Below are 56,258 nucleotides of genomic sequence, written 5' to 3' on the forward strand. Positions count from 1 at the left end.
CGGTGCCGGGGTTGCCCCCGCCACCGCCTCCGCCGCCACCACCGTGGCAGCCGGGGCACGGCGGCGCGGGGTCGAGCGGGGCCGCGAAGGCCGAACCCGCGTTCAATGCGACCGCGGAGAAGCTCAGCCCGGCCGCGACCGCCGCCGCACTGACGACACGTTTCATAGACATAGCTGCGTCCCCTCTTGCCTGTCGATCGCCCGCACTACGGGCAGGTCACGTTTAACTCGAATGACTTGGTCACCGCCTGCGGCTGCTGTGGGTTGCTCATGTCGAGCCCGGTCGCGGTGCCCTTGATTGCGTAGGTCTTTCCGTTCACCGCGGCTCCGGCGTTGCCGCCTTGGTTGGGAGCCGCGTCGGAAAAGCCGAGCGTGATCCCGTTGACGCTGCCGAGTCCGACGGAGTGAACGATGGGCGGGGTGGCGTTGCTGACCACGGCGCCGACTCCGGCCGTCGGGTCACCGATGCCGATGTTGGTGTTGTCGCCCGCCTGGGCGCAGGTGACCTGGCCGCTGACGTTCTGCGCCTGACCGTCGACGATGACCTGCGGGCCGGACGTCGACGGCGAAGAGCCGGACGAGCCCGTGTTGGACTTGTTGCTCGAGCAGCCGGCGCAAGCCGCGGCCACCACGGCCACGCCCGCCACGCCGACGACGATCCCACGCTTCACTAATGCTCTCCTTCGTGTCGCTGGTGTCGCACTGCACAACTCATTGGCCTCGTCAACCTAGCGAGTCCCGATCGATACCGCGGGCGTGGATACCCGCTCGCCGGGTGTGGCAAACGCTGAGTTACGCTCGGCCGCCTGCCGTCAGGGCAGGACGTGTAAACCCCACCTGCCCAGCAGCGGATCGATGAGCGTGAAGTAGGTCGTGTAGTCGTCCCCGTCGGGTGATGACATCAACAGACCGACCGCACTGACGGTGCCGTCCGAGTTCTTCACGAAACCCGGGCTGCCGCTGTCGCCGTTGAGGCTGTACACGCTGGCTTCGACGACGCCGCCGTCGACATGCTTGACCACACCACAGGTCTCACCTGTGACGGCACCCAATTTGCAGAACGGCATCCCCTGATGAATCTGGCCCGCGCTCAACACATCCCGGACCTCATACGTTCCACCGACATGTCCGAATGGGGCTCCGACGCTCGGGTCGAGGAGGATGATCGCGGCGTCCTTCGTGTCGCCTTCCTTTTCGCTGGCGGTGATTCTCCCTAGCGGAACGTCATTTCCGTACGTCCACAACGAACCATCGTGGGCGTCACAGTGGCCACTGGTCATCAGGTAATAGCTGCCGTCGTTGCCCTGCGCCGCGAAACCCGCCGTGCACGAGCTGTTTTCGTCGTCCACCTTGATGCCCGGGGTAACGCTTCCATCCGCTCGCGCCGGATTCGCCAACATCGTCGCGGCGACGAACACGGCACCGACCAATCCCAACCCTGGCAACCACCGCATGGCCACGCCGCCTCTCTTGATGTGTCGGGCAGCATGCTAACAGCGCGAGCAGCGTTGGGCCGCCCGAAGGGTAAGTCCCGACCGCCGGCCGAACGCAAGCGAATTGACGTGAGCGACAGAACGTTTAGCGAATGCCCCGTCGGACAAGGGCTTTCGCGCGGAAACCAGCCGGATCAGCCGGCGACGTGGCGGGCAAGGAAACTCAGGACCGCGTCGGCGAAAATGTCGTTGCGATCGCCGGCGACCATGTGCCCCGCCCCGCGCACGTCGGTGAACTCGACCTGCGGGAAGCGGGCCAGGAACTCGTCGGCGCGTTCCTGGCTGACCAGATCACTCATCTGGCCCCGAACCAACAACATCGGCACGCGATCGCGCAAGATCGCCTCGACGGCCGCGTGCATGCGGTCGGGGTCGGTGACCTCGAAGGGCGGATACGCCGCCGTCCCGCTGATGAACTGGGGGTCCCAGTGCCAGTACCAGCGATCGCCGCGGCGGCGCAGATTTGTGGTCAGGCCGTCGAGGTCGGTTGGCCGGGGCCGGTGCGGGTTGTACTCGGCGATCGCGTCGGCGACCTCGTCAAGCGAGGCAAACCCCGATTCCACCCGATCGGACATGAAGGCATGAATCCGATTCGCCCCGGACTGGTCCATGTTCGGCACGATGTCCACCAACACGACCGCGCTGGCGATGCCCGGCGAAAGCTCCCCCGCCAACAGCATCGAGGTGAACCCACCTAACGAGGCGCCGACCAGCACCGGTTGTGCGGGCAGCGCGCCGAGCACCTCCTGAACGTCGCGGGCGAAACTGACGACGCGGTAGTCGCCCTCGTCGGACCAGTCGGACTCGCCGTGCCCGCGCAGGTCGACGGTGACGGCTTGCCAACCCCGCTGGGCCACGGCGGCGGCGGCCTTGCCCCACGACCGGCGGGTCTGCCCGCCGCCGTGCAGGAACACCACCGCCCGCGCCTGCGGATCGCCCAGCCGGTCGGCGACGATGCGCACGCCGCCGGGCCCCTGGATCGAGAACGGTTCAACTGCCATGGGCATCAGGTGATACTAAGCCGCTTCAATACGATGCAGCGGGGCGTCCAGAGGAGAAACCGATGCATCTTGACGAGTACATGACCTTGGACGCGACCGCGTTGGCCGAGCTCGTCGAGCGCAAGCAGGTCACGCCGGCCGAACTTCTCGCGTTGGCACGCCAGCGAGCGGACGCGGTGAACCCCCGGCTGAACGCGATCGTCAGACGCCTCGGCGAGGTGGCGGACACCCGGGCCGCCGACCCGAACCTGCGCGGCCCGTTCGCCGGTGTGCCATTCGTGATCAAGGACCTCGCCCAGGAGTACCGCGGCTTTCCCACCTCGAGCGGTTCCCGGTCACTGGCCAACGACGTGGCCGACCGGCATGCCCTGGTGACGCAGCGGTTCCTCGACGCGGGGTTGGTGATCTTCGCGATGACCAACACTCCCGAGTTCGGCGCCAAGGGCGTCACGGAATCCGATTACTGGGGCCCCGCGCGCAACCCGTGGAACACCGCGCACACACCCGGCGGCTCCTCGGGCGGCTCCGGTGCGGCGGTCGCGGCCGGGATCGTGCCGGCGGCCGGGGCCAACGACGGTGGCGGATCGATCCGCATCCCCGCCGCCTGCAACGGGCTCGTCGGCCTGAAGTTCAGCCGTGGGCTGTCGCCGTACGGGCCGCAGACCGGCGAGCCGATGTTCGGGATGGTGACCCAGGGCGTCGTGTCCCGCACCGTGCGCGACAGCGCCGCGCTCTGCGACGCGATCGTCGGCCGCGATCCGCACGCCGCGTACGAAGTCGCGCTTCCGCCAATGGCTTTCACCGAGCACATCCGGCGTCGCCCCGCCGCGCTGCGGATCGGGTACTCGTGGTCCTCGGCCATCAACCCCAACCCGGACCGGGAGGCCGTCGCCGCGGTGGAACGCGCGGCGACACTCCTTGCCGAACTGGGGCACCACGTCGAGCAGGTCGCGCCCCCGTACGACGACGACGCCCTGGCACGCGACTTCCTGACGATCTGGTTCGCTCAGCTGTATCAACACGTCGCCGACGCCAAACAGCGCACCGGGGCCCGGGACCGAGATTTCGAGGCGGACACGCTGGCCGTGAGCGAATTGGCCAGGGCCACCGGTGTTTTGCCGCCCATCTTCGCGTTGGAAAACCGCAACAACCACATCCGGTCGCTGGCGACCTTCCACGAAAGCTTTGACTGCTTGCTGACCCCCACCCTGGCCGCCCCACCCCTGCGGATCGGCGCCACCGCGACGTCGCGCCCAGTCCAACGGCTGGCGAGGGCGGCCAGTAGGCTGCGGGCGGGAAAAGCATTGGCGCGCAGTGGGATCCTCGACCAGTTGATTCGCGAGAACTTGGGCTGGGTGCCGTACACGCAGCTCGCGAACATCACCGGGCGCCCCGCGATCAGCGTGCCGCTGCATTGGACGGACGCCGGGCTTCCCCTCGGCGTGCAGTTGGTGGGGCGGTTGGGCGCCGACGGCGACCTCCTGCAGCTGGCGGCCCAGCTGGAGGAAGCCAGCCCGTGGGCGCACCGGTATCCGGCGCCCGCGTGACTTATGTCCCGTGCCCGTCCGCCGGGTGATCGCCTCGCCACAACCGGGCGAACCGCTTGGCGACGTCGCCAAGCCTGGTCCCCGCTCGTTGAGAAGCCTTGATCCTGCCCAGAGTCTGCTTCCCCTCCGCGGCGTAGTCCTTGACGGTTTCGTCGCCTTCCTCGGCACGCATCCTTAACCTCCGGTCCTAATCAAGCGGCTGGGCCGCTCGCGCGTCTCGTTGGTCGTTCAGCCCTCCCGATCGGCTCACGGTTGCCTACCCGTCACCCCCGGGGATCAAAACGCCTAGGACCGGGACGGCCTGACTTCGCCTTCGTTCAACGGGAGAAGTCGCAAACTTCACCCGGCCACCTTGAAGAGCGCGTACAGTTCCCCGGTCGAACGTCTGGCGGCGAGGAGGACAACGATGTCCCAGCACGAAGCCGATTTCTGTGTCGTGGGCGCGGGATACGCCGGACTGACCGCGGCCTACCGCCTTCATCAAGCAGGGCACTCGGTCGCGGTGCTCGAAGCCGCGCCGCGCATCGGTGGTCGCACCTGGAGCGCACACCTCTCGGACGGCACGCTGTTCGAGATCGGCGGCCAGTGGGTGGGGGACGAGGAGGCGCAGCCCGACGTCCGACGGCTCATGGACGAACTCGGCGTCGAAGTGTATGCGCAGTACGACCGCGGCAAGACCGTGTTTGTGGACTCCTCGCACAAGGTCCACACGTATGACGCCCACGATTCCAACCCCTTGAAGGCGCTGCCGCCGATTGCCATGGCCGCCAAATTGGATTTGGGCAAGGCCATCCTCAGCATGGAGAAGATGTCGGAGGTCGTTAATCCCCAGGCGCCGTGGGACGACGTCAAATTCCCGTTCACCGTGACTCTTGGAGCGAGCACGACCCGCGAAGCGGATCAGATGACCGTCCAGTCCTGGTTCGACTTGAACGTGCTCACCAGGGATGCCAGGGCGCTGCTGGGAGCGGCGATAGTCGGATACACCGGCGTCGAACTCGGCGCATGTTCCTTGCTGCATTGGCTTTTCGTGCTCAAGACCTACCGGAGCAAGCTTTTCAACATGAGCGGCCAGGCTCCGGGGCAGGCGCAGCAATACCGCGTCCGCGGTGGGATGCAGCAGATGGCGGATCGAATCGTGGCCAAGCTGGGCCCGGGCGCCGTGCATGTGGATGCGCCGGTCCACCACATCGCCCAGGACGCCGACGGTGTCACGGTCAGCGCGGACAGCCTCAGAGTGCGAGCGCGGCGCGTCGTCGTCGCGACGAACATCTCGATGACCAACTTCATTCGCTTCGATCCGATCCTGCCGCCCGACCGCGCGCAGCTGCAGCACCGCGTGCCGACGGGTTCGTTCTGGAAGATCTGGCTCTGTTATGACGAAGCGTTCTGGCGCAAGCAAGGTTTGGTGGGCGAATCCATCTCCATCTATCCGGGCGACTACAGTCCCAACGCGCGGGAATGCGGGTTTGACGAGAGCAGTGAGAAGCCCGGCCTGATGGGCGTTTTCGTCGCCGGCGACAAAGCCCGCGACTTCAATCGTCTGACCCGCGCCGAGCGCAGGGCACAGATATTGAAGGAGATGTCGCACCGCTTCGGCTCGGACGGTGAGCATCTGTCCGAAACGATCACGTTCCCGGCGGTCATGCCGCAGAACCCCGAGCCGGATTCCTATTTCGAGTTCAACTGGTCGATGGACGAGTGGACGCGCGGGGATTTCGCGGGCTGCATGGGGCCGGGGGTCTGGACGGGTGCCGGATTCGGGCCGGCAGTACGCGAGCCGGTGGGCCGCCTCCATTGGGCGGGCGTGGACACGGCCACCTATCCGTACCATTGTGTAAGCGGCGCAGCGCAATCGGGCGAGCGCGCGGCCAACGAGGTGCTTGCGGCGGATTGAGCCCGCCGCCGTCAGGACACCGGTTCCTTGCCGACCTTCACCGGCGCGGTGCTGGGCGGCACCTTGAGCAGGTTGCCGCGCAGGCTGCCCCGCGCGGTGCGGACGGCCACCAACAGCCAGGTGAACAACAGCCCCGCATACGCGATGGCCGCGGCCACCCGAAACGCCGGCAGATGAGTGTGGCCGGCGAGCTGCGAGGTTCCGGTGACGAAGGTTCCGACCGGGAAGGTCAGGCTCCACCACGTCAGGGCGAAGGGCATGCCGCGCCGCAGCGTGCGCACGGTCAGCGCGGTGGCCAGCGCGATCCACAACACCGCGAAGCCCCACACCGGAACCCCGTAGAGGATCGCGAAGGTGTTCAGGTCCTCCGCCACCGCGGGGTCGACGGCGGGGCCGGCGCTGGCACCCAAAAGCCCTGCGGCGGTGATGGATTGGCCGAGCGGTCCCAGCACGATCCACAGCGTGGGCACCCGAGCCGAGCCCGACGTGCCGTACAGCGTCAGGCGCGCCCAGATCATCGCGATGATGTTCAGGGAAGCCAGCAGCGACAGCCCGAACATCGCATAGCAGCCGAAGAGCATGGTTTCGCGACCGGTGCCAGCCGCCATGTGCGGCAGCAGCAGGGCTCCGGTGGCCGCGGCCACCATGGGCGGCACCACCGGCATCAGCCACCCGCCGAAGGCCGCGTCGGGGCCCACGCTGTGCTGGGTGAACATCAAATACGGGATGCTCACCGCGGTGAACAGCCCGCCCAGCGTTCCCCCGGTCCACAACACCCAGTCCAGGTCGACGACTACGCGCTCACCCAAGAGATCCCGGCCGACGAGCACCGCCCCCGCGCCGACCGTCATCAGCGCCATCGGCGCGGCGCCGTAAAAGTGCGCCATCTGCGGATTGCGCGCATGCGTGCGCGCCACGGTTGGGTGCCGCAGCCAATGCCCCCCGACCAGGACGATCAGCGCCACGAGCAGCACGCCGGCGATCACCCAGACGGTTTGCGCGAATGCGCGCAAACCCACCACGTGCACCGGCAGCGTGGCGCCGGCGACGGCCACGATCCCGGTGCCCATCACCGACGCGAACCAGTTGGGTCCGATGTTGCCCAGTACTTCGACCCGGGTCTGCGGCGACGCCGCGCCGTCCGGATTTGCAGTGGCCATCGCTGAGAAACCCTACTGCGCCGCACCGATTCGGGCGGGTACGCCGCATACACTCCAGCGGTGATGCATCCGGCACCAACGACGAGGCGGGCATTCAACAGGCTTCCGCTGATGATCGGGATTGCGGTGGTGGTGGCGCTCGCCGTTCTCGCCATACCCGTCAAGCAACGATGCGGAGCGCCGGGCCTGTCGTGCGCGACGGCGGTCGACCGCCAGGGCAACGTGCACTACTACTACGAGGTCGAGCCACTCGGTGTGTACTTCGCCGAGATCCTGACGGGATCGAACATCACCATTTTCTACGATTCCGGCGAGGACCTGGTCAAAGCCCGCTAGCCGTCGTATCGGCTCGATAACGAGTTCGAGTCGGTCTGGCGGGCGATGTGACCTAGTCGAAACCACCGCGCGACGCCGATACGAGAATGCGCTGGTCAGGCGCGAATTTCCGCCGTGAATCCGCGGTTGGCCCGCGGCATGCGCCCGGCCCGCGGCGCTTTTTCGATTGGGGGCTTCACAGCAAGCTAACGCATACTTGACACCATGCTGGAAGCGACATCGCCGCAAACCGCCGTTGCGGTGCCCGGCGATGCGCTGGGTCCGGGCAGAGTTTTGTGATGGCCCGCTCGGGCGGTGCCCATCGCCGTCATCGAGCCGTCCGTCAACCCTCACGTTTCCGCAAGGGGCTGACGCGCACCTTGGGCGCGCTGGTCTCGGTTGCGGCGATCGGTCTGACCGGGGCGGGGTACTACGTGGCCCACGGCGCGCTGGGCGGCATCACCGTTTCCGACGCCCTGCGCCCCGACGACCCGCGGTCCACCGGCGACGACATGAACATCCTGCTGATCGGGCTGGACTCCCGCAAGGACCAGGACGGCAACGACCTGCCCTGGTCGATCCTCAAGCATCTGCACGCCGGCGATTCCGACGACGGCGGGTACAACACCAACACGCTGATCCTGGTCCACGTCAGCGCAGACAACAAAGTGGTGGCCTTCTCCATCCCCCGCGACGACTGGGTGCCCTTCACCGGGGTGCCCGGATACAACCACATCAAGATCAAGGAGGCGTACGGGCTCACCAAGCAGTACGTCGCGAACAAGCTCGCCAATCAGGGCGGCGTCAGCCAGAAGGAACTCGAGACCAAGGGCCGTGAGGCCGGCCGCGCCGCCACCCTGCGCGCGGTGCGCAACCTGACCGGCGTCCCGATCGACTATTTCGCCGAGGTCAACCTGGCCGGGTTCTACGACCTGGCGCAAACCCTCGGCGGGGTGGAAGTCTGCCTCAACCATCCCGTCTACGACTCGTACTCCGGCGCGGACTTCCCGGCCGGGCGACAGACGCTGGACGCGTCCCAGGCCCTGTCCTTCGTCCGGCAGCGCCACGGCCTGGAAAACGGGGACCTGGACCGCACCCACCGGCAGCAGGCGTTCATCTCGTCGGTCATGCAGGAGCTGCAGGCCGCGGGCACCTTCACCAACCTGGACAAGCTCAAGAGCCTCATGGCGGTGGCGCGCAAGGACGTGGTGCTGTCGGGCGGTTGGGACGAGGAGATGATCCAGCGCCTGGGTTCGCTGGCCTCCAGCGGCAACGTCGAGTTCCGGACGCTGCCGGTGGTGCGCTACGACAACATCGACGGCCAGGACGTCAACATCATCGACCCGGCCGCGATCAAGGCCGAGGTGGCCGCCGCGATCGGCGCCTCACCGACGACCACGGCGCCCGCCACCACGGCCGCCAAGCCGAGCCCGTCGACCGTCGTCGACGTGGTCAACGCCGGCAGCATGAGCGGACTCGCGAGCGAGGTGGCCCGCGCGCTGAAAAACCACGGCTACACGACGGGCCAGACCCGCGACCGCAATTCGGGCGAACCCACCGCCAGCACGGTCGCATACGGCGCCGGGGCGGAGACCGACGCGGGCAACGTGGCCAAACTGCTCGGCCTCGACGCGCCTAGCCATCCCGATCCCACTGTCCAGCCCGGCCACATCAGGGTGACCGTCGATACCAACTTCTCGGTGTCGATGGTCGACGACGGCACGACGGACGAAAGCGCCAGCACCACAACGTCAAGCAAGGCCAAGACCTACTACTACAACGGCACCACCACGACCTATCCGACGCCCGATCAGGGGAAGCCGATCGACGGCGGCGGCGTGCCGTGCGTTAACTAGCAGCGGCGATCGCGAGCGCGGCGAAGCCGGGCGAAGCGGGTCGCCGCCATCGGGGCTACGCGTGCGTCCCGCCGTCGATGCGGATCTCGGTGCCGGTGATGAACGCGCCGTCCTCGGACACCAGCATCGCGATCACCCCGGCCACCACGGACGGGTCGGCCATCCCGGTGCCGCTGGATTCCACCGTGGTCGGCAGGATCGGCATCAGCCTCGAAAAGAGCGCCCAGTCAGCGTCTTTCGGGATGTATCCGCCCGTTGCGTCGGTGATCCCGGACTTGATGCTGCCCGGCGCCACGCACACCGCGCGCAGCCCATCGCGGGCGTATTCGAGCGCCAGCGAATGAGTGAACGCCTGGATTCCGCCCTTGCTCGCGGCGTACGCCGCCATGTAGGGGTGGGCGAAAGAGGCCGAGGTCGAACTGAAGTTGACGATCGAGCTGCGCCGATTCGCCAGTAGCGTCGGAAGCGCTTCCCGCACAACGAGAAACGTGCCGGTCAGGTTGACGCCGACGATTTGGTTCCACAGTTCCAGGGTGGTCTCGTGGGTGTGGGCGGCGCGCAGGATGCCGGCGGCGTTGACCAATGCGTCCAAGCCGTCGAGCTTTTCGACGGCGAGGCACACGCCGTCGATCACCGACTCCTCGTTGCCCACGTCCATCGGCATGGTGGTGAGGCGGTCGGCGGTGCCGACCTCCTCCGCGCGGCCGCGCGTGGCGTCCAGGCCGCCCTCCGCGACGTCGGAGGCCACCACGGTGGCGCCCTCGTCGAGGAGCCGCAGGGCGGTCGCCTGCCCGATCCCCGACGCCGCGCCGGTCACCAAGACCCGCTGGCCCTCGAGTCGCTTCATCTGCCGCTCCCGTCACTAGGCGTGCCCATCATCGTAGGGAGCGGGCACAGTGGAGGCATGGACATCGGATTCATCGGCCTGGGCAACATGGGCGGGGGCATGGCCGCCAACCTGCTGAAGGCGGGCCACCGCGTCACCGTCTACAACCGCTCCCCCGAAAAGGCGGAGGCGCTCGTCCAGGCCGGCGCGTCCGCGGCGGGCACCGTCGCCGACGCGTGCAACGCCGAGGTCGTGTTCACCATGTTGGCCGACGACCGGGCCGTCGAGGGCGTGGCCTTTGGCGAGGGCGGCATCGTCGCTTCGCTGGCGCCCGGCGCGACGCACGTCTCGTCGAGCACCATCAGCGTCGCCCTCTCGGAGCGCCTGGCGGCCGCGCACGCCGATGCCGGCCAGCGGTTCGTCGCGGCGCCGGTGTTCGGCAGGCCCGAGGCGGCCGCGGCCGCAAAGCTTTTCGTGGTCGCGGCGGGTGAGCCGCAGGTGCTGCAGCCGTTGAGCCCGCTGTTCGACGCGATCGGGCAGCGCACCTTCGTGGTGTCCGAGCAACCGCACACCGCCAACCTGGTGAAGCTGAGCGGCAACTTCCTGATCGCTTCGGTGATCGAAAGCCTCAGCGAAGCCGTCGCGTTGGTCGCCAAGGCCGGGGTCGACAGGCAGCAGTACGTGGACATCCTCACCTCGACGTTGTTCTCCGCACCCGCCTACCAGACTTACGGCGGGTTGATCGCGCGACGGCAATTCGAGCCGGCCGGCTTCGCCGCGCGGCTGGGCCTCAAGGACGTTCGCCTGGCCCTCGCCGCCGCGGAACAGCTCGAAGTGCCGCTGCCGGTAGCCAGCCTGCTCCGCGACCGCTTCCTGACGCTGGTGGCGACGGGCGGCGGGCAGCTGGACTGGTCGGCGCTGGCCACGCTCGCCGAGCGCGACGCCGGCCTGACGTCAGACGACCCCGCGTAGCGCGTCGGCGCCGAACGCGGGTTCCAGCATCGCGGAGAAGTCCGGGCCGCGGCGCAGGATGTGGCCGCCATCGACGTTGATGCACTGGCCGGTGATCCAGGAGGCGGCGTCGCTGAGCAGGAACATGGCCAGGTTTGCGACGTCTTCGACCTCACCGACGCGCGGCAGCGGCGTGCAGGCGCTGTAGTCGGCGCTCAGCTCCGGTGAATCCGTAATGGCCGTCACCAGATCCGTGCGGATCAGGCCTGGGCGGACGCTGTTGACCCGCACCCAGGACGGGCCCAGCTCATCCGCCGCCAGCATCATCAGGTGGTCGACCGCCGACTTGGTGACCCCGTACGCGCCGAACCAGCGATGGGTGTTGCTCGCCGCGATCGACGAGATGCCCACGAAGGAGCCACCCCCGCCGCTCACCAACGCGCGGGCCGTGTGCTTGAGCACGTACATGGTGCCGTTGACGTTGAGGTCGACCGTCCGCCGCCAGGCCTCGGAGTCGACCTGCGTGATCGGGCCGATCGTTTCGGACCCGCCCGCACAGTGCACCGCGCCGTGCAGGCGACCATGCCATGCCGTCGCGGCGTCGACCGCGCGGGCGGCCTCCTCCTCGTTGGTGATGTCGGCCGGCTCGTAGCGGATGGAGCCGGCACCCGACAGCGCTTCGATCTCGCTGACGGCGCCCGCCAGCCGGTCGGGGTTGCGGCCCACGATCATGACCGAGGCGCCGGCCGCGACCAGTCCGGCCGCCACTCCCTTGCCGATTCCGCTACCGCCGCCGGTGACCAGATATGTCCGGTTTTCGAAAGAAAGCTGCACGCGACGCCCTCTCAACTGAAACAGGTTCTAGATATCGAACCACGCGGAGGACTGCCCGCGGCAACGGGTACCGCACACCGCCGGCGAGGCTACGGCGTATCGCGGCGGGCCACCTGCGTCGGCTTCGCGGTGCGCCAGTCTTCGACGTCGGGCGGCAGACCGACCGCGTACCGGTTCTCGTTGTGGGCGGCCCAATGTGCGTGCCCCAGCTCGTGGATGTGGAAGGCGTGGCGCAGCGCCTCGGTGAATCCCATTGCGTCGGAGGCGGCGTTGACCGAGTCCTTCACCAGCAGGGCCGCCATCGTGGGCCGGTCGGCGATGCGTCGCGCGAATTCCAGTGTCTTTTCGGCCAGCTCGTCGACCGGGAACACCTTGGACAGCATGCCGAGCCGGTAGGCCTCATCGGCGTCGAGCGAATCACCGGTCAGCAGCAGCTCCTTGGCCTTGCGCGGGCCGAATTCCCAAGGGTGCGCGTAATATTCGACGCCCGGCATGCCCAAGCGCACCGCGACCACATCGCTGAACTTGGCGTTGTCGGCCGCCACGATCAGATCGCACGCCCAGATCAGCATCAGGCCCGCGGAGATCGCATTGCCCTGCACCTGGGCGATGGTGATCTTGCGTAAGTCCCGCCAACGGCAGGTGTTCTGGAAGAAGTAGTGCCACTCCTGCAGGTAGATCTTCTCCGCGATGGGATCGCGGGTCCCGCCGTTGATGCGGAAGCTGGGCAGCTGGCTGCGCTCGGCGATCGCCAGCTCGGAGCCCAAGTCATGGCCGGCGGAGAAGTTGCGGCCGCGCGCGGCCAGAATCACCACGCGCACGGTGTCGTCGGCCTCGGCGCGCAGAAACGCCTCGTCCAGCTGGATCAGCAGGCCGCGGCTTTGCGCGTTGTGGGCGTCGGGCCGGTTGAGCCAGATCCGCGCGATGCGGCCCTCGTCGAGGGTTTCGTAGCTCACCAACTCTTCGGCATCGGCGCTGCCCGGCTGGGCACCGGCTTGCTCTGAGAGTGTCATGCGGCCCACCTCGCTCGTTGTCAGGTCCGACGTCTTTACACATTACGGCCAGTGTGTAAGCGGGTCACCGGTGGGTGGCTGAGCCGGGAGGAACTCGAAGATCAAGTCCTCAGCCACCCGCGCATCCCCGCATCACCTACAGTTAAGTCATGGCTACGAAATCTGACCCTGCCGAGATCGGCGACGTCGAACCGGTTGCCGACAGCACGGCCAGCCAGGCCAGGCGAGTCGTCGCGGCGTACGCCACCGATGCCGACGAGTGCCGCGTTTTCCTGTCCATGCTCGGCATTGGGCCCGCAAAACTCGACGCGTAAATGACTCCCGGGGACCGGCACGACTCGAAGACGCCGACCTTCGGGAATTCCGACTTCGTGGTGGTCGCCAACCGGCTGCCGGTGGACCAGGAACGGCTCCCCGACGGCACCAAGGCGTGGAAGCGCAGCCCGGGCGGCCTGGTGACGGCACTGGAGCCGCTGCTGCGCCGCAGGCGTGGCGCGTGGGTGGGCTGGGCGGGCATCGCCGAGGAGGAGCCCGATTTCGACGACGAGCCCATCGTCCAGGAGGACCTCGAGCTTCGCCCGGTGCGGCTGAGCACCGACGACATCGCGCAGTACTACGAGGGATTCTCGAACGCCACGCTGTGGCCGCTCTACCACGACGTCATCGTCAAGCCGATCTACCACCGCGAGTGGTGGGAACGCTACGTCGAGGTGAACCGGCGCTTCGCCGAAGCCACCTCCCGCGCCGCCGCCCGCGGCGCGACCGTGTGGGTGCAGGATTACCAGCTGCAGCTGGTCCCCAAGATGCTGCGGGAGCTGCGGCCCGACCTGACCATCGGCTTCTTCCTGCACATCCCCTTCCCGCCGGTGGAACTGTTCATGCAGCTGCCGTGGCGCACCGAGATCGTCGAGGGGTTGCTCGGCGCCGACCTGGTCGGTTTTCACCTGGCCGGGGGCGCCCAGAACTTCCTGATCCTGTCCCGCCGGTTGATCGGCGCCAACACCTCCCGCGGATCGGTCGGGGTGCGCTCGCGGTACGGCGAGGTCGACCTCGGCTCGCGCATCGTCCGCGTGGGCGCGTTTCCCATTTCCATCGATTCGGGCTCGCTCGACCAGGCGGCCCGCGACCGCGACGTCAGGCGCCGCGCCCGGGAGATCCGGGCGGAGCTGGGCAACCCCCGCAAGGTGCTGCTCGGCGTCGACCGGCTCGACTACACCAAGGGCATCGACGTCCGGCTCAAGGCCTTCTCGGAGCTGCTGGCGGAGGGCCGCGCCAAGCGCGACGACACCGTGCTGGTTCAGCTCGCGACGCCCAGCCGCGAACGCGTCGAGAGCTACCAGATTCTGCGCAACGACATCGAACGCCAAGTGGGCCACATCAACGGCGAGTACGCGGAGGTGGGCCATCCGGTGGTGCATTACCTACACCGCCCGGTCCCCCGCAACGAATTGATCGCCTTCTTCGTGGCCGCCGACGTCATGCTGGTCACCCCGCTGCGCGACGGCATGAACCTGGTGGCCAAGGAATACGTCGCCTGCCGAAGCGATCTCGGCGGCGCGCTGGTGTTGTCCGAATTCACCGGCGCCGCATCGGAACTCCGGCAGGCCTATCTGGTCAACCCGCACGACCTGGACGGGGTCAAGGACGCGATCGAAGCCGCGCTCAACCAGCCCGCCGAGGAGGGCAGGCGCCGGATGCGGGCGATGCGGCGCCAGGTGCTCGTTCATGACGTCGACCGTTGGGCGCGGTCATTCCTGGACGCGCTGGCGGAGCCGCGCCCGCCGGATGCCAAGTAGGCCGCGCGAACCCATGGTGTTGCCGGACAAACGCTGTGATACTCGATGCATCGGTGAAGGGGAAGGCCCGGAAGGGAGGGCACCGTGAAGCTCCGTCGTGGGCTGGCCGCTGGCGCCGGCATATTCTCGGCCGTCGCCATCGGAATTGCTTTGGACTCCGGTGACCCGGCCCATGCGGTCGGTCCGCCGCCGGACGGCACCTACACCTTGAACGAGGCTGGTGCGTCTGGCGTGATTTGGACGATCTCGGCGCTGTGCGACCAGCCGAACGGAACCCGGAACCTGAACGACTACTCAGACCCGATCGTGTGGGCGATGAACTGCGCCCTGAACATCGTGAGCTCTACGAACGAACAGATCAGCGCCGCGGACAAGTTGCAGAACTTCAGCGGCCGGGCCCGGATGTCCAGCATGCTGTGGACCTTCAAGGTGGATAAGGCGAACGGCGTGTCATGTCCCGGCGGCGGCACCGCGCCGACCACCGAGACCTACGCATTCAGCGATGAAACACTCACCGGCACCCACACGATCCTGCACGGCGCCGTCTGCGGGCTGCAGCCCGACATGAAGAAGCAGCCGTTCTCGCTGACGCTCAACGGACCCCCGCCCAGCCCGGTGCAGCGTTACCCGTTGCGATGCAACGAGATCGCGATCTGCTTCTGATACCCGCTTCGGCTAGATCGGTGTGATGTAGTTGATCAGCCACTGCTTGCCGATCTTCTTGAAGTCCACCCGCAACCGGCTGCCGTCGTAGAGCGGCTGGCGCGTTTTGTCCGTCACCGTGCGGTTCATGTAGACCATCAGTGATGCCGAATCACGTTTGGCGGTCATCACACCCACGCCCACCACGCTGGCCTGGACCACCACCTCACGCTTCTTGGCCTCCGGAATGATCTGCGCGTTGGCGCTTTTCCGGAATTCCTGGCGATAGTCGGGGGTCAACAACGGATACGCGTCGCTGAGGCTGCGTTCCACCGTCTGGTAGTCGTAGGCGAAGACCTCGGGAATCTCCTTGGTGGCCAAGCCCGGTAGCACCGCGCGCGCCGCCTGTTCGCCGCGCGTCTGCACCCGGCCCCAGTAGAACCAGCCGGCCGCCGCGGACAACCCGACGAACACCGCAATCAGGAGGTAGCCCGCGACGACGAGCAGCCAGCGCCGCCAGCGCATCAATTACCCCCGTTGGGATACTTCAGGTCGTAACCCGTCATCCGGCCCTGCTCGTCCTCGTGCACGATCACCCGCAGGCGATACGGCATGGACGGCTTGTTCACGCCGTCGATGTCGGCGACCGTGACGCGAACCGAAACGAGCACGGACGCATTGTCGGTGACGGTGTCGATGCCCTCCAGGGCGGCGCCGTTGATGACGGCCTCCGACGTCGCGTTGGTGGAGCGGAAGATGCCCTTGAGGTTCTCGATGTTGTTGTTGGCGCCCAGCATTCCGCGCAGCGGCCCGCTGGTGCCGTTGTAGAAGCGGTTCACGCTCTCGTCGATGTTGTCCTGTTTGTAGCTGAACATGTTGACCACCGTCTGGGTGGCGGTGTCGACGAACCGTTGCTCGCGCGCCTGTTGCGCAGTGGCATGCCGTTGCTGGACGACGAGCACGGCCACGCAAGCGGCCAGGGCGCCGATCGCCAACAGCGCCGCCGCGAACGAGATCGCCGCCACCAGCGTTCGGTGCGGTCGCCGCCGCGGTGGCGGCTTGACCGACTTGAGGGTCTTGACGGGCTTGGCCGCCGTCGTCGGCGCGGCCTCCACCTGCACGGTGGGGGCCTGACTCGAGTCGCCTTTGGCGGGGCCCGCCGCGCGCGAGGCGCGACGACGAGCGCGCACACCGGCCGTTGGCTCGTCTGCCACTACATCGGCCTCGGATCAAGCATCAGGTCCACCCAATTCTCGGCGCTGGATGCGCCGCTAGCACCGGCCGCGAAAATACCAGTGCCCCCGGCTGGGTCCTTGAACGCGCCGGTCCGCTCGTCATAGGTGGCGTACGCCGGCCCGCTGGCCTGCGGCTGCGACGCCCCCGGCGGCGGTCCCCACGGCTTCTCCGGTCCCGGGCCCGCCGGCGGTGGGTTGATCCCCTCCGGCGGCGCCGGCGGCGGCAGCCACTTCGGGTACGGAAGCTGGGGCGGCACCGGAGGCACGCCCGGCGGCATCCACGCCGGGTTGCCGGGCGGCGGCGGCCTGTCGTTCGGCGGCGGCGGGTCGTACGCCGGCTGGTGCGGCGCCGGTCCCGGCCCGGGGACGACACCTGGGGGCGGCGGCCCGACGATCGGAATACCCGGATCGGGATCGGCACCCGGGGGGATGTACGGGAACTTGTTGGGCGGCAGGGTGTTCAGCCCGTTGGTGACCGGGGTGTCGTAGGGCACCGGCGGGCCTCGCCACGGGTTACGGCCAACGGGCACATAGCCTTTCGGGTCGCGGCAGAGCTGAACCGTCGGCGCCCGTTTGCCCGGGAACTCCTGACACGGATAGTTGCGGGCGCCGCGCACGGTGCTCGGATCGTTCTGGGCCACCTTGCAGTACATGTCCCTCGGCAGCTCGCGCACGGTCTCGTCGGCCGGGGTGCGCATCAGCGGCGGAGGGAGGAAGCCGACGGCGCACGGCGGCGGGTCGTTGAGGTCGAGCTTGAAGTCGAGCTTGGCGCCCTCGTCCTGGGGCGTGCCGCCGGCGGCCGTGGTGATCGCGGCGAACAGCGCCGGCAGCACCACCAGCAGCTGCTCGATCGATTTGTGGTAGATCACGCCGACCCGGCCCAGGTTTGCCAGGCTGGCCGCCAGCGCCGGGAAGGACGGCCGGATGCCGGAGAACGCGGTGCTGGCCTCGTCGGTCGCCCCCGGGGCGGTGGCCAGCGTCGAGCGCAGCTGCGGGTCGGCCTGGCGCACCTCCGAGGTGAACCGCGCCAACCCGTCCGACAGCGTCTTGATGTCCGCGCCGGCACGGATCTGCGCTTCCAGGAACGGCCCGGCCTGGTCGATCAACTGGGAGGCTTGCGGATAATTCGCGTTGGCCTCGTCCACCAGCAATCGGGCGGACTCGAACAGCCGCGCCAACTCGGGGCCCGACCCATTGGTCGCCATGAACGTCTCGTGCAACAGCTCGCGCAGCCGGGTGTCGCCCAGGCTGTTGGTCAGCGCCTCCGCCCGCTTCAACAGGTCGGCGACGTCCTGGCCGATCCTGGTGTTCTGCCGGTCGATACGAGACCCGTTGCGCAGCTTGGTCGTTGCCGGTGTGCTCGGCGGCACCAGGTCGATGTACTGCTCACCTACGGCCGACACGCTCTTGACCGTGGCGGTGACGTTCGACGGGATGGGTGTCCCGCTGTTCAGCCGCATCGCGGCGGTGACGCCGGTGGGGTTGAGGTCCACCGACTCCACGCGACCGACGGCGACGCCGCGATAGGTGACGTTGGCGTTCTTGTACAGTCCGCCGCCCGCGACGAAATCCGCGCTGACGCCGTAGGTGCCGATGCCGAACGTGGCGGGCAGCCGCAGATAGAAGATTGCCATGATCGTCAGGGTGATCGCGGTGATCACCGCGAAGATCCAGAGTTGGATCCTGGTCAGTTTGTCATGCATCCGCTTCCGCCCCCTACTGTCCTGAAGCCGTGCCGGGCGGAATCTTGAACGGATCGGCCGCCTGTCCGGACAGGTTGGCCATCTCGCCGACCAAAAAGTCCGGCGGGTTGAGGACCTCGCTCATGTGCATCATGTTCGGATCGAGTGCGTACGACGTGGTGAAGAACGTCTCGCCGAGGCGGCGCAAGGTCAGGTCGAAGGTGGTGAACACGTTCAGGTAGTCGCCGCGCACCGCGTTCTTGATGCCGAAGTTGGGGAACGGGAAGGTCAGCAGCAGCTGCAGCGAGGTGACGAAGTTCTTCCGGTTGTCGTTGAGCGCCTTGGCCGCCGCGTACAGATCCTTGAGGTCGGCGGCGAAGTCGACCTTGGTCTTGGCCAGGATGTGCGAGGTGACATTCGCCAGCTTGTGCAGCGCGCTGAACGCCTCGACGATGTGGTCGCGGTTCTTGTTGAGCACCCGGATCGCGTCGGGCAGCGTGTCCAGCGCCCGGCCGAGGTTGTCCTTGTCGCGCGCCAGGCTCGCCGAGAATCGGTTGAGCCCGTCGACCGCGTCGATGATGTCGTTGACCTGCCGGTTGAGTCCCGCGGTCAGTTCCGCCAGCCGCGGGACCAGGTCGACGAACTGGTCCTGGTGGCCCGCGAAAGCCTGGTAGGTCTCGTCGGTGATCTCTTCCAGCGCACCCACATTGCCCTTGTTCACCACGACGCCGAGGGCCGACAGCACTTCCTCGGTGGTGGGATAGCGGCCGGTGTGGGATTCGGAGATCTTCGACCCGTCGGTCAGTCGGCCGACCGCCGGCTTGTCCTTCGGGCGGACCAGGTCGATGTGCATCGAACCCAACAGCGACGTCTGCGCGACCGTCGCCGTCGAATTGGCCGGCAGCACGACGTTCTTGTCCAACGCCAATTTCACTGCGGCATAGAAGGACCCGTCGGCACGCTGCATCGCCTGAATGCCGGCGACGCTGCCGACGGTGACGTCGTCGACCATGACCGGCGAGTTCTGCGGCAGCGTCGCCACGTCGGGCAGGTCGACCGTGATGGAGAAGGCGCCGGCGCCATGACCGGCGGTGCCCGGCATCGACAGCGAATTCAACCCGCTGAATTGGCACCCGGCCAGCAACGCGCTGCCCGCCGCTAAAGCGCCGCCCCGCAACCACATCCGGTTCATTTAGCCGCCCCCCTGGTCCGCAGCCGGCGGCGTCGCCTGGCCCGGCGGTGGGCCCGGTAGGGGTCCGAAGGCGCTCCCCGGCGTCGGCCCGGGCGCGGGACCGGCGTTGCCCAGGGCCGGCCCGGGGGCCGGGGCGGCACCCGTCTGCGGGGCCGTCGGAACCAGCAAGGCCTGCAGGTCCGCCGGGTTCTGGGCGGCGGGCGGCGCCTTGCCACCGTTGGCGGGAATCCAGGTCAGCTCGGGGACCGGGGTCGCCGACTTCGCCTGGGTTTCCGGGGTGTCGTAGACGATCTGACCCTTGTAGGCCGTGATCGTGTTGAGCGGGTGGAACATGATCGGCGGGTAGTTCACGGTGAGCCGGCGCAGCACCGGACCCAGCCGCTCACGGCACAATTCGGCGCGCCGGAAGTAGTCGGGCGCGCGCGGCCCGGCCGCCGTTTCGAAGGAACCACCGCAGATGAACTGCACCGGGTTGGAGAATTCCGGGATGGACAACAGGCCGTTGAGCGTGCCCTGCGCGGGGTCATAGATGTTGTAGAAGTTCGCGATGCCGGGGCCCGCCACGTGCAGCACCTGCTCGATGTTGTCGCTCTGGTCGCTCAGGGTCTTCGCAAAGTCGTTGAGGTTGTTGACCGTTTCGATGATGGTCGAGTTGTTCTCGTGCAAGAACCCGCGAATGTCGGACAGCGCCTGGTTGAGCGTGCCCAGGGTCGTGTCGAGGTGCCGGGAGCTGTCGGCGAGCACCTGGGAGACCGAGGCGACGTTTCCGGCGAACTGCACGATCTGTTCGTTGCTGGCGGACAGTGCGTTCACCAAAACCTGAAGGTTCTTGACCGTGCCGAAGATGTCGCTGCGCGAATCCCCCAGCCGCCCAGCGGCTTGCGAGAGTTCACGCAATGCGTTGTGGAAAGATTCGCCGTTGCCGTTGAGGGTGTCCGCGGCCTGGTTGATCGCGCGACCCAGGGGCCCCTGCATCGATCCCGTGGTGGGGCCGAGCTGTACGGCAAGTTTGGTCAGCGACTCCTTGACCTCGTCCCACTCCACCGGGACCCCGGTGTGGCCCAGGCCGATGCTGCCGCCGTCGGGCAGCACCGCCCCGCCGGTGTACGCCGGTGTCAGCTGAATGAACCGGGCGGCCACCAGGTTCGGCGACATGATGATCGCCTTGGCGTCCTTCGGGATCTTGACGTCCTTGTTCACCGCCATGGTGATCTTGACGTCGGAGGGACGCGGTTCGATCGTGCTGATGGTGCCGACCGGCACTCCGAGCACGCGGACCTGGTCACCGGGATACAGGCCGACGGCCGACGTGAAGTAACCCACGATGGGGCGCGAATTGCCGGTCGAGGACAGCACATACACGCCACCCACCAACACCGCGATGAGCGCGATGGCGGTGGTGTAGCGCAGCCCCCGGCTGCCGGCGATCCGCTTCATCATGGCGACTTCGGCCTAATGATCCAGCGCTCTTGGATGAGGCCGCGCAGATAATCGGCGAGGCTGGCCGGCATCTTGCCCGGCTGGTAGAAGAAGTCGAACATCGTCGCGATCAGCGGCGCCGGCAACACACCGTAGACGTTGACGTTGAAGCCCGGTCCGGACCCGACGACCTCGCCCAGCTCGGTGGCGTAGGTGGGCAGCCGTTTGAGGGCCTCCGCGATGTAGTCGCGGCGCTCGTTGAGATTGCTCAGCACGTCGTTGAGCTTGTTCAGTGCCGGACCGAACTCCTTGCGGTTGTCGTTGACGAACCCGGAGATCTGCGCGGAGAGACCTTGGATCCCCCCGATCAGTCGCCCGAGGGCCGCACGCCGCTCGTCGAGCGCGGCGAACAACGCGTTGCCGTCGTCGACGAGCTTGTTGACCTGGTCGGCGCGTTGCGCCAGCACACCGGTCACCGACTTCGCATGCGCCAGCAGGCTTTGCAGCGCCTCGTCACGGTGGTTGAGGGTGCGCGATAGCGTCGTCACGCCGTCGAGCGCACCGCGCAGTTCGGGGGTGGCGTCGTGCAGCGTGTCGGTCAACACGTTGAGGGCCTGCTCGAACTGCGGCTTGTTCAGGTTGTCGGCGTTCTGGCCCAAATCTTCGAGCGCGCCGGCGAGCGTGTACGGCGTGGTGGTGCGGCTGAGCGGGATCGTGGTCCCCCTGCCGCTGCCCGCCGGGGTCACCGAGATCGAGCGCTCACCGAGGATGGTGTCGGTGCGGATCGCGGCAAGCGACTGATCACCCACGGCGACATGGCGATCCACGCTGAAGCTGATCTTTGCGCTGTCGCCGGCCAGCCCGACCGACGTCACCTTTCCGACCTTCAGGCCCGAGACGTACACCGCGTTTCCGGGATTGATGCCGCCCGCATCCGAGAAGTAGGCGTCGTAAACCTTGCCCTGCGGCCAGAACGGCAGCCCCGCGTAACCGAATGCGATGAGCACGACGCACACCACCAGCACCACCCCGAAGATGCCGGTGCGCAGCGGATCGCGCTCGCGCTTTGCGTCACTTGGCAAAAGCGCACCTCCCCTTGCTGGGATCCACCTGGCCGCCGAGCGGCAGCAGGATGTCGCTGCCGGCCGGGCCGTTGATCTTGATCGTCACGGAGCAGAAGTAAATGTTGAAGAACGACCCGTACGCACCGAGTGCGGCCAGCCGAAGGTAGTCCTCACCGAGCTGTTCGATGTCGTTGTTGACCTCCGCCTTGCGGTTGTCCAGCTCGGTGGCCAGCGGCCTGGTGTTTTCTAAGATGCCCTGCAGCGGCCGGCGCGAATTCTGCAGCAGCTCGGTCAAATCCGTCGTCGTCGAGGCCAGCGGCGGGATGGCGCCCGCGATGTCGTCCTTGTTCTTGGCCAGCCCGCTGATCAATTGCTGCAACTGGTCGACGCTGGTCGAAAACTGGGCGCTGCGCTGATCGACGGTCTTGAGCACGGTGTTGAGGTTGTTGATCACATCACCGATGAGCTGGTCGCGCTGGCCCAGCGCCGACGAGAACGCGCTGGTGTCGGCCAACACGTTGGACAACGCGCCGCCCTGGCCCTGCAGCAGCTCGATGACGGCGCTGCTGATCGTGTTGACCTTGTCCGCATCCAGACCCTTGAGCACCGGCCGCAGGCCACCCAGCAGCGCGTCGAGATCCAGTGCGGGCTGGGTGTGTTGGGAGTTGATGGTCGCGCCCGGCGGCAGCTTGCGCAGCTCCCCCGGCCCCGAGGTGATCTCCAAATATCGGTCGCCGACCAGGTTTTCGTAGCGGATCACCGCCCGCGTCGACGAATACAGCGTGTAGCGCCTGTCGATCCCGAACGCCACATCGATGGTGTTGTCCGGGTTGAGCTTGACGCCGGATACCGCACCGACCGGGACGCCGGCGATGCGGACCTTCTGACCCGACTTCAGCCGCGACACGTCGGTAAACGTTGCGTGGTACGTGCTTTCGGGACCGAACCGGAACTCGCCGAAGACCACCACCAGCGCCGCGGACACCAGCAGCATGGCGGCCGCGAAGATGCTGACCTTGATCATCATCGAGCGGTGCGAGGGCATGGTTCCGGCCGCCATCAGAAGTCGTCCCGTTCCGCGAAGGCGCCGTGGAACAAGAACTGCAGTGTCGACGGCGCGTCAAACTGCAACTCCGTGAACGGCTCGTACGGGATGTTGGCGTTGTCGGTGACCAGGAACGGGGCGCGGTAGAAGGATCCACCGGTCTGCTTGGTCGGGATATCCGGCAGCCCGCGGCAGTTGGGACCACCCGAGGCGTTGACGATGGGCAGCGACTCCGGGTAGGTGTACGACGGCGCGCCGAGCACGAAGCTCGACGACGTGAACAGGCCCGCCTTGCGGACACCGATCAGCGGGGCGAATTCCTTGATACCGCGCTCGATGCCGGCGAACAGGCAGCCGAATTCCGGCGAATAGTCGGCGGCCACCTTCAGCGGTGCCCGCAACCGGTTGATGGCGTCGATGAAGTTCTGTTCGGCCGGGGCCAACGTCTCGTAGGCGTTGTTGGATAGGCCGATCGTCGCCAGCAAGGTGTCATTGAGGTTGTTCTGCTGGTCGACGACGGTCTTGTTGATCGTCGGCAGGTTGTCGAAGACCGTGTTCAGGTCTGGGGCGGCGTCGGCATAGTTGTTGGCGACGATCGCCGTCTTGCGGAAGTCCTCCTGCAGCGCGGGCAGCTTCGGATTCGTCTGGCGCGTCAGGGTGTCCAGGCCCGTCAGGATGCCGCCGAAGTCGTCACCGTGACCGCGCAGGCCTTCGGACAGCGCGCTCAGTGTCCCGTTGAGTTCGACCGGGTCGATCTTGTGCAACAGGTCGATCAGCGACTGGAAGAGCGTGTTCACCTCCAGCTGCACCGAGGAGGCGGCGACGTGGGCGTCCGGGCGCAGCGAGGTCGGCGAAGGGTTCTGCGGCGGAATGAATTCCACCGCCTTGGCGCCGAAGATGGTGTTTCCCGCGATGTGCACCGTGGCGTTCGAGGGGATGAAATGCATGTCGTTGCTGTTGATGCCCAGCGTCAGCCGGGCCTGGTCACTGGCGTAGTCGATGGTCTCGACCTTGCCGATCTGGATGCCCCGGTACTTGACCTTGGCGCCCTTCTCCATCACCAGCCCGGCGCGCGGAGCCGAGACGGTGACCTTGTCGATCGAGGCGAAAGCCGCTGTGTAGGAAAGGTAAGTGATGACTGCGAACGCCAGTATCAGGCCGGCCAGCACCGCGGCTGCCAGCCGGACGTGGGTGCGTCGCGTGTCGGTTTCTGCCATGTCCTTTAAGCGGTCCTGTTATCCGGAGAGGTTGAAGTTACCGGACGCGCCGTACACGGCGAGTGAGATGAACAATGTGATGACGACGACGACGATCAGCGAGGTGCGCACGGCCTGGCCGACCGCGATGCCGACGCCGACCGGCCCACCGCTTGCGTTATAGCCGTAGTAGGTATGGACGAGCATCACAGCGATGGACATCACGATCGCCTGCAGGAACGACCACAGCAGGTCCGACGGGATGAGGAAGGTATTGAAATAGTGGTCGTAGAGACCTTTTGACTGCCCGTTGATGTACACGGTGGTGAAGCGGGCCGCGAAGAAAGCGGCGAGCACCGACAGCGAGTACAGCGGAATGATCGCGATCAGTCCGGCGATCAGGCGGGTGGACACCAGGTAGGACACCGATTCCACCGCCATGCATTCGACGGCGTCGATCTCTTCGGACACCCGCATGGCGCCCAGCTGGGCGGTGGCACCGGCACCGATGGTGGCGGCCAACGCGATTCCGGCGATCACCGGCGCGACGACGCGAACGTTGAGGAACGCCGACAGGAACCCGGTCAGCGCCTCGATCCCGATGTTGCCCAGCGACGAGTAGCCCTGCACCGCGATGACCCCGCCGGAGGCCAGGGTCAGGAAGGCGGCGACGCCCACGGTGCCGCCGATCATGACCAGCGCCCCAGCGCCCATGGTCATTTCGGCGATCAGCCGGACCGTCTCCTTGCGGTACTTGGTGATCGCGTGGGGGACATGGCGCACGGTGTGGCCATAGAACAAGGCCTGCTCACCGAAGTCATCGACCGGCCCCTGCAACCGGGAGGCGAGGTTGCGCAGCCGGTAGGTGACGTCGTAGCTCATCGTGTACTCACTTCGCCGAGATCCGTACGCCGATGGCCGTCATCACCACGTTGATGACGAATAGACAGATGAACGCGTAGACGACGGTTTCGTTGACTGCGTTGCCGACGCCCTTGGGTCCGCCCTTGACGGTCAGGCCGCGGTAACAGCCGACCAGCCCGGCCATCACGCCGAACAGCAGCGCCTTGACTTCGGCAAGAACCAGCTCGCGCAGCCCGGTGAGGACGGTCAGCCCGTTGATGAACGCACCCGGGTTTACGCCCTGCAGGAAGACGGAGAACACGTAGCCACCGGACAAGCCGATGGCGCACACCAAACCGTTGAGCAAGAGCGCGACGACCGTGGAGGCCAATACCCGCGGGACCACCAGGCGCTGAATCGGGTCGATGCCGAGCACCCGCATCGCGTCGATCTCTTCGCGGATGGTCCGCGCACCGAGGTCGGCACAGATCGCGGTGGCACCGGCGCCCGCCACGACGAGCACGGTCACCACCGGACCCAACTGGGTGATGGTGCCGAATGCCGTTCCCGCCCCGGACAAGTCGGCGGCGCCGATCTCGCGCAGCAGGATGTTGAGGGTGAACGCCACCAGCACGGTGAAGGGGATGGACACCAGCAGGGTCGGAACCAGCGACACGCGCGCGATCATCCAGGTCTGTTCCAGGAACTCGCCCAGTTGGAAGGGTCGGCGGAAAGTTTCACGACCGGTGGCGATCATCATTTCGAAAAACCCGCCGACGGCGCGGGCGGGAACCGCAAGTTGTTCCTTCAACTCGGCTACCCCCCTCAGCTGCTCGCGGCGAAGTCTGTGCGTCGCCTTAGCGGTGTCTTCCGTCGCATGCGGCTCGGTGTGAGCCGGATCATATTAACCCAGAACAAGTTAATGGTGTCAACGAACAGTATTTCTTTGTCTGAAACGTTAATTTGCCAGGTCAGACACCATCGCAATGTCTCAAACTGACACAGGTTCTACCTGCCGATTCCCCCCCGTAAAGTAACCTCACACGGTTATTGCTCCATTAGCCCGACCGCGGAAAAGTTCCGTTCCGGATCGCGCCCAGCAAAGTACTGTTGCAGCGTCTCGCTCAGTTGCGCGGGCTCCCACGCGGCCCCCTCGGCGCTGAACCTGTGCTCCGCGGTCGGCGCCGCCACCAACGTCACTTGCGGGCCGTACACGATGAACACCTGGCCGTTGACTTCCGCGGCCGCCGGCGATGACAAGAACTTCACCAGGCTGACCACGTGCTCGGGCGACAGCGGGTCGACCCCGCCCGCCTCCACTTCCGGTGCGGCACCGAAGACGTCGGCCGTCATGGCGGTGCGGGCGCGCGGACAGATCGCGTTGGCGCACACGCCGTAGCGGCCCAGCGCCCGCGCGGCCGTCAGGGTGAGGGAGATGATGCCGGCCTTGGCCGCACCGTAATTGGCCTGCCCCACCGGGCCGACCAGCCCCGCCTCGGACGCGGTGTTGACCAGGCGGCCGAAGACGGTTCCGCCCGCCTCCTTGGCCTTCGAGCGCCAATAGGTCGCCGCGTTGCGGGTCAGTAGGAAGTGGCCACGCAGGTGCACCGCGATGACGAGGTCCCACTCCTCGTCGGACATGTTGAACAGCATCCGGTCGCGGGTGATGCCGGCGTTGTTGACGACGACGTCCAGCCCGCCCAGGCCGTCGGCGGTGGCGACCAATTCGTCGGCGGTCGCGCGCTCGCTGATGTCGCCGGTGACCGCGACGGCCTTGGAACCCGCCGAGTTGATCTCATCGATGACGTCGGAGGCGTCCAGCGCGGCGGCGATGTCGTTGACGACGACGGTGGCGCCGGCTCGAGCCAGGCCAAGCGCTTCGGCCCGCCCCAGCCCCGCGGCGGCACCGGTCACCACCGCGACCTTTCCGGAGAGATCGGTCGCGTTCGTGCTGCTAGTCAATTTATGAATACCTCTAGTTTCGTCAAGACGCTCTAGCGCTCGGGTCAGTCTTCGCGCAACAGCGCGGCTCGCGGGCATTCGGCGATCGCCTGCTCGGCCAGCTGCTCCTGGTCGGCGGGGATCGGATCGAGCTTGACGACGGCGTAATCCTCGTCGTCCAGGTCGAAGATATCCGGCGCGATTCCCAAGCACACAGCATTGCCTTCGCACCGGTCGTGGTCGACGATCACCCGCACAGCACCCTCCTTGCAGCTGGCCCTCACTTGAGCACGAGCCCCATCAGTATGTAGGACCACCATAGGGCCCGGATACCGCTGGGGAAACGGTCGCTGGAATCTCAGACTAGAACGTGTTACAACCGGGAAGACGAATGGGTAGTCGTCGGCCGAGTAACGTCGGCTAATCGAGGCGAGTCAGGTTAACAAAGGACGGCTGGAATGCGCATCAGTTACACCCCTGAACAGGAGGAGCTGCGTCGCGAGCTGCGGTCGTACTTCACCAAACTCATGACGCCCGAGCGTCGCGAGGCACTGACCTCCTCCGGCGACGGCGAGGTCGGCACCGGCACCGCGTATCGCGACACCGTCGCCCAGATGGGCAAGGACGGCTGGCTCACCCTGAACTGGCCCAAGGAGTACGGCGGCCAGGACCGCTCCCCGATGGACTCGCTGATCTTCACCGACGAGGCGGCGATCGCCGGCGTCCCGGTGCCGTTCCTGACGATCAACAGCGTGGCGCCGACCATCATGGCGTTCGGCACCGAGGACCAGAAGAAGTTCTTCCTCCCCAAGATCGCCGCCGGCGAGCTGCACTTCTCCATCGGCTACTCCGAACCCGGCGCCGGCACCGACCTGGCGAACCTGCGCACCACCGCCGTCCGTGACGGCGACGAGTACGTCATCAACGGCCAGAAGATGTGGACCAGCCTGATCGCCTACGCCGACTGGGTCTGGCTGGCCGTGCGCACCAACCCCGACGCCAAGAAGCACCGCGGCATTTCGATGCTGACCGTGCCGACGACCGCCGAGGGTTTCTCCTGGACGCCCGTGCACACCATGGCCGGCGTGGACACCAGCGCCACCTATTACTCCGACGTGCGGGTCCCGGTGACCAACTTGATCGGCGAGGAGAACGGCGGCTGGAAGCTGGTCACGAACCAGCTCAACCACGAACGCGTCGCCCTGGTATCGCCCCAACCGATCTTCTTGGCCCTGCGCGAGGTTCGCGAGTGGGCGCAGAACACCAAGGACGACGGCGGCGCCCGGCTGATCGACTCGGAGTGGGTGCAGCTCAACCTCGCCCGCGTGCACGCCAAGGCCGAGGTGCTCAAGCTGATCAACTGGGAGCTGGCGTCGTCGAACAGCGAGTCGCTGTCGCCGGCCGATGCGTCGGCGGCCAAGGTGTACGGCACCGAGCTGGCGACCGAGGCGTACCGGCTGCTGATGGAGGTGCTCGGCACGGCGGCGACGCTGCGCCAGGATTCACCGGGAGCCCTGCTGCGCGGCCGGGTCGAGCGGATGCACCGGGCGTGCCTGATCCTGACCTTCGGCGGCGGCACCAACGAAGTGCAGCGCGACATCATCGGCATGGTCGCCCTCGGCCTGCCCCGCAACCGCTGAGCCTCCTCGTCGGAAAGGACGAACATCGATGGACTTCTCGACAACCGAAGCGGCGAACGATCTCGGCGGCCTGGTGGACACGATCGTCAGTTCTGTGTGCACACCGGAGCACCAGCGCGAGCTCGACAAGCTCGACCAACGGTTCGACCGCGAGCTGTGGGGCAAGCTCGTCGACGCCGGCATCCTGACCAGCGCCTCGGCCACCTCGGTGGGCGGCGACGGTTTCGGTGTGCTCGAACAGGTCGCCATCTTGGTGGCGTTGGGCCACCAGCTGGCGGCCGTGCCCTACCTCGAGTCGGTGATGCTCGGCGCCGGCGCGCTGGCCCGCTTCGGCACCGAGGAGCTGCAACAGCAGTGGGCCGCCCCGGCGGTCAGCGGCGAGAAGATCCTCGCCGTGGCGCTGCTGGGCGAGATGGGTGAGGGTCCGGTGCAGGCCGCCCGCGCCGGTGAGGGCTACCGTCTCACCGGCACCCGCACCCAGGTCGGCTTCGGGCCGGCCGCCGATGCCTTCCTGGTTCCGGCCCAGACCGACTCCGGCACCGCCGTTTTCGTCGTCGCCGCCGACGACCCCGGCGTTTCGGTGACCCCGCTGGAGACCACCGGCCTGGGCAGCGTCGGACACCTGACCCTGGACGGGACCCAGGTCGATGGCACCCGCATGGTCGGCGGCGCCGAGGTGGTCGTCTGGCTCGACACGCTGTCGGCCTTGGGCCGCAGCGCGTTCCAGCTGGGGGTGCTCGAACGCGGCCTGCAGCTCACCGCCGAATACGCCCGCGAGAGAGAGCAATTCGATCGCCCGATCGGCAGCTTCCAGGCGGTGTCCCAGCGCCTCGCCGACGGCTACATCGACGTCAAGGGCTTGCGGCTCACGCTCACCCAGGCGGCCTGGCGCGTCTCCGAGGATGTGCCCGCCGACATCGACGTGGCCAGCGCGGCGTTCTGGGCCGCCGACGCCGGGCACCGGGTGGCGCACACCATCGTGCACGTGCACGGCGGTGTCGGCGTCGACACCGATCACCCGGTGCACCGCTACTTCCTGGCCGCCAAGGAGACCGAATTCGCGCTGGGCGGGGCCACCGGTCAGCTGCGCCGGATCGGCCGTGAGCTGGCGGAAACCCCTGCCTGACTTCGTGCTTCCGCCCGACCCGACGGTCACCAAACTGCTGGTGCCGCTGGCCGAGATCGACGACCGGGGCGTCTACTTCGAAGACTCGTACACCAACTGGCGGGATCACCTGCGCAACGCCGCCGCGATCGCGTCGGCGTTGCGCGACCGCCTGGACCCGGCGAAGCCACCCCACATCGGTGTGCTGTTGGAGAACACGCCGTTCTTCTCGGCGATGCTGGCCGCGGCCGGCATGTCCGGCATCGTGCCGGTGGGACTGAACCCGGTGCGCCGCGGCGAAGCGCTGGCCCGAGACATCGCCCACGCCGACTGTCAAGTGGTGCTGGCCGATTCGGGTTCGGCCGCCGCGTTGGGCGACATCGACCACGTGAACGTCGACTCGACGGAGTGGGCCGACGAAGTGGCCGCGCACGGCGGCGCCGAGCCGCGTTTCCAATCCGCAACGGCGGACGACCTTTTCATGCTGATCTTCACCTCGGGCACCAGCGGCGAGCCGAAGGCGGTGAAGTGCAGCCATGGCAAGGTCGCGATCGCGGGCGTGACCATGACCCAGCGATTCGACCTCGGCCGCGACGACGTCTGCTATGTGTCGATGCCGCTGTTCCACTCCAACGCGGTGCTGGTCGGCTGGGCGGTGGCGGCGGCGTGCCAGGGCTCACTGGCGTTGCGGCGCAAGTTCTCCGCCTCCAATTTCCTGGCCGACGTCCGCCGCTTCGGTGCCACCTACGCCAACTATGTCGGCAAGCCCCTGTCCTATGTGCTGGCCACCCCGGAGCGGCCCGACGACGCGGACAATCCGCTGCGGGCGGTGTACGGCAACGAGGGCGTGCCCGGCGACATCGAGCGCTTCGGTCGCCGGTTCGGCTGCGTGGTCCAGGACGGGTTCGGTTCCACCGAGGGCGGGGTGGCGATCGCGCGCACCCCGGACACCCCGGACGGCGCACTGGGTCCGCTCCCGCAGGGCGTCGACATCGTCGACCCCGACACCGGTGAATCCTGCCCGCCGGGCGTGGTCGGCGAGCTGGTGAACACCGCGGGCCCCGGCCGCTTCGAGGGTTACTACAACGACGAGGCAGCCGAGGCCGAGCGGATGGCGGGCGGGGTCTACCACACCGGCGACCTGGCCTACCGCGACGACGCCGGCTACGCGTACTTCGCGGGGCGCCTGGGTGATTGGATGCGCGTCGACGGGGAAAACCTGGGCGCCGCGCCGATCGAGCGAGTGCTGCTACGCTACCCCGACGTGACGGAGGTGGCCGTGTACGCGGTGCCGGATCCGGTGGTGGGTGACCAAGTGATGGCGGCGGTCGTGATGGCCCCGGGGACCGAGTTCGATGCCGAGAAGTTTCGCGCCTTCCTGGCCGAGCAGCCCGACCTGGGGCCCAAGCAGTGGCCGTCGTACGTGCGGGTCAGCGCCGAGCTTCCGCGCACGGTGACGTTCAAGGTGCTCAAGCGCCAGCTGGCGGCCCAGGGCGTCGACTGCGGGGATCCGGTGTGGCAGGTTCGCCGGTAGCGACATGACTTCCCGGCCCTTGGAGACCGCGCTCGAAGCGAGCTTTGATCAGCTGTGCGCCGCGATGCCGGCGGAGGTCGGGGTCGCGATCGCCCGGCCCGATCGCACCTATTCGCTGGGCCGGTGGTGGTCCGGTGTCGCATGGTCGACGATCAAGGTGCCGTTGGTGATTGCGGCGCTGCGCAGCGATTGGTTGCGGGCCAAGGACCTGGCCGTAGCGGCCATCACCGAATCCGACAACCGCGCATCGGAGCAACTGTGGTCGCACTTGGGCGATCCGCAGGAGGCCGCACGGCGGGTGCAGGGTGTGATCGCCGAGGGCGGTGACACCGCCACCGTGGTCGAATCCCGCCGGCTCCGGCGCGGGTACACGGCGTTCGGCCAGACGCAGTGGACCCTGCAGCGGCAGGCCCGGTTCGCGGCCGAACTGCCCTCCATCCCCGATTCGGCCGACGTGATCGACTTGATGCAGCGCCTCACCAGCGGCCACCGCTGGGGCCTGGCCGCGAAAGGCTTTGCGGCCAAGGGCGGTTGGGGGCCCGGCACGCAGGGCGACTACCTGGTGCGCCAGTTCGGCATCGTGCCCACGGCCTCGGGGCAATGGGGCGTGGCCCTGGCGGCCAGGGTCCACGACGGGGTGATGGAGACGGGCGTCGACGTCCTCAACTCCATGTCGGAGTGGGTCCTCGGCCGGCTTCCGGGGCTAGCCCGTTATTGACGGCACCACCGCGTCGATCAGGTGCGGCCCGGGTTCGTTCAACGCCCGCCGCAGCGCGTCGGCGAGTTCCTCGCCGGTGGTGACGCGGCGCGCCGGGACCCCCATCCCCTCGCTGATCTTGACGAAATCCATTGTGGGGCGCGACAAGTCGAGAAGGTCGAGGGCCTTCGGCCCGGGCGCCGATCCGGCCCCGACCCGGGCCAACTCGATGCGCAGGATGTCGTAGGCGCTGTTGTCGTAGATGACGGTCGTCACGTTCAGTTGTTCGCGCGCCTGAGTCCACAACCCCGAAATCGTGTACATCGCCGACCCGTCGGATTCCAGGCACAGCACCGCCCGATCGGGGGCGGCGACCGCGGCCCCGACCGCGGTCGGGATCCCGTAACCGATCGCCCCGCCGGTCAGCGTCAGCCAGTCATGGGCCGGTGCCCCCGCCGTGGCCTGGGCCAGCAGCACACCGGAGGTGTTCGACTCGTCGACGACGATCGCCCCTTCCGGCAGCAGCGCCCCGATGACGTCGGCCGCCGACGCCGACGTCAGGGGACCACTCGGCAGTTGGGGGCGCGCCGCAACCGCCACGGGCGCAACGGTTCCGGGCGCCACCTCGTCGGCCACCGCGGCCAACGCCTCGGCGGCGCCGCTGTGCCCGGCGAGCAGATGCACCTCGCAGCCGGCCGGGACGAGGTCGCTGGGCATGCCCGGGTAGGCGAAGAAGGACACCGGCGACTTGGCGCCCGCCAGCACCAGATGCTTGGCGCCGTCCAGCTGGGCGGTCGCGGCCTCGGCGAAATAGGCGAGCCGCTCGACGGCGGGGACGCCGGCGCCGCGCTCGAGCCGGGTCGGGAACGTCTCACACAACACGCGGGCCCCGGTCGCCTCCGCGATGCGGGTGGCCGCGGCGAGTCCGGGACCGCGGGTGGCGTCGCCGCCGACCATGATCACCGTGGGTTCCCCGGAGCGCAGCACCTCGATCACCTCGAACGCCAGCCGCGGCTCGGCCCCCGCCGGCTCCGCGGGCACCGTCCCGGCGGGTTGCGCCCCGTCCGACCACGACACATCGGCGGGCAGGATCAGGGTCGAGATCTGCGAGCCCGCGCGGCTGGCGGCGATCGCCTCCGCGGTGTCGGACGCGACGTCCGCCGTCTGCTCGGTGCGGCGCACCCACCCCGAGACCGTGCCGGCGAGTGCGTCGATGTCGGATTCCAGTGGGGCGTCGTACTTTTTGTGGTACGTGGCGTGATCGCCGACGACCACCACCATCGGCACCTGGGCCCGCCGGGCGTTGTGCAGGTTCGCCAGGCCGTTGCCCAGGCCGGGGCCCAGGTGCAGCAGCACCGCCGCGGGCCGGCCGGCGATGCGGGCGTAGCCGTCGGCCGCGCCGGTGGCCACGCCCTCGAACAGGGCCAGCACCCCACGCATTCGCGGGACGGTGTCCAGGGCGGCGACGAAGTGCATCTCCGAGGTGCCCGGGTTCGCAAAGCACACGTCGACACCGCCGTCGACCAGCGTGTTGATCAAAGCCTGGGCACCGTTCACGTGTTTGCCTCCAGTTTGAAAACGCGCTCGGCGTTGCCGTGCAAGAAGTCTCGGCGGCCCTCGTCGGACAGGCCGAGTTCGTCGAGTCCCGCCAGGGCGTGCGTGTGGCTCATCATCGGGTAGTTGGTCCCGAACAGCACTTTGCGTTGTCCCGTACCGGTTTTCATGAACCGGACCAGCTCTGGCGGCAGCCGGCGCAGCGTGTAGGCGGACGTGTCGATGTAGACGTTTTCGTGCTTGCGCGCGACGGCGACCATCTCCTCGGTCCACGGATAGCCGACGTGGCCGCCGACGATCACCAGCTCGGGAAAGTCGAGGGCGACCTGATCGATGTAGGGAATCGGGCGGCCGGTCTCCGACGGCCGCAGCGGCCCGGTGTGGCCCACCTGGGTGCAAAACGGCACGCCTTGCTCCACGCATTCGGCGAACAACGGATAGTAGCGGCGGTCGGTGGGCGGGGCGTTCCACAACCACGGCACCACCCGAAGGCCGAGGAATCCTTCTGCCACGCGGCGCCGCAGCTCGCGAACCGCTTCCATCGGCCGATCCAGGTCGACGGTGGCCAGCCCGCCAAACCGGTTCGGGTGCAGGCGGATCCACTCGGCAACCTCTTCATTGGAGATCAGATCCTGCCCGCCCGGGCCGCGCCACGCACTGAGCAGACCGAACCGGACGCCCGCGGCGTCCATCGCCTCGATGCTGGCCCCGATCGGGACGTCGGCGTCCGGTATCCAATCCCCGGTCCAGCGCCGCAGGGATGCCAGCATGTCGCTGCGCAGGAACCGCGCAGTGGGGTGCTGCATCCACACATCGACCGTCATCGAGGTCCAACAGTAGACGGACGTTACGCGGCCAGTGCCGCGCGGGCGGCAGCCTGCGTCTGACGCGCGTACCCGCCGCCGAACAGCACGACGTGCGCCAGCAACGGAAAGAGTTGATGCAGCCCGACCCGGTCGCGCCAACCCGGTTTCAGCGGCCGCACCCGCTGGTAGCCGTCGAGGACCGCGTCGTGGTGCGGGCAGCCGAACAGGGCGAGCATCGCCAGGTCGGTCTCGCGGTGGCCGGCGTGCGCGGCCGGGTCGATCAGCACCACCCCGTCGGGTGTCCACATCACGTTGCCGCTCCACAAGTCACCGTGCAGCCGGGCGGCCGAATCGTCGTCGTCGAAGTCACCCGCGCGGCAACGCGCCACGACGGAGTCGATCGCGTCGCGAGTCGACGCGTCCAGCCGCGGCGCCGCCAGCTCCGCCATCGGGGTCAGCCGCTCCTCGGCGTAAAAGTCCCCCCAGCGCGGGTGCCGCCGCAACGACATCGGCAGCGGCTGGGACAGCGGGCCGAAGAACCCGGGCCCGTCCCAGCCGTCGGGGCCGGCCCCGAAGGCCGGCGCGCCGGCGTCGTGCGTCACCGCGAGCCGGCCACCGAACGCCCGCGCCGCCTCCGCGGTCGGTGGCACGGAATCAAGCCGGCCCAGGATCAGGCTCGTCGCGTCGACGGAGAGCACCCGCGCGCACGGCGCTCCGCCGTCGACGCCGGAGAGCCAGCGCAGGCCCGCGGCCTCCCACGCGAAGTACCCGGCCGGGGCGTTCGGGTGGTGCTTGACGAATTCGGTCAAGCGCTCACGTGAGCGGCGTGCACGTCGTCGGCGGGGCGCGCCTCGGTCTGCTCTTTGGCCCAGCGGTAGTCCGGTTTGCCGGCCGGGGAGCGCTTCACCTCGTCGACCAGCCAAAGGCTGCGCGGCACTTTGTATCCGGCGATTTCGGAGCGCACGAAGCGGTCCAGTTCGGCCAGCGAGGGCTTGGACCCCGGCCGCGCCTGCACGACGGCGGCGACGTGCTGCCCGTATCGGGGATCGGGCACGCCGACCACCAGCGCGTCGAAGACGTCGGGGTGGCCCTTGAGCGCCGCCTCAACCTCCTCGGGGTAGATCTTCTCGCCGCCGCTGTTGATCGACACCGAGCCGCGGCCCAGCATCGTGACGGTGCCGTCGTCCTCGACCAGCGCCCAGTCGCCGGGGATCGCATACCGGACGCCGTTGATGGTCTTGAATGTCTCGGCGGTCTTCTTCTCGTCCTTGTAATAGCCGACCGGAATGTTGCCCTTCTTGGCGATGAAGCCGCGCACTCCGGAGCCGGGCTTGACCTCGTTGCCCTCCTCGTCGAGCACCACGGTGCGGTGGTCGATGGTCACCCGGGGGCCGCCGGCGTGCGGCGCGTCCTTGGCGACGATGCTGGTGCCGCCGAAGCCGGTCTCCGAGGAGCCGATGGAGTCGGTGATCACCCGGTTCGGCAGCAGTTCGAGCAGCTTCTCCTTGATGCTCGGCGAGAACAGTGCGGCGGTGCTGGCGAGCAGGAACAGCGAGGACAGGTCGTACTCGTTCCCCTCGTCCTGGTGGGCCAGCAGCGCATCGAGCAGCGGCCGCGCCATCGCGTCGCCGGTGAAGAACAGCAGGTTCACCTTGTGCTCGTGGATGGTGCGCCACACCTCGTCGGCGTTGAATTCCGGTGCGAGCACGGTGGTTTGGCCCGAGAAGATCGACATCCAGGTGGCCGACTGGGTGGCGCCGTGGATCATCGGCGGGATCGGGTAGCGGACCATCGGCGGGTTGGCGGCGGCGGCCTTGGCCAGGTCGTACTCGTCGGCAACGAATTCGCCTGTGGCGAAGTCGGTTCCGCCGAAGAGCACCCGGTAGATGTCCTCGTGGCGCCACATCACGCCCTTCGGGAAGCCCGTCGTGCCACCCGTATACAGCAGGTAGATGTCGTCGGCGCTGCGCTCGCCGAAGTCGCGCTCGGGTGAGCCCTGCGCGATCGCGGAGTAGAACTCGACGCCGCCGTAGCGCTGGAAGTCGGCGTCGCTGCCGTCCTCGATGACCAGGATCGTCTTGACGTTCGGGGTGTCCGGCAGCACGTTGGCCACCCGGTCGGAGTACTGGCGCTCGTGGACCAGGGCGACCATGTCGGAGTTGTCGAACAGGTAGCGCAACTCGCCCTCGACGTAGCGGTAGTTGACGTTCACCAGGATGGCGCCCGCCTTGACGATGCCGAGCATCGCGATGACGATCTCGATGCGGTTGCGGCAGTACAGCCCCACCTTGTCGTCCTTCTTCACCCCCTGATCGATCAGGTAGTGGGCGAGGCGGTTGGCCTTCTCCTCCAGCTGGGCGTAGGTGAGCTTCTCGTCGCCGCAGATCAGGGCGACACGGTCCGGCACGGCGTCGATGGCGTGCTCTGCGAGATCGGCAATATTCAGGGCCACGGCCACCAAATTAGAACGTGTTACATTTCCTGACAAGTTCGTGCTCAATGTCGAGGGAGAGGCGGTAGCCGTGGCTGAGGCTCCAGCAAACGAGGAATCGGGCCAAGACGCCCTGGTGGAACAGCGCGGTCACACCCTGATCGTGACGTTGAACCGGCCGCACGCCCGCAACGCCCTGAGCACCGAAATGATGGAAATCATGGTCCAGGCCTGGGACCGCGTCGACAACGATCCGGACATCCGCTGCTGCATCCTGACCGGGGCCGGTGGCTACTTCTGCGCGGGCATGGACCTCAAGGCGGCAACGAAGAAGCCGCCGGGTGAATCTTTCAAGGACGGCAGCTACGACCCGTCGCGAATCGACGCGTTGCTCAAGGGACGCCGGCTCACAAAACCCCTCATCGCGGCCGTCGAGGGACCCGCGATCGCCGGCGGCACCGAGATCCTGCAGGGCACCGACATCCGCATCGCCGGCGAGAGCGCCAAGTTCGGCATCTCCGAGGCCAAGTGGAGCCTGTACCCGATGGGCGGATCGGCCGTGCGGCTGGTGCGGCAAATCCCCTACACGGTCGCCTGCGATCTGCTGCTGACCGGACGGCACATCACCGCCGCCGAGGCGAAGGAGATGGGCCTGATCGGGCACGTGGTGCCGGACGGTCAGGCGCTGTCCAAGGCGCTAGAGCTCGCAGACGTCATATCGGCTAACGGACCCCTCGCCGTGCAGGCGATCCTGCGGGCGATCCGCGAGACCGAGGGCATGCACGAGAACGAGGCGTTCAAGATCGACACCCAGATCGGCATCAAGGTCTTCCTGTCCGACGATGCCAAGGAAGGCCCCAGAGCGTTCGCCGAGAAGCGCAAGCCCAACTTCCAGAACCGCTGAGGACGCTTGCGCCGAGCGTGAACTCAGGGCGGGTTTCCAGCCGGATTTCCGCCAAGGGCTCACGCTCGGCGCGGTTGTCGGTAGCCGTAGACACACTGCCCGCGTGGCAGAACCATTCATCGGCAGCGAAGCGCTTGCGTCCGGCGCGCTGACCCGACACCGCCTGCGAACCCGATTCGCCGCAATCTGTCCCGACGTGTACTTCCCGCACGACGTGGAAATGAGCGCGAGGACGCGTGCCCATGCCGCCTGGCTCTGGTCGCGGCGACGGGGCATCGTCGCCGGACATTCCGCGTCGGCGCTGCACGGCGCCAAGTGGGTCGACGCCCGGAGGCCTGCTCAATTGCTGTACGAGCACCGTCGGCCACCGATCGGGATTCACACCTGGTCGGATCAGGTCTCCTTCGATGAAACCCAGCCGGTCGGCGGCATCGTCACCACCACGCCGGAACGCACCGCTTTCGACCTGGCCTGCCGATACCCCACCGGCACCGCGGTCGCCGCCATCGATGCGCTCGCCCGGGCCACCAACCTCAAGATTGCGGACGTCGAATTGCTCGCCGATCGTTACCCAGGCCGGCGGGGCGTTCGGCGCGCGAAGCGGGCGCTGACACTCGTCGACGCGGGCTCCGAGTCACCGCGCGAGACGTGGCTGCGGCTGCTGCTCATCGAGGCCGGCTATCCGCGGCCGCAGACCCAGATCCCGGTCTTCGGGGAGTACGGGGAGCTGATCGCCGTCCTCGATTTGGGTTGGGAGGACGCCAAAATCGCGCTCGAGTACGAAGGCGATCACCACCGAACGGACCGCAGGCAATTTCGAAGGGACATCGCCCGTTTCGAAGCGCTGCCGGAACTGGGATGGACCGCCATCCGGGTCACGGCCGAAGACACCCCAGGCGGCATCATCGCTCGGGTGGCCGCCGCTTGGGCGCGCCGAGCGTGAACTCAGGGCGGGTTCCGGCCGGATTTCCGCCCTGGCTTCACGTTCGGCGCACGAGAGGCCTCAGCCCAGCGGGGGGCCCGGCGTGAACGCCACCGGCATCTTCTCCAGGCCGGACACGAAGTTGGCCGGCCGCAAGGGCAGATCGGCGTCCGACGCCAGCCGCATGTCCGGCAGGCGCTGCAGCAGCCGGCTCTGCATGATGGACAGCTCCAGCCGGGCGAGCTGGTTGCCGAGGCAGAAGTGCGTCCCGAAACCGAAGGCGAGGTGGTTGTTCGGGTAGCGCTCGATGTTGAAGCTCTCCGGGTCGTCGAAGACCTTCTCGTCGAAGTTCGCCGACTCGAACAGCAGGATCATCTTCTCGCCCTGGTGCAGCTGGGTGCCGTGGAATTCGGTGTCGGCGGTGATCGTGCGCGCCATGTTCTTCACCGGCGCGGTCCAACGGAGCATCTCCTCGATCGCGTTGGGCAGCAGGCTCAGATCGGCCGCCAGGCGCCGGTGCTGATCCGGGTGCAGCAGCAGCTGCCGCGTCCCGCCGGACAGCGTGTGGCGCGTGGTCTCGTCGCCGCCGATCAGCAGCAGCAGCACCTCGGTGACGATCTGGTGGTCTTCGAGGTGCGAGCCCTCGACTTCGGCGTGCACGAGGACGCTGACCAGGTCGTCGGTCGGCTCCTTCTTGCGGGCCTCGATCATCCCCATCATGTATTGGCTGTAGGCCGCGAAGGCGTCCATGGTGACCTGGAAATCGGATTCCGCCGCGGTGCTGCTCAAGAAGCTCACCAGGTCGTCGGACCACTTGAGGAACATCTTGCGCTCTTCGGGCCGCACGCCGAGCATGTCGCCGATGACGGCCATGGGCAGCGGCGCCGCGAGGTCCCAGACGAAGTCACACTCACCGCGCTCGCAGACCGCGTCGATGAGCGTGTCACACAGCGAAACAATCTTGGCTTCAAGGTCTTTCACGCGCTTGCGGGTGAAACCGGAGTTGACGAGCTTGCGGCGCAACAGGTGTTGCGGGTCGTCCATCTCGATCATCATCTCGACGCCGTCTTGGTCGGGCCGAATGCCGCCCGCGTTGGAGAACAACTCGGGGTTGCGCTCGGCCTCGATCACGGCCTGATAGGTGGAGGCGGCCGCTAATCCGTTGCGATCCCGGAAGACCGGCTCGTTCTCGCGCATCCAGCGGTAGACGGGCCGGGAATCGCCCGCGTAGAAAGCGCCGTCGGTGAGGTCGACGTCGGGCCTCGTCATGGTCATGAGATCTCCTGAGCATCACCGAAGGTCATTTGGACGTTTTGAGCCGAACTGGACACTAGAGCGCGTTTTGGAAGACCCAGCGCCGCAAGCTCTTTCGAGTACGGATGATCGCCCAGCCGGACCCGCACTCCGCCGAAGCGGGTGCGCACGCCGTCCAGCGTGTGCTCGAAGGCGGTCTCGCGGGTGACGCCGTCGCGGTGTGAGTAGCTGCGCTGCTCTTGCTGGCGCGGGGTCAGCCGGAATGGCAGGCCGCGGCGAAAATCCATCCCGATCACCGGTTGGCCGTCGATGCTGAGATCGAAACTGAAATGCTCACCTTCGGTGACGGTGAACTCGCCCATAACCTTCGGGTAGCCCCAGATCTTGGTGCCCGCCTCCAAGGTGAATGCCTGGTCGACGGGCAGGTGGTGGATGAAGGCGCCGGCCGACTGCAACGCGCGCGGCCCGGAGGCCTTCGAACCGGGCGGGTTGACCATGACGCTCGTGCCGAACTCGTGGTACTGGCCCAGATCGCCGTCGATGTAGTGCATCAACATCAGGACGACGATCGCGCGGCCGGGCAGGTAGCGGCACACCTGCAGGCCGCTGTAGTCGATCATCTGTTGCGCGGCGTCGGCGTCGACCGAGAACATCGCCATGTGCTGATTTGCCCTGCGGATCCGCACCGGCATGGTCAGTACCGTGCCCGCGATAGTGTGCTGCGAGGCTGTCATCGGGCCACACTAGAACGCGTTCTAATCCCCTGGCAAGGATCGGCTAGATCAGCGTGGCGAGCTCCCTGATCTGCGCCTCGTTGCGTCCGTTGACCACCATCATGGTGACGCCGGCGGCCTCCCAGACCTTGACCTGCTCACGGACGTAGTTGATATCGCCGACGATCGCGGCGTCGTCGACCACCTCGTCGGGAATGATCTCCGCGGCCTTGTCCTTCTGGTTGCTGCGGAACAGCTTCGTCACGTCGTCGACCACCTCGGCATAACCCATCCGCCGGTACACGTCGGCGTGGAAGTTGGTGTCCTCGGCGCCCATGCCACCCATGTAGAGGGCCAGATAGGGCTTCATGGCCGCGAAGGCGGCGGCGCGGTCGTCGGTGATGACGATGTTCGCGGTCGCGCAGATCTCGAAGTCCTCGCGGCCGCGGCGCGCCCCGGGCCGGGCGAACCCCTCGTCGAGCCATTCGTTGTAGGTGTCGGCCATCCGCGGCGTGTAGAAGATGGGCAGCCAGCCGTCGCAGATCTCGGCGGCCAGCGCCACGTTCTTCGGCCCCTCGGCGCCCAGCATGATCGGGATGTCGGCGCGCAGCGGGTGGGTGATCGGCTTGAGCGGCTTGCCCAGGCCGGTCGTCTGCTCCCCGGTCAGCGGCAGCGGATAGTGCGGGCCGTCGCTGGTCACCGGCTTCTCCCGCGCCCACACCTGCCGCATGATGTCGATGTACTCGCGGGTGCGGGCCAGCGGCTTGGGGAACGGCCGGCCGTACCAGCCCTCGACCACCTGCGGGCCGGACACGCCGAGCCCGAGGATGTGCCGGCCGCCGGAGAGGTGGTCGAGCGTCAGCGCGGCCATCGCGGTCGCGGTCGGTGTGCGCGCGGACAGCTGGATCACCGAGGTGCCCAGCCGCAGCCGGTGCGTCGACGAGCCCAACCAGGCCAGCGGCGTGTAGGCGTCCGATCCCCACGCCTCGGCCGTGAACACGGCGTCGAACGCGGTCTCCTCGGCCGCGGCGACGAGTTCCGCGTGGTTCTCCGACGGCTGAGCGCCCCAATACCCGAGCTGCAACCCAAGCTTCATAGTCACTGACCTTCCGAAGGGACCCGATGTTGAAACCGTTCTTAGAACCTGTTCTACTCGATGGCGTGACAGCCAGCTCGAGCAGCCCGACCTTGACGGATCCCACGGAACCGCCACTCTCCGCGCCACTGACGTTGTCTTTCGACTACACCCGTTCGGTCGGCCCCACGCTAAGCAAGTTCTTCACCGCGCTGCGTGAACGCCACGTCCTGGGCGTGCGCGGATCGGATGGCCGGGTGCACGTACCGCCCGCGGAGTACGACCCGGTCACATACGAGCCGCTGGGCGAGATGGTGCCGGTGTCCAGCGTCGGCACCGTCGTGTCCTGGACCTGGCAGCCCGACCCGATAGAGGGCCAGCCGCTGGACCGTCCGTTCGCCTGGGCGTTGATCAAGCTCGACGGCGCGGACACCCCGCTGATGCATGCCGTCGACGCCGGCAGCCCCGACGCCATTCGGACCGGCGCCCGGGTGCATGTGCACTGGGCCGACGAACCGGTGGGCGCGATCACCGACATCGCCTACTTCGCGCTCGGGGAGGAAGCCGAGTCCGTGTCGGAAGCGGCTGCGGGCGAACAGGATCCGGTGACCATGATCGTCACACCCATCTCGCTGACGATTCAGCACACCGCCTCGCACGAGGAGAGCGCCTACCTGCGCGCGATCGCCCAGGGCAAGCTGTTGGGCGCCCGCACCGGAAAAGAGGGAAAGGTCTACTTCCCCCCGCACGGCGCGGACCCGGCCACCGGCCAGCCCACGACGGAGTTCGTCGAACTGCCCGACAAGGGCACCGTCACGACGTTCGCGATCATCAACATCCCGTTCCAGGGCCAGCGCATCAAACCGCCCTACGTGGCGGCCTACGTGCTGCTCGACGGGGCGGACATCCCGTTCCTGCATCTGGTCGCCGACGTCGACGCGCACGAGGTGCGGATGGGCATGCGCGTCGAGGCGGTGTGGAAACCCCGCGAGGAGTGGGGTTTTGGCATCGACAACATCGAGTACTTCCGGCCGACGGGTGAGCCCGACGCCGAATACGACACCTACAAGCACCACCTGTAAAGGGCACACCTACCAATGAGCGCTCGCAACGTTGCGGTCGTCGGCTTCGCCCACGCCCCACACGTCCGCCGCACCGACGGCACCACCAACGGCGTCGAGATGCTGATGCCGTGCTTCGCCCAGCTCTACGAGGACCTCGGAATCACCAAGGGCGACATCGGCTTTTGGTGCTCGGGGTCCTCGGATTACCTCGCCGGGCGGGCATTCTCGTTCATCTCGGCGATCGACTCGATCGGCGCGGTACCGCCGATCAACGAGTCGCACGTGGAGATGGACGCGGCCTGGGCCCTGTACGAGGCCTACATCAAGATCCTGACCGGCGAGGTCGACACCGCGCTGGTGTACGGATTCGGTAAGTCGTCGGCGGGCATTCTGCGGCAGATCCTTTCGCGGCAGACCGACCCCTACACCGTCGCCCCGCTGTGGCCGGATTCGATCTCCATGGCGGGCCTGCAGGCCCGCATCGGGCTCGACACCGGCAAGTGGACCGAAGAGCAGATGGCGCGTGTCGCGTTCGATTCCTTTGCCAACGCTCGCCGGGTGGACAACCTCGAGCCGACGATCAACGTCGCCGACCTGCTCGAGAGGCCGTTCTTCGCCGAGCCGCTGCGACGCCATGACATCGCCCCGATCACCGACGGCGCCGCCGCGATCGTGCTCGCGGCCGATGACCGGGCACGCGAGCTGCGGGAGAACCCCGCCTGGATCACGGGGATCGAGCACCGCATCGAAACCCCCGCGCTGGGTGCGCGCGACCTCACCGAGTCCCCGTCGACCAGGGCGGCGGCCAAAGTGGCCACGGGTGGCAAGACCGACAACCTCGACGTGGCCGAGATTTGCGCGCCCTTCACCCACCAGCACCTGATCATCGAGGAGGCCATCCGGATACCGGGGCCGACCAAGGTGAATCCGTCCGGCGGCGCGCTGGCCGCCAACCCCATGTTCGTCGCCGGCCTGGAGCGGATCGGGTTTGCGGCGCAACACATCTGGAACGGGTCGGCGCAGCGGGTGCTGGCGCACGCCACCAGCGGGCCCGCGTTGCAACAGAACCTGGTTGCGGTCATGGAAGGAAAGAACTGATGGCCGGTGCAGGTGCGCACCTAGCCGCGGTACTCGGTACCGGGCAGACGAAATATGTGGCCAAGCGCCAAGACGTTTCGATGAACGGCCTGGTGCGCGAGGCCATCGACCGGGCGCTGGCCGACTCCGGTTCCACCTTCGACGACATCGACGCCGTCGTGGTCGGCAAGGCGCCCGACTTCTTCGAGGGCGTCATGATGCCGGAGCTGTTCATGGCCGACGCCGTGGGCGCGACGGGCAAGCCGCTGATCCGGGTGCACACCGCGGGCTCGGTCGGCGGATCAACCGGTGTGGTGGCCGCCAGCCTGGTGCAGTCCGGGAAATACCGGCGCGTGCTGGCGATGGCGTGGGAGAAGCAGTCGGAGTCAAACGCCATGTGGGCGTTGTCGATTCCGATCCCCTTCATCAAGCCGGTGGGCGCCGGCGCGGGTGGGTACTTCGCCCCGCACGTGCGCTCCTACATCCGCAGGTCCGGCGCGCCGCTGAACATCGGCGCCATCGTCGCGGTCAAGGACCGGCTCAACGGGGCCCGCAATCCGCTGGCGCACCTGCACCAACCCGACATCACCGTCGAGAAGGTGATGGAGTCGCCCATGCTGTGGGACCCGATCCGTTACGACGAGACCTGCCCGTCGTCCGACGGCGCCGCCGCCGTCGTGATCGGCAACGAGGAGGCCGCCGAAGCCCGCCTGGCGCAAGGAAATCCGGTGGCGTGGATCCACGCCACCGCGTTGCGCACCGAGCCGCTGCAGTTCTCCGGGCGCGACCAGGTCAGCCCGCAGGCGGGGCGCGACGCGGCCGCCGCGCTGTGGAAGGCGGCCGGCATCACCAGCCCGATCGACGAGATCGACGCGGCCGAGATCTACGTACCGTTCTCCTGGTTCGAGCCGATGTGGTTGGAAAACCTCGGCTTTGCGCCCGAGGGCGAGGGCTGGAAGCTCACCGAGGCCGGCGAGACGGCGATCGGTGGACGGTTGCCCGTCAACCCGTCGGGCGGAGTGTTGTCGTCGAATCCGATCGGCGCCTCGGGCCTGATCCGGTTCGCGGAGGCGGCGATTCAGGTGATGGGCAAGGGTGGCGATCACCAGGTTCCGAACGCGCGCAAGGCGTTGGGACACGCCTACGGCGGCGGTTCGCAGTACTACTCCATGTGGGTGGTCGGTGCGGACAAGCCGAGGCCGGAAAAGGTCGGCGCCGATGGCTGAGCACCCCGCGCACGACGCCGGCCGGCGCTCGCGCGAGGCCGTAATCGCCAGGGACAAGGAGGCGTGGCTGGCGGTTTTCGCCGACGACGCCATCGTGGAGGACCCGATCGGCCCGTCGGCCTTCGATCCGGAGGGCAAGGGCCACCGGGGCCGCGACGCGATCGCGGCCTTCTGGGACAAGGCCATCGCCCCGACCAAGCGGATCGAGTTCGTCTTTCGCGACACGTACCAGTGCGGCAATGAGGAAGCCAACGTCGGCCACATCCTGATCACCCACGGCGACTATCAGGTGACCGCCGAGGGCGTCTTCACGTACAAGGCCAACGGCGAGGGCAAGCTGACCGCCCTGCGCGCGTACTGGGAGATGGACCGCGCGGCCGCGTCGGCCCGCAAGGTCTAAAGCGGCTCGAGCCCGGCCAGGTGCCGCTGCGCCAGCTCGCGATAGGCCTGCGGATTCACCTTGATCCACATCTCGGCGCCCGTTCCGGCGACCGGGCCCTTGATCTGTGCCGGCGAGCCGACCGCCAGCATGCCGGCGGGAATCTGGGTGCCGGCCGTCACCAACGAGTGGGCGGCGACCAGGCTGCGCGCGCCGATCACGGCGCCGTCGAGGACGGTGGCGTGGTTGGCGATCATCGCCTCGGAACCGACGTGCACCCCGTGAATGCAGCACATGTGCGCCACGGTGGCGCCCGGGCCGATGTCGACCGGTATGCCCGGCGGCGCGTGCAGCACCGACCCGTCCTGGACGTTCGCGCCCTCGCGCACCACGATGGGCCCGTAATCGCCGCGCAGCACGGTGTTGAACCACACCGACGCACCGGCCTCGACGACGACGTCGCCGATCAGGGTGGCGGTCGGGGCCACGAACGCGGTGGGGTCGACCCGCGGCGCCCGGCCTTCGAAAGCAAACAGCGGCATCGTCTAGATATACCCCGAGCGCCGAGGCGTCGCGGGAAAGCCCAGCCAGACTCGCCGTCGTTGCGCGGCGACACCGCAAAACTGTAACGTGTTCTAGTTAGAGGGGCAGTGAGTTGGAGGTGACAGGTGAGTACCGACACCAAGGCGGTCGGCATCCGGGAGATCGATCCCGGCGCATTGCCGACCAGGTACGCCCGGGGCTGGCATTGCCTCGGTGTGGCAAAGGACTTCCAGGACGGTAAGCCGCACTCCGTCGAGGCGTTCGGCACCAAGCTGGTGGTTTTCGCCGACTCGCAGGGCGACCTCAAGGTTCTGGACGGCTACTGCCGCCACATGGGCGGGGACCTGTCGGAAGGCACCATCAAGGGCGACGAGGTGGCCTGCCCGTTCCACGACTGGCGGTGGGGCGGCGACGGTCGCTGCAAGCTGGTGCCCTACGCCAAGCGCACGCCCAAGACGGCGCGCACCCGCTCGTGGACGACCGATGTGCGGGGCGGCCTGCTGTTCGTCTGGCACGACCACGAACAGAATCCGCCGGACCCCGCGGTCCGGATTCCCGACATCCCGGAAGCGGCCAGCGACGAGTGGACCGAATGGCGGTGGAACCGCATCCTGATCGAGGGGTCGAACTGCCGCGACATCATCGACAACGTCACCGACATGGCGCACTTCTTTTACATCCATTTCGGGTTGCCGACCTACTTCAAGAACGTCTTCGAGGGCCACATCGCCTCGCAGTACCTGCACAACGTGGGCCGGCAGGACGTCAATGACCTGGGCACCTCCTACGGCGAGGCGCACCTCGATTCGGAGGCTTCGTACTTCGGGCCGTCGTTCATGATCAACTGGCTGCACAACAGCTACGGCGGCTACAAGGCCGAGTCGATCCTGATCAACTGTCACTACCCCGTGACCCAGAACTCGTTCGTGCTGCAGTGGGGCGTCATCGTCGAAAAGCCCAAGGGCATGGACGAAGCCATGACCGACAAGCTCTCGCGGGTGTTCACCGAAGGCGTCAGCAAGGGCTTCCTGCAGGATGTCGAGATCTGGAAGCACAAGACCCGCATCGACAACCCGCTGCTGGTCGAGGAGGACGGCGCCGTCTATCAGCTGCGCCGCTGGTATCAGCAGTTCTACGTAGACGTGGCCGACATCCAGCCGGAAATGGTGGAGCGCTTCGAGATCGAGGTGGACACCACCCGCGCCAACGAGTACTGGAACGCCGAGGTCGAGGAGAACCTGAAGGCCAGGGACTCCGAAGACGTTCCGGCGGAGCAACACTGACCGACATGTCCGACGATCAGCCGGCGGTTCCCGACGTCGATCGGCTCGCTCGGTCGATGCTGCTGCTGCACGGCGATCATCACGACCACGACGACGCGCCCGCCCGCAATGGCGGCTCCGGATCCTGGTCGAAGTCGAGGGATTTCGCCAACGATCCGCAACGCGCGGCCGCCGTAGCCGAGGCCAGTCGCGCCGACCGCGAGCGCTACCTCAGCTCGGGGCTACTGCCGGTGGACTGCCGGTTCTGCCACGTCACCGTCACCGTCCGGAGGCTGGGCCCGGGCCACACCGCGGTGCAATGGAACACCGAGGCGTGGCAACGCTGCGCGCATTTCACCGAGGTGCGCAACTCCGGCGGCGACACCGCCCGCACTCGGTCCTGTCCCAAGTTGAGCGACAGCATCGAACACGCGGTCGCGGAGGGCTACCTCGGCGAGCCGACGCCCGAGGACGACTGAATCACAGCCCGGCGAAGCGCTCCTTGACGGTTTCGACGGTCAGCCCGTAGTCGGCCAGCGAGTACCGATGCTTCGGCGCGCGCTCGCCGGATTGGCTGTCGGCGTGCGTCTTCTCCATGGCCGCCCGCGCCTCGTCGGTCAGCGTCAACCCGAAATGCCGGTAAATGTCTGCGACGGTGCCGATCGGATCGGCGATGAGCTCCTTGTAGTCGACGTCATAAAACTGCGCGGGCGAATACTTGGCGCGGGCGACGTTGAAGCGTTCCAACCCGCGCGACCAGGTGTCCATCGCGTCGGCACCGATTTGCGCCCCATCGAACGACGTCGACCAGCCCTCGGCGGTGTGCTGGGCCAGCGAGCACATCGAAGCCATGATCGTCTCGACTGGCCGATGCGTCTGAATCACCAGCGCGTCGGGATAGGTCGCCATCAGCGCGTCCAGTGCAAACAGGTGGCTGGGATTCTTGAGCACCCAACGCTTTTCGGTGTCGTTGAGGCCGATCAGCTGGAGGTTCTTGCGGTGCCGTTGGTACGACGGCGTCCAATCCTGCCCCGCCAGCCACTGCGCGTAGGTGGGGACGTGGGCGAGCGTCTCGTAGGACACCGAATGCAGCGACTGCCGGAGCAGCTGCCAGCACTCCTCCAGCTCGTACGCCGCCATGAAGTGCAGACCGGTGTAGCCGGGGTTCTCCTGATGGTGCCTGGTGAACTGCGCGTCGAGCTGTTGGTAGAGGGGGTGCGAGTCCCAGGTTTCGCGTGGCGGGCGGGGCTGGGGGAATTCGGCCAGCCACATGTGCAAGCCCTGGTGCGCGGGGTCGGCCCCCAACAGCCGGTGCAGCGCGGTGGTGCCGGTGCGCACCAGGCCGGTGACGAAAATCGGGCGTTCGATGACGACGTCGGCGTGCTGCGGGTACTGCTTCCACGAAGCCTCCGACAGGAGCCTGGCGACCAGCGCGCCGCGTAGGAAGAACCGATTCATCTTGCTGCCCAACACCGTTAGGCCCGCCTCGCGCCGGTAGGAGTCGAGCAGCACCTCCAGCGCCTCGAGATAGTTGTCGTCGTTGGCGCCGAAGTCGTCCAGTCCGGTGAGCTTGGTGGCGGACGCGTGCAGTTCGTCGACGGTGCCGATATCGGTGCGATCGGACATTACGTGTGATACTCCCCGCAGTTGACGTCGAGCGTCTGCCCGGTGATGCCACTGGACAGGTCGCTGGCCAGGAACAGGATGGCCGAGGCCACCTCGTCTTCGGTGGGTAGGCGCTTCAGGTCGGAGTTCGCCGCCGTGGCCGCGTAGATCTGGTCCACCGTGGTGCCGTACTTGCCCGCCTGGTGTTCGAAGTAAGCCTGCAGGGTGTCGCCCCAGATATAGCCGGGGGCAACCGAATTGACGCGAATGCCCTTCTCGCCGAGCTCGGTGGCCAGCGACTGCGACATGGACAGCAGCGCCGACTTGGCCATCTTGTAGGCGCCGTATTTGGCCTGGGAGTGCCGCAGCACCATGGAGTTGACGTTGACGATCGACCCGTGCGACTTTTCCAGTGCGGGCGTGAAGGCCTGGATGAGCCGCAACGCGCCGAGCGCGCTGAGCTCGATGGCGTCGCGGATGTGCTGAAAACTGGTGCCGGCCAACGGCTTCATGGACGGCACGCGGAAGGCGTTGTTGATCAGCACGTCGACCTTGCCGTAGGTGGCCATGGTCGTCTCGACGAGGTAGCTGACCTCGTCGTCGTCGGTGATGTCACAGCGCACGGCCAACGCCTTGTGCCCGGCGTCGTTGACCTCCTTGGCGACGCTTTCCAGCCGTTCCACCGTGCGCGCCGCCAGCACCAGGTCGGCACCGTCCTTCGAGAACCGGTGCGCCAGGGTGGTGCCGAGTCCCGGTCCTACGCCGCTGATGACGACGACCTTCTCGTTGAGCAATCCTGACATCGTCACCCCAGCATCCTGGCCGCAATTTGTTGTTGGCGCAGCGTTATTCGCGCACGCCATTCGTCGTCGGAGATCTTATTGTGTTCGAAGTACGGCAGCGCGGCCGGGACGGCGTCGAAGTCGACCAACTCCACGGTGGGTCCGTCCGCCTCGGTGAGCTGTCGGGACACCCGCTGCCAGCGGAACTGCAGGAAGCCCCGCCGGTGGCCGAGCGTCTCCACCCAGTTGGTCACTCCCGGATTCTGGTCGGCGACGACGATGCGCACCTTGCCGTCCGGATCCGCCTGTGCCTGAGTGTTGTTCAGCGATGTCTGGTGATTGATGTAGTCCAGCGAGATGTACCACAGGCTGCCCAGCTGGAAGCCGAGATAGGGCGCGTCGGAGACCGGGATGGTGATCACCAGCGCCTGATCGGGGCGCAGGTCGTAGTGGCCCACCGACGAGTACTGGGTCGCCAGGCCGCCAGGCGTCAACCGGGGCGCGACCATGGTGTTGACCGGAAGATCGAGGTAGAACCACTGCGGGAACTGCAGCCACGTCTTCACCCGGTTGACAAGCTGCTTTCCGGCTGTGGCGTAACGCTTTTCGATGGTCTCCCGGGTCAGGGGCGGCGGGGCGGTGCCGGCGGTGTCCAGCCGGGAGATCGCCAGCGTGCCACGCTGCGCCGACCAGTCGCCGTACACCTCGCGGATGACCAGCTGGCCATTGCTGGTGGGCCGCACCCGCCACTCGAAGCTGCCGTCGGCCGCGATCTCGAGTTCACGGTCGTCGAACGCGGCCTGGCTGGCCGGTACGTTGTCGTCGGTGTATTCACCGCCGAGCAGCTGGAAGCTCAGGTCGGTCGTGGTGCCACGCCGTCCGGTCACCACGTAGTCGTGGTTGGCGTGCACCCGGGTACCGAAGTAGAGGGTGTCGGGGTTGTCCAGGCCCATCTTGGTGAACGGCCCGGTGCCCGACTGCAGGAAGGGGTGATCGCGGTCGTAGTCGAAGGCCAGGTGGATGCAGGCCGAAACGCAGCCCGCCAAATACTGCAGCCCTTCGAGCAGGTCGGCTTCGGTCTCGATGAAGGGCGCGTCGGCGACTAATTTCTCGGCTTCGGCGATCGCTGAGGTGAGAGGATCAGAGAACACGCATAGACGCTAGAACGTGTTCTACTTTTTCGTCAATGGCGAACGTTCGCGCGCGTCCGCCATGGCGTTCAGCGACGAGGCCGGCTCACTAGGGTGCGCACTGCTGCGACAGGTCGATCAGGTGCTGCCGCACGTCGGGATGCCGGTTCAGGTAGTCGATGACGTTGGGTCCGCCGCCTTCCGCCTCCGACTGGGCCTGCAGCTGCGCATGCAGGTCGGGATGCCGCTGTAGGTACTGGTCGATGGAGTTACCGACGGTCTGGCACTGTGGGGCCGCGCCGGCCACCGGCAGCGCGATGATCGTCGCGGCGGTAACAGCCAGCAAACTCCCGGCGAGCGCGCCGGAGAGTCCGCGGCCACGGGTATTCCTGGATGTCACGGTCATGCGCGCCAGGCTACTCCGGATAGCTTTGCGTCGCCTATGGGAACGGGCCGCTATTTGGCGGCCGCGGCGCCGCTCTCTTGCTCGCGCTTGATTTCGAGCGCGATGTCGATGAGTTGGTCTTCCTGGCCACCGATGAGCTTGCGCTGACCGGCCCGATGCAGCAGCTGGTGGGCCGGCACGCCGTAGCGCTCGGACTGGCGGATGGCGTGCTTGAGGAAGCTGGAGTACACCCCGGAATAGCCCATGATCAGGGCGTTGCGGTCCAGCAGGCACTCGGCGGGCATGGCCGGGGCGACCACCTCCTCGGCGGCGTCGGCGATGTCGAAGAAGTCGATGCCGGTCTTGACGCCGATCTTGTCGAACACCCCGATGAGCGCCTCCACGGGCGCGTTGCCCGCGCCGGCACCGAACCGGCGGCACGACCCGTCGATCTGCTTGGCGCCCGCGCGCACCGCCTCCACCGAGTTGGCCACGCCCAGGCCCAGGTTCTCGTGCCCGTGGAAGCCCACCTGGGCGTCGTCGCCGAGCTCAGCGACCAGCGCCGCCACCCGGTCGCGCACGCCTTCGAGGACCAGCGCGCCGGCCGAGTCGACCACGTACACGCACTGGCAGCCCGCGTCGGCCATGATGCGGGCCTGGGCGGCCAGCTTCTCCGGCGGGATCGTGTGCGACATCATCAGGAACCCGACGGTTTCCAGCCCCAGCTCGCGCGCCAGGCCGAAGTGCTGGATGGACACGTCGGCCTCGGTGCAATGGGTGGCGATCCGGCAGATCGACCCGCCGTTGTTCTGGGCCTCCTTGATGTCCTCCTTGGTGCCCACCCCGGGCAGCATCAGGAAGGCGATCTTGGCCTCCTTGGCCGTCTCGGCGGCCAGCTTGATCAGCTCCTGCTCGGGTGTCTTGGAGAACCCGTAGTTGAAGCTGGAGCCGCCCAGCCCGTCGCCGTGGGTGACCTCGATGACCGGCACGCCCGCGGTGTCCAGGGCAGCGACGATGGCGCCCACTTCTTCTTTGGTGAACTGGTGGCGTTTGTGGTGCGAGCCGTCCCGCAGCGACGTGTCGGTCAGCCGCACGTCCCAGATCGGGTTGAAGAAAATGTCACTACTCATCGCGTGCCTCCTGCCACCGACAGCGTCTCCTTGGCGATCTCCTCGCCGACCTTGGTGGCCGCGGCGGTCATGATGTCGAGGTTGCCCGCATACGGGGGCAGGTAATCGCCGGCGCCCTCCACCTCGACGAACGTGGTGACCACCGCCTGGCCGCCGGAGTTGAGCGACGGCTCGTCGAACTGCGGCTCGTTCAGCAGCCGGTATCCCGGCACATACGTCTGCACCTCGGCCACCACGTCGTGGATGGATTTCGCGATCGCGTCGCGGTCGGCGTCCTCGGGGATAGCGCAGAAGATGGTGTCGCGCATGATCATCGGCGGGTCGGCGGGGTTGAGGATGATGATGGCCTTGCCGCGCTCGGCGCCGCCGATGGTCTGAACGCCCTTGCTGGTGGTCTTGGTGAACTCGTCGATGTTGGCCCTGGTTCCCGGGCCCGCCGAGACCGACGCCACCGACGCCACGATCTCCGCATAGGGAACGTCCACGACCCGGCTGACGGCGTAGACGATCGGGATGGTCGCCTGTCCCCCGCAGGTGATCATGTTGACGTTCGGCGCGTCGAGGTGCTGGCGCAGGTTGGCCGGCGGAATCACCGCCGGACCCACCGCGGCCGGCGTCAGGTCGATGGCGCGGATGCCGGCGGCCTCGTATTTGGGGGCGGCGTCGCGGTGCACGTAGGCGCTGGTCGCCTCGAAGACCAGGTCGGGCTTCTCGGACTGGGCCAGCAACCAGTCGACCCCCTCGTGCGTGGTCTCCAGACCGAGCTTGCGGGCCCGGGCCAGGCCTTCGCTTTCCGGGTCGATGCCCACCATCCAGCGCGGCTCCAGCCAATCGGACCGCAGCAACTTGTAGAGCAGGTCAGTGCTGATGTTTCCCGACCCGACAATGGCCACACTCGCCTTAGCCGGCATGACGCTCCTTTGCGAAGCTGTTGATATTTAAGTCCGACGATTTAATTCGAGCTATTCGAACGACAGATGGACAGAGCCCAGGCCTGTGAAGTCGGCCACAAACTCGTCGCCGGCATGCGCGTCGATCGCGCGCGTGCACGACCCGGGGAGAACCAGGTCGCCTTTGCGCAACCGGACGCCGAAGCCCTCCACCTTGCGGGCCAGCCAGGCCACCGCGGTGACCGGGTTGCCCAGCACCGCGTCCGTCCGGCCCTCCGCGACGACATCGCCGTTGCGGCGCAGCACGGCGTCGATCCCCTTGATGTCGACGTCGCGCGGGGACACCCGCGCCCTACCCAGCACGAAACCCGCCGACGAGGCGTTGTCGGCGATGGTGTCGCACAGCTCGATCTTCCAATCGGTGATCCTGGTGTCGATCAGCTCGATCGACGGGACCAGCGCCTCGGTGGCCGCCAGCACGTCCTCCTCGGTGCAGTCGGCGCCCGGCAGGTCGCTGTTGAGGATGAAACCGACCTCGACCTCGACCCTGGGCCACAGGTAGCGGCTGGCCTTGACGGGGGTGTCTTCGAACAATTGCATCTCGTCGAGCAAATGCCCGTAGTCCGGCTCGTCGACCCCCATCATCTGCTGGATCGCCTTCGACGACAGGCCCACCTTGTGGCCCAGCACGCGGGCCCCCTCGGCGACCCGCTGGCGGATGTTGATCAGCTGGATCTCGTACGCGTCGACGACGTCGATGTCCGGGTGGACGGCCGTGAGCGGAGCAATCGGCGAGCGGCTCCGCTCGGCCTGCGCCAGGTCGGCAGCTAGCTCGTCTCGCGTCGCAACACTGAGCATCTGCAGAAGTCCCCTCGTTCGTGTGACCGGCCCAGTAGCGCCCGGCCCGGGCAATTCTATAACGTGTTCTACATGACAGCACAGGAGCTCGACGTCGTCGTGGTCGGCAGCGGCGGCGCCGGCATGGTGGCTGCCCTTACCGCCGCTCACCGGGGCCTTTCCACAGTAGTCATCGAGAAGGCTGCGCATTTCGGCGGCTCGACCGCCCGCTCGGGTGGGGGCGTCTGGATTCCCAACAACGAGGTGCTCAAGCGTGACGGCGTCCGGGACAACCCCGAGGCCGCCCGCACCTACCTGCACGGCATCATCGGCGACATCGTCGAGCCGGAGCGCATCGACGCCTACCTCGAACACGGACCCGAGATGCTGTCGTTCGTGCTCAAGCACACCCCGCTCAAGATGTGCTGGGTTCCGCGCTACTCCGACTACTACCCCGAGGCGCCGGGCGGCCGCGCCGAGGGCCGCTCGATCGAACCGAAGCCCTTCGACGCCCGCAAGCTCGGGCCGGACATGGCCGGCCTGGAGCCCGCGTACGGCAAGGTGCCGTTGAACGTCGTTGTCATGCAACAGGACTACGTGCGGCTGAACCAGCTGAAGCGACACCCGCGGGGCGTGCTGCGCAGCCTGAAGGTCGGCGCGCGCACGATGTGGGCGAAGGCGGCCGGAAAGAACCTGGTCGGCATGGGCCGGGCGTTGATCGGCCCGCTGCGAATCGGGTTGCAGCAGGCCGGTGTTCCGGTGTTGCTCAACACCGCGCTGACCGACCTGTACGTCGAGGACGGCGTGGTGCGCGGCGTCTACGTCCGCGACACGGGGGCTTCGGAGTCATCCGAGCCGCGGCTGATCCGGGCGCGGCGGGGCGTGATCCTCGCCTCCGGTGGTTTCGAGCACAACGAGCAGATGCGGGTGAAGTACCAGCGTGCGCCCATCACCACCGAGTGGACCGTCGGCGCCAAGGCCAACACCGGCGACGGCATCGTCGCCGCCGAAAAGTTAGGCGCCGCACTGGAATTGATGGAAGACGCCTGGTGGGGTCCGACGGTGCCGCTGGTCGGCGCGCCCTGGTTCGCGTTGTCGGAACGCAATTCGCCGGGATCGATCATCGTCAACATGTCGGGCAAGCGGTTCATGAACGAGTCGATGCCGTACGTCGAGGCCTGCCATCACATGTACGGAGGGGAATTCGGCCAGGGGCCCGGTCCGGGCGAGAACATCCCGGCGTGGCTGGTCTTCGACCAGCAGTACCGCGACCGCTACATCTTTGCCGGATTGCAGCCGGGCCAACGGATTCCGCGCAAGTGGCTGGATTCCGGGGTCATCATCCAGGCCGACACGCTGGAGGAGCTGGCCGTCAAGGCCGGCCTGCCGGCCGCCGAACTGCTGGCCACCGTGCAGCGGTTCAACGGCTTCGCCCGCTCCGGCGTCGACGAGGACTTTCACCGCGGCGAGAGCGCTTACGACCGCTATTACGGCGACCCGACCAACAAACCCAACCCCAACCTCGGCGAGCTCAGGCACGCGCCGTACTACGCGGCCAAGATGGTGCCCGGGGACCTGGGCACCAAGGGCGGCGTGCGCACCGACGTCCACGGCCGCGCGCTGCGCGACGACGGCACGATCATCGAAGGCCTGTACGCCGCGGGCAATGTCAGCGCACCGGTAATGGGCCACACCTACCCGGGCCCTGGCGGCACCATCGGCCCGGCGATGACGTTCGGTTATCTGGCCGCGCTGCACATTGCGGGGGAACGCTGAGATGCCCATTGACGTAGCTGTGGCGCTGGCCGCCGAGCTGGAGCCCATCGAATTCTCTTGGACCAGTAGCGATGTCCAGCTTTATCACCTGGCGCTGGGGGCCGGCAAGGATCCGATGGACCGGCGGGAACTGCGGTATCTCGTCGACGACACTCCGCAGGTCCTGCCGACGTTCGGCAACGTGGCGGCCTCCTTCCACATGACCAAGCCGCCGACCGTGCAGTTCCCCGGCATCGACATCGAATTGGGCAAGGTGTTGCACGCCAGCGAGCGGGTGGAGGTGCCCGGGCCGCTGCCGCCGTCGGGCTCGGCCCGCGCCGTCACCCGGTTCACCGACATCTGGGACAAGGGCAAGGCCGCGGTGATCTGGAGTGAGACGACGGTCAGCGCGCCCGACGGCACGGTGCTGTGGACGCAGCGGCGGTCGATCTTCGCCCGCGGTGAAGGCGGATTCGGCGGTGAACGCGGCCCGTCCACCTCCGACGCGGCGCCGGATCGATCGCCGGACCTGGAGATCGAGGTGCCGATCCTGCCGCAGCAGGCGCTGCTGTACCGGCTGTGCGGAGACCGCAACCCCCTGCACTCCGAT

The 56,258-nt window shown here is 67.4% G+C and carries 57 protein-coding genes (1 of these 57 running past the window's edge); 22 read left to right on the plus strand and 35 right to left on the minus strand.

The genetic code is table 11. The annotated features are described in order from the left end of the window. Nucleotides 1–206 precede the first annotated feature (206 nt). The 3 genes from A5680_RS18545 to A5680_RS18555 all read right to left on the minus strand — a co-directional run bounded on the left by A5680_RS18545 (nt 207) and on the right by A5680_RS18555 (nt 2,494). On the minus strand, nt 207–671 hold the full coding sequence (locus tag A5680_RS18545; RefSeq protein WP_067821927.1) for a lipoprotein LpqH: 465 nt from the start codon (nt 669–671) through the stop codon (nt 207–209). 141 nt (nt 672–812) lie between these two features. Beyond that, complete coding sequence (locus tag A5680_RS18550; RefSeq protein WP_369808545.1) at nt 813–1,454, minus strand: S1 family peptidase; 642 nt, start codon at nt 1,452–1,454, stop codon at nt 813–815. 173 nt (nt 1,455–1,627) lie between these two features. Then, nucleotides 1,628–2,494 carry an alpha/beta fold hydrolase gene (locus A5680_RS18555; RefSeq protein ID WP_197499812.1) on the minus strand — a complete coding sequence of 289 codons (867 nt, stop codon included), beginning with the start codon at nt 2,492–2,494 and terminating at the stop codon, nt 1,628–1,630. Nucleotides 2,495–2,556: 62 nt separating this feature from the next. Between A5680_RS18555 and A5680_RS18560 the strand changes: the two genes are divergently transcribed. Next, entirely contained in the window at nt 2,557–4,041 is a 1,485-nt protein-coding gene (locus A5680_RS18560; protein ID WP_067821936.1) for an amidase, read from the plus strand. Between the two features lies 1 nt (nt 4,042). Here the strand turns inward: A5680_RS18560 and A5680_RS26080 are convergent, their stop codons facing one another. Beyond that, nucleotides 4,043–4,213, minus strand: coding sequence for a hypothetical protein (locus A5680_RS26080; RefSeq protein ID WP_197281245.1), 171 nt, complete (start codon nt 4,211–4,213; stop codon nt 4,043–4,045). Between the two features lie 234 nt (nt 4,214–4,447). Between A5680_RS26080 and A5680_RS18565 the strand changes: the two genes are divergently transcribed. Continuing rightward, nucleotides 4,448–5,938: an FAD-dependent oxidoreductase gene (locus A5680_RS18565; protein WP_055403281.1), complete on the plus strand. Its 1,491-nt coding sequence runs from the start codon at nt 4,448–4,450 to the stop codon at nt 5,936–5,938. Between the two features lie 11 nt (nt 5,939–5,949). Here A5680_RS18565 and A5680_RS18570 read toward each other — a convergent pair whose 3' ends face one another. Continuing rightward, complete coding sequence (locus A5680_RS18570; RefSeq protein ID WP_055403282.1) at nt 5,950–7,098, minus strand: TDT family transporter; 1,149 nt, start codon at nt 7,096–7,098, stop codon at nt 5,950–5,952. 63 nt (nt 7,099–7,161) lie between these two features. Here A5680_RS18570 and A5680_RS18575 point away from each other — a divergent pair, with 63 nt between their 5' ends. Continuing rightward, the gene (locus tag A5680_RS18575; RefSeq protein ID WP_055403283.1) at nt 7,162–7,434 is read left to right on the plus strand and encodes a hypothetical protein; all 273 of its coding nucleotides are present in this window, start codon (nt 7,162–7,164) and stop codon (nt 7,432–7,434) included. A gap of 278 nt (nt 7,435–7,712) precedes the next feature. After that, a complete protein-coding gene (locus A5680_RS18580; protein WP_156349546.1) occupies nt 7,713–9,269 on the plus strand; it encodes an LCP family protein in 1,557 nt (518 codons plus the stop codon). 55 nt (nt 9,270–9,324) lie between these two features. Here A5680_RS18580 and A5680_RS18585 read toward each other — a convergent pair whose 3' ends face one another. Beyond that, the gene (locus tag A5680_RS18585) at nt 9,325–10,116 is read right to left on the minus strand and encodes an SDR family NAD(P)-dependent oxidoreductase (RefSeq protein WP_067821939.1); all 792 of its coding nucleotides are present in this window, start codon (nt 10,114–10,116) and stop codon (nt 9,325–9,327) included. 57 nt (nt 10,117–10,173) lie between these two features. Here A5680_RS18585 and A5680_RS18590 point away from each other — a divergent pair, with 57 nt between their 5' ends. Next, complete coding sequence (locus A5680_RS18590) at nt 10,174–11,067, plus strand: NAD(P)-dependent oxidoreductase (protein WP_055403286.1); 894 nt, start codon at nt 10,174–10,176, stop codon at nt 11,065–11,067. Here A5680_RS18590 and A5680_RS18595 read toward each other — a convergent pair. Together A5680_RS18595 and A5680_RS18600 are read right to left on the minus strand one after the other, a co-directional pair. Further along, nucleotides 11,050–11,880, minus strand: coding sequence for an SDR family oxidoreductase (locus tag A5680_RS18595; protein WP_067821942.1), 831 nt, complete (start codon nt 11,878–11,880; stop codon nt 11,050–11,052). The genes A5680_RS18590 and A5680_RS18595 overlap by 18 nt on opposite strands. Nucleotides 11,881–11,969: 89 nt before the next feature. Further along, on the minus strand, nt 11,970–12,893 hold the full coding sequence (locus A5680_RS18600) for an enoyl-CoA hydratase (RefSeq protein ID WP_067821948.1): 924 nt from the start codon (nt 12,891–12,893) through the stop codon (nt 11,970–11,972). 149 nt (nt 12,894–13,042) lie between these two features. On the opposite strand from A5680_RS18600, the gene A5680_RS25880 reads away from it, so the two are divergent. From A5680_RS25880 to A5680_RS18610, 3 genes are all read left to right on the plus strand, one after another. Continuing rightward, nucleotides 13,043–13,207: a hypothetical protein gene (locus A5680_RS25880; protein ID WP_156349547.1), complete on the plus strand. Its 165-nt coding sequence runs from the start codon at nt 13,043–13,045 to the stop codon at nt 13,205–13,207. Next, a complete protein-coding gene (locus tag A5680_RS18605; RefSeq protein ID WP_067821950.1) occupies nt 13,208–14,689 on the plus strand; it encodes a trehalose-6-phosphate synthase in 1,482 nt (493 codons plus the stop codon). It abuts the gene before it with no gap. 84 nt (nt 14,690–14,773) lie between these two features. Continuing rightward, entirely contained in the window at nt 14,774–15,352 is a 579-nt protein-coding gene (locus A5680_RS18610) for a hypothetical protein (protein ID WP_067821952.1), read from the plus strand. Between the two features lie 12 nt (nt 15,353–15,364). Here A5680_RS18610 and A5680_RS18615 read toward each other — a convergent pair whose 3' ends face one another. From A5680_RS18615 to A5680_RS18670, 12 genes are all read right to left on the minus strand, one after another. Next, nucleotides 15,365–15,856 carry a mammalian cell entry protein gene (locus tag A5680_RS18615; RefSeq protein WP_067821955.1) on the minus strand — a complete coding sequence of 164 codons (492 nt, stop codon included), beginning with the start codon at nt 15,854–15,856 and terminating at the stop codon, nt 15,365–15,367. Next, nucleotides 15,856–16,545 (minus strand): mammalian cell entry protein, encoded by a 690-nt coding sequence (locus A5680_RS18620; protein ID WP_156349548.1) that lies wholly within the window; start codon nt 16,543–16,545, stop codon nt 15,856–15,858. The genes A5680_RS18615 and A5680_RS18620 overlap by 1 nt, the downstream gene beginning before the upstream one ends. After that, complete coding sequence (locus A5680_RS18625; RefSeq protein ID WP_055403292.1) at nt 16,545–18,269, minus strand: virulence factor Mce family protein; 1,725 nt, start codon at nt 18,267–18,269, stop codon at nt 16,545–16,547. Before A5680_RS18625 ends, A5680_RS18620 begins: the two co-directional genes overlap by 1 nt. Before the next feature lie 13 nt (nt 18,270–18,282). Further along, the gene (locus tag A5680_RS18630; RefSeq protein WP_055403293.1) at nt 18,283–19,440 is read right to left on the minus strand and encodes an MCE family protein; all 1,158 of its coding nucleotides are present in this window, start codon (nt 19,438–19,440) and stop codon (nt 18,283–18,285) included. Further along, complete coding sequence (locus A5680_RS18635) at nt 19,441–20,880, minus strand: virulence factor Mce family protein (protein WP_055403294.1); 1,440 nt, start codon at nt 20,878–20,880, stop codon at nt 19,441–19,443. Beyond that, nucleotides 20,877–21,941 (minus strand): virulence factor Mce family protein, encoded by a 1,065-nt coding sequence (locus A5680_RS18640; RefSeq protein ID WP_067821957.1) that lies wholly within the window; start codon nt 21,939–21,941, stop codon nt 20,877–20,879. The genes A5680_RS18635 and A5680_RS18640 overlap by 4 nt, the downstream gene beginning before the upstream one ends. Beyond that, a complete protein-coding gene (locus A5680_RS18645; protein ID WP_067821960.1) occupies nt 21,931–22,983 on the minus strand; it encodes a virulence factor Mce family protein in 1,053 nt (350 codons plus the stop codon). The genes A5680_RS18640 and A5680_RS18645 overlap by 11 nt, the downstream gene beginning before the upstream one ends. Further along, the gene (locus A5680_RS18650; protein WP_067821962.1) at nt 22,983–24,185 is read right to left on the minus strand and encodes an MCE family protein; all 1,203 of its coding nucleotides are present in this window, start codon (nt 24,183–24,185) and stop codon (nt 22,983–22,985) included. Before A5680_RS18650 ends, A5680_RS18645 begins: the two co-directional genes overlap by 1 nt. Nucleotides 24,186–24,203: 18 nt before the next feature. Beyond that, complete coding sequence (locus A5680_RS18655) at nt 24,204–25,046, minus strand: ABC transporter permease (protein WP_055403190.1); 843 nt, start codon at nt 25,044–25,046, stop codon at nt 24,204–24,206. A 7-nt stretch (nt 25,047–25,053) separates the two neighbouring features. After that, complete coding sequence (locus A5680_RS18660; protein ID WP_055403191.1) at nt 25,054–25,818, minus strand: ABC transporter permease; 765 nt, start codon at nt 25,816–25,818, stop codon at nt 25,054–25,056. A 236-nt stretch (nt 25,819–26,054) separates the two neighbouring features. Next, nucleotides 26,055–26,969, minus strand: coding sequence for a 3-oxoacyl-ACP reductase (locus A5680_RS18665; RefSeq protein ID WP_067821972.1), 915 nt, complete (start codon nt 26,967–26,969; stop codon nt 26,055–26,057). Between the two features lie 44 nt (nt 26,970–27,013). Then, nucleotides 27,014–27,205, minus strand: a complete 192-nt coding sequence (locus tag A5680_RS18670; protein ID WP_055403193.1) for a ferredoxin — start codon at nt 27,203–27,205, stop codon at nt 27,014–27,016. Nucleotides 27,206–27,406: 201 nt separating this feature from the next. Here A5680_RS18670 and A5680_RS18675 point away from each other — a divergent pair, with 201 nt between their 5' ends. The 4 genes from A5680_RS18675 to A5680_RS18690 are packed head-to-tail and all read left to right on the plus strand — an operon-like array spanning nt 27,407 to nt 31,945. Further along, nucleotides 27,407–28,588: an acyl-CoA dehydrogenase gene (locus A5680_RS18675; RefSeq protein WP_067821975.1), complete on the plus strand. Its 1,182-nt coding sequence runs from the start codon at nt 27,407–27,409 to the stop codon at nt 28,586–28,588. A gap of 28 nt (nt 28,589–28,616) precedes the next feature. Continuing rightward, nucleotides 28,617–29,714, plus strand: coding sequence for an acyl-CoA dehydrogenase family protein (locus tag A5680_RS18680; RefSeq protein WP_067821977.1), 1,098 nt, complete (start codon nt 28,617–28,619; stop codon nt 29,712–29,714). A 4-nt stretch (nt 29,715–29,718) separates the two neighbouring features. Then, complete coding sequence (gene fadD17, locus A5680_RS18685) at nt 29,719–31,227, plus strand: long-chain-fatty-acid--CoA ligase FadD17 (RefSeq protein WP_055403220.1); 1,509 nt, start codon at nt 29,719–29,721, stop codon at nt 31,225–31,227. A gap of 4 nt (nt 31,228–31,231) precedes the next feature. After that, a complete protein-coding gene (locus A5680_RS18690) occupies nt 31,232–31,945 on the plus strand; it encodes a serine hydrolase (protein ID WP_055403196.1) in 714 nt (237 codons plus the stop codon). Here the strand turns inward: A5680_RS18690 and A5680_RS18695 are convergent. Genes A5680_RS18695 through A5680_RS18710 form a run of 4 tightly spaced genes read right to left on the minus strand, consistent with a single transcriptional unit; the run spans nt 31,931 to nt 36,742 of the window. Then, entirely contained in the window at nt 31,931–33,481 is a 1,551-nt protein-coding gene (locus A5680_RS18695) for an acetolactate synthase large subunit (protein WP_055403197.1), read from the minus strand. The two genes, A5680_RS18690 and A5680_RS18695, sit on opposite strands and share 15 nt — an antisense overlap. After that, entirely contained in the window at nt 33,478–34,302 is an 825-nt protein-coding gene (locus A5680_RS18700) for an amidohydrolase family protein (RefSeq protein ID WP_055403198.1), read from the minus strand. The genes A5680_RS18695 and A5680_RS18700 overlap by 4 nt, the downstream gene beginning before the upstream one ends. 23 nt (nt 34,303–34,325) lie before the next feature. Continuing rightward, entirely contained in the window at nt 34,326–35,093 is a 768-nt protein-coding gene (locus tag A5680_RS18705; RefSeq protein WP_055403199.1) for a fructosamine kinase family protein, read from the minus strand. Continuing rightward, on the minus strand, nt 35,090–36,742 hold the full coding sequence (locus A5680_RS18710) for an acyl-CoA synthetase (protein ID WP_055403221.1): 1,653 nt from the start codon (nt 36,740–36,742) through the stop codon (nt 35,090–35,092). Before A5680_RS18710 ends, A5680_RS18705 begins: the two co-directional genes overlap by 4 nt. 64 nt (nt 36,743–36,806) lie before the next feature. Between A5680_RS18710 and A5680_RS18715 the strand changes: the two genes are divergently transcribed. Both A5680_RS18715 and A5680_RS18720 read left to right on the plus strand, forming a co-directional pair. Then, entirely contained in the window at nt 36,807–37,619 is an 813-nt protein-coding gene (locus A5680_RS18715; protein ID WP_055403200.1) for a crotonase/enoyl-CoA hydratase family protein, read from the plus strand. A 103-nt stretch (nt 37,620–37,722) separates the two neighbouring features. Next, complete coding sequence (locus tag A5680_RS18720; RefSeq protein ID WP_055403201.1) at nt 37,723–38,562, plus strand: hypothetical protein; 840 nt, start codon at nt 37,723–37,725, stop codon at nt 38,560–38,562. Nucleotides 38,563–38,622: 60 nt separating this feature from the next. Here the strand turns inward: A5680_RS18720 and A5680_RS18725 are convergent, their stop codons facing one another. From A5680_RS18725 to A5680_RS18735, 3 genes are read right to left on the minus strand one after another with little or no spacing between them, the layout of a single operon-like run. Further along, nucleotides 38,623–39,810 (minus strand): cytochrome P450, encoded by a 1,188-nt coding sequence (locus tag A5680_RS18725; protein WP_156349541.1) that lies wholly within the window; start codon nt 39,808–39,810, stop codon nt 38,623–38,625. Between the two features lie 2 nt (nt 39,811–39,812). Further along, nucleotides 39,813–40,529 carry an acetoacetate decarboxylase family protein gene (locus A5680_RS18730; protein ID WP_055403203.1) on the minus strand — a complete coding sequence of 239 codons (717 nt, stop codon included), beginning with the start codon at nt 40,527–40,529 and terminating at the stop codon, nt 39,813–39,815. Between the two features lie 43 nt (nt 40,530–40,572). After that, on the minus strand, nt 40,573–41,604 hold the full coding sequence (locus tag A5680_RS18735) for an LLM class F420-dependent oxidoreductase (RefSeq protein ID WP_055403204.1): 1,032 nt from the start codon (nt 41,602–41,604) through the stop codon (nt 40,573–40,575). A gap of 65 nt (nt 41,605–41,669) precedes the next feature. Here A5680_RS18735 and A5680_RS18740 point away from each other — a divergent pair, with 65 nt between their 5' ends. From A5680_RS18740 to A5680_RS18755, 4 genes are read left to right on the plus strand one after another with little or no spacing between them, the layout of a single operon-like run. Further along, nucleotides 41,670–42,665 carry a Zn-ribbon domain-containing OB-fold protein gene (locus A5680_RS18740; RefSeq protein WP_067821984.1) on the plus strand — a complete coding sequence of 332 codons (996 nt, stop codon included), beginning with the start codon at nt 41,670–41,672 and terminating at the stop codon, nt 42,663–42,665. 15 nt (nt 42,666–42,680) lie between these two features. Next, nucleotides 42,681–43,745 carry a thiolase domain-containing protein gene (locus A5680_RS18745; RefSeq protein ID WP_055403206.1) on the plus strand — a complete coding sequence of 355 codons (1,065 nt, stop codon included), beginning with the start codon at nt 42,681–42,683 and terminating at the stop codon, nt 43,743–43,745. Beyond that, complete coding sequence (locus tag A5680_RS18750; protein ID WP_055403207.1) at nt 43,745–44,950, plus strand: thiolase domain-containing protein; 1,206 nt, start codon at nt 43,745–43,747, stop codon at nt 44,948–44,950. Before A5680_RS18745 ends, A5680_RS18750 begins: the two co-directional genes overlap by 1 nt. Continuing rightward, nucleotides 44,943–45,350, plus strand: a complete 408-nt coding sequence (locus tag A5680_RS18755) for a nuclear transport factor 2 family protein (RefSeq protein ID WP_067821987.1) — start codon at nt 44,943–44,945, stop codon at nt 45,348–45,350. Before A5680_RS18750 ends, A5680_RS18755 begins: the two co-directional genes overlap by 8 nt. On the opposite strand, the gene A5680_RS18760 is transcribed toward A5680_RS18755, so the two are convergent. Continuing rightward, nucleotides 45,347–45,871: a gamma carbonic anhydrase family protein gene (locus tag A5680_RS18760; RefSeq protein ID WP_067821991.1), complete on the minus strand. Its 525-nt coding sequence runs from the start codon at nt 45,869–45,871 to the stop codon at nt 45,347–45,349. The two genes, A5680_RS18755 and A5680_RS18760, sit on opposite strands and share 4 nt — an antisense overlap. Before the next feature lie 126 nt (nt 45,872–45,997). On the opposite strand from A5680_RS18760, the gene A5680_RS18765 reads away from it, so the two are divergent. Beyond that, complete coding sequence (locus A5680_RS18765; protein ID WP_055403210.1) at nt 45,998–47,155, plus strand: Rieske 2Fe-2S domain-containing protein; 1,158 nt, start codon at nt 45,998–46,000, stop codon at nt 47,153–47,155. Between the two features lie 5 nt (nt 47,156–47,160). Further along, nucleotides 47,161–47,613, plus strand: a complete 453-nt coding sequence (locus tag A5680_RS18770) for a hypothetical protein (protein ID WP_067821993.1) — start codon at nt 47,161–47,163, stop codon at nt 47,611–47,613. Nucleotide 47,614: 1 nt separating this feature from the next. On the opposite strand, the gene A5680_RS18775 is transcribed toward A5680_RS18770, so the two are convergent. The 7 genes from A5680_RS18775 to A5680_RS18805 form a co-directional block, all read right to left on the minus strand. Then, nucleotides 47,615–48,760 carry a sulfotransferase gene (locus tag A5680_RS18775; RefSeq protein ID WP_067821995.1) on the minus strand — a complete coding sequence of 382 codons (1,146 nt, stop codon included), beginning with the start codon at nt 48,758–48,760 and terminating at the stop codon, nt 47,615–47,617. Continuing rightward, the gene (locus tag A5680_RS18780) at nt 48,760–49,542 is read right to left on the minus strand and encodes an SDR family oxidoreductase (RefSeq protein ID WP_055403213.1); all 783 of its coding nucleotides are present in this window, start codon (nt 49,540–49,542) and stop codon (nt 48,760–48,762) included. Before A5680_RS18780 ends, A5680_RS18775 begins: the two co-directional genes overlap by 1 nt. A gap of 2 nt (nt 49,543–49,544) precedes the next feature. Then, nucleotides 49,545–50,672, minus strand: a complete 1,128-nt coding sequence (locus A5680_RS18785) for a hypothetical protein (RefSeq protein WP_067821997.1) — start codon at nt 50,670–50,672, stop codon at nt 49,545–49,547. A gap of 88 nt (nt 50,673–50,760) precedes the next feature. After that, a complete protein-coding gene (locus tag A5680_RS18790; RefSeq protein WP_067821999.1) occupies nt 50,761–51,057 on the minus strand; it encodes a hypothetical protein in 297 nt (98 codons plus the stop codon). A gap of 50 nt (nt 51,058–51,107) precedes the next feature. Then, entirely contained in the window at nt 51,108–52,166 is a 1,059-nt protein-coding gene (dmpG, locus tag A5680_RS18795) for a 4-hydroxy-2-oxovalerate aldolase (RefSeq protein WP_055403216.1), read from the minus strand. Continuing rightward, nucleotides 52,163–53,077, minus strand: a complete 915-nt coding sequence (locus A5680_RS18800) for an acetaldehyde dehydrogenase (acetylating) (protein WP_067822002.1) — start codon at nt 53,075–53,077, stop codon at nt 52,163–52,165. The genes dmpG and A5680_RS18800 overlap by 4 nt, the downstream gene beginning before the upstream one ends. Nucleotides 53,078–53,128: 51 nt before the next feature. Continuing rightward, complete coding sequence (locus A5680_RS18805; protein WP_055403218.1) at nt 53,129–53,914, minus strand: 2-keto-4-pentenoate hydratase; 786 nt, start codon at nt 53,912–53,914, stop codon at nt 53,129–53,131. Between the two features lie 72 nt (nt 53,915–53,986). Between A5680_RS18805 and kstD the strand changes: the two genes are divergently transcribed. Both kstD and A5680_RS18815 read left to right on the plus strand, forming a co-directional pair. After that, nucleotides 53,987–55,669, plus strand: coding sequence for a 3-oxosteroid 1-dehydrogenase (kstD, locus tag A5680_RS18810; RefSeq protein ID WP_055403222.1), 1,683 nt, complete (start codon nt 53,987–53,989; stop codon nt 55,667–55,669). A 1-nt stretch (nt 55,670) separates the two neighbouring features. Further along, nucleotides 55,671–56,258, plus strand: partial view of a MaoC/PaaZ C-terminal domain-containing protein gene (locus A5680_RS18815; protein WP_055403219.1) — the 5' portion only. Its footprint extends 273 nt past the window's final position; the window shows 588 of its 861 coding nt (coding positions 1–588); it begins with the start codon at nt 55,671–55,673; its stop codon lies beyond the right edge, outside the window.

The organism is Mycobacterium sp. E2989 (assembly GCF_001667595.1).
Taxonomy (GTDB): Bacteria; Actinomycetota; Actinomycetes; order Mycobacteriales; family Mycobacteriaceae; genus Mycobacterium.

What these genes read in the sequence shown, in the direction of transcription:
- A5680_RS18550 (WP_369808545.1), bottom strand. Translation starts at nt 1,454, where the DNA reads ATGCGGTGGTTGCCAGGGTTGGGATTGGTCGGTGCCGTGTTCGTCGCC.
- A5680_RS18555 (WP_197499812.1), bottom strand. Translation starts at nt 2,494, where the DNA reads ATGGCAGTTGAACCGTTCTCGATCCAGGGGCCCGGCGGCGTGCGCATC.
- A5680_RS18560 (WP_067821936.1), top strand. Translation starts at nt 2,557, where the DNA reads ATGCATCTTGACGAGTACATGACCTTGGACGCGACCGCGTTGGCCGAG.
- A5680_RS26080 (WP_197281245.1), bottom strand. Translation starts at nt 4,213, where the DNA reads ATGCGTGCCGAGGAAGGCGACGAAACCGTCAAGGACTACGCCGCGGAG.
- A5680_RS18565 (WP_055403281.1), top strand. Translation starts at nt 4,448, where the DNA reads ATGTCCCAGCACGAAGCCGATTTCTGTGTCGTGGGCGCGGGATACGCC.
- A5680_RS18570 (WP_055403282.1), bottom strand. Translation starts at nt 7,098, where the DNA reads ATGGCCACTGCAAATCCGGACGGCGCGGCGTCGCCGCAGACCCGGGTC.
- A5680_RS18575 (WP_055403283.1), top strand. Translation starts at nt 7,162, where the DNA reads ATGCATCCGGCACCAACGACGAGGCGGGCATTCAACAGGCTTCCGCTG.
- A5680_RS18580 (WP_156349546.1), top strand. Translation starts at nt 7,713, where the DNA reads ATGGCCCGCTCGGGCGGTGCCCATCGCCGTCATCGAGCCGTCCGTCAA.
- A5680_RS18585 (WP_067821939.1), bottom strand. Translation starts at nt 10,116, where the DNA reads ATGAAGCGACTCGAGGGCCAGCGGGTCTTGGTGACCGGCGCGGCGTCG.
- A5680_RS18590 (WP_055403286.1), top strand. Translation starts at nt 10,174, where the DNA reads ATGGACATCGGATTCATCGGCCTGGGCAACATGGGCGGGGGCATGGCC.
- A5680_RS18600 (WP_067821948.1), bottom strand. Translation starts at nt 12,893, where the DNA reads ATGACACTCTCAGAGCAAGCCGGTGCCCAGCCGGGCAGCGCCGATGCC.
- A5680_RS25880 (WP_156349547.1), top strand. Translation starts at nt 13,043, where the DNA reads ATGGCTACGAAATCTGACCCTGCCGAGATCGGCGACGTCGAACCGGTT.
- A5680_RS18605 (WP_067821950.1), top strand. Translation starts at nt 13,208, where the DNA reads ATGACTCCCGGGGACCGGCACGACTCGAAGACGCCGACCTTCGGGAAT.
- A5680_RS18615 (WP_067821955.1), bottom strand. Translation starts at nt 15,856, where the DNA reads ATGCGCTGGCGGCGCTGGCTGCTCGTCGTCGCGGGCTACCTCCTGATT.
- A5680_RS18625 (WP_055403292.1), bottom strand. Translation starts at nt 18,269, where the DNA reads ATGCATGACAAACTGACCAGGATCCAACTCTGGATCTTCGCGGTGATC.
- A5680_RS18630 (WP_055403293.1), bottom strand. Translation starts at nt 19,440, where the DNA reads ATGAACCGGATGTGGTTGCGGGGCGGCGCTTTAGCGGCGGGCAGCGCG.
- A5680_RS18635 (WP_055403294.1), bottom strand. Translation starts at nt 20,880, where the DNA reads ATGATGAAGCGGATCGCCGGCAGCCGGGGGCTGCGCTACACCACCGCC.
- A5680_RS18645 (WP_067821960.1), bottom strand. Translation starts at nt 22,983, where the DNA reads ATGGCGGCCGGAACCATGCCCTCGCACCGCTCGATGATGATCAAGGTC.
- A5680_RS18650 (WP_067821962.1), bottom strand. Translation starts at nt 24,185, where the DNA reads ATGGCAGAAACCGACACGCGACGCACCCACGTCCGGCTGGCAGCCGCG.
- A5680_RS18655 (WP_055403190.1), bottom strand. Translation starts at nt 25,046, where the DNA reads ATGAGCTACGACGTCACCTACCGGCTGCGCAACCTCGCCTCCCGGTTG.
- A5680_RS18675 (WP_067821975.1), top strand. Translation starts at nt 27,407, where the DNA reads ATGCGCATCAGTTACACCCCTGAACAGGAGGAGCTGCGTCGCGAGCTG.
- A5680_RS18680 (WP_067821977.1), top strand. Translation starts at nt 28,617, where the DNA reads ATGGACTTCTCGACAACCGAAGCGGCGAACGATCTCGGCGGCCTGGTG.
- A5680_RS18690 (WP_055403196.1), top strand. Translation starts at nt 31,232, where the DNA reads ATGACTTCCCGGCCCTTGGAGACCGCGCTCGAAGCGAGCTTTGATCAG.
- A5680_RS18700 (WP_055403198.1), bottom strand. Translation starts at nt 34,302, where the DNA reads ATGACGGTCGATGTGTGGATGCAGCACCCCACTGCGCGGTTCCTGCGC.
- A5680_RS18725 (WP_156349541.1), bottom strand. Translation starts at nt 39,810, where the DNA reads ATGACGAGGCCCGACGTCGACCTCACCGACGGCGCTTTCTACGCGGGC.
- A5680_RS18730 (WP_055403203.1), bottom strand. Translation starts at nt 40,529, where the DNA reads ATGACAGCCTCGCAGCACACTATCGCGGGCACGGTACTGACCATGCCG.
- A5680_RS18735 (WP_055403204.1), bottom strand. Translation starts at nt 41,604, where the DNA reads ATGAAGCTTGGGTTGCAGCTCGGGTATTGGGGCGCTCAGCCGTCGGAG.
- A5680_RS18745 (WP_055403206.1), top strand. Translation starts at nt 42,681, where the DNA reads ATGAGCGCTCGCAACGTTGCGGTCGTCGGCTTCGCCCACGCCCCACAC.
- A5680_RS18750 (WP_055403207.1), top strand. Translation starts at nt 43,745, where the DNA reads ATGGCCGGTGCAGGTGCGCACCTAGCCGCGGTACTCGGTACCGGGCAG.
- A5680_RS18755 (WP_067821987.1), top strand. Translation starts at nt 44,943, where the DNA reads ATGGCTGAGCACCCCGCGCACGACGCCGGCCGGCGCTCGCGCGAGGCC.
- A5680_RS18760 (WP_067821991.1), bottom strand. Translation starts at nt 45,871, where the DNA reads ATGCCGCTGTTTGCTTTCGAAGGCCGGGCGCCGCGGGTCGACCCCACC.
- A5680_RS18770 (WP_067821993.1), top strand. Translation starts at nt 47,161, where the DNA reads ATGTCCGACGATCAGCCGGCGGTTCCCGACGTCGATCGGCTCGCTCGG.
- A5680_RS18775 (WP_067821995.1), bottom strand. Translation starts at nt 48,760, where the DNA reads ATGTCCGATCGCACCGATATCGGCACCGTCGACGAACTGCACGCGTCC.
- A5680_RS18780 (WP_055403213.1), bottom strand. Translation starts at nt 49,542, where the DNA reads ATGTCAGGATTGCTCAACGAGAAGGTCGTCGTCATCAGCGGCGTAGGA.
- A5680_RS18790 (WP_067821999.1), bottom strand. Translation starts at nt 51,057, where the DNA reads ATGACCGTGACATCCAGGAATACCCGTGGCCGCGGACTCTCCGGCGCG.
- dmpG (WP_055403216.1), bottom strand. Translation starts at nt 52,166, where the DNA reads ATGAGTAGTGACATTTTCTTCAACCCGATCTGGGACGTGCGGCTGACC.
- A5680_RS18800 (WP_067822002.1), bottom strand. Translation starts at nt 53,077, where the DNA reads ATGCCGGCTAAGGCGAGTGTGGCCATTGTCGGGTCGGGAAACATCAGC.
- A5680_RS18805 (WP_055403218.1), bottom strand. Translation starts at nt 53,914, where the DNA reads ATGCTCAGTGTTGCGACGCGAGACGAGCTAGCTGCCGACCTGGCGCAG.
- kstD (WP_055403222.1), top strand. Translation starts at nt 53,987, where the DNA reads ATGACAGCACAGGAGCTCGACGTCGTCGTGGTCGGCAGCGGCGGCGCC.